The organism is Pseudomonas rhodesiae, from assembly GCF_007858255.1.
Lineage (GTDB): Bacteria > Pseudomonadota > Gammaproteobacteria > Pseudomonadales > Pseudomonadaceae > Aquipseudomonas > Aquipseudomonas rhodesiae.
Map to the genome: position 1 here is coordinate 230,687 of NZ_VFEU01000001.1, position 57,671 is coordinate 288,357.

A 57,671-nucleotide genomic window follows, 5' to 3' on the forward strand; every position below is an offset into this window, starting at 1 on the left:
GCCCGACAGCATTGCCAGGCGCCCGCGCAGCAGTTGCTCGCGCAGTGCCGGCAGGTCGGCTTGCAGGTTCCACTGCACTGTTTCAAACAGGCCGCTGGCCTGCCAGCGTTCGCCCAATTGCTGGGCCACGGCCACCGCCTGTTGGCGGTCGGTGTGGCCCACCAGCACCAGCATCTCGCGGTTCAGCGGCTCCTGCATGCGCTGCTCGGCTTGCAGTTCCAGGGCATCCGGCGTGCTGCCGGGCACCAGCTCCATCAGGTTGGCCGACAGCGGCGCGCCATGACGCCACTGCCAGCCGGCCAGGGCCAGTACGGCCACCAGCAGGATCAGGAACAGGCGCGGCAACTGGCGCTCACTGGGCAAAATCGTGTTGCTCCGCATCGCTCAAAGGTTGATCGGCGGTGCTGTCCTGCATACGCAATACGGTGCTGTCGCCCTGGGTTTCCAGCAGTTCGATGGTTTGCACCAGCGGACCACCCTCGATGTTGATCCGGGTGAACACTTGCTTGAGCAGCAGCGAGCGCGGGATCAGCGTGAGCTTCCACTGCGTGGCCTCGCCTTGCAGTTGCAGCTCGAAGTCACGTTGCAGGCCACTGCTGTCGCCTTGCAGCACGGCGAGGAACAAGCGATTCTGCTCGGCGCCGGCGCTCTTGTTCGGCAGCAGCTGCCAGCCATTGGCATCACGGCGAGCGATGCCTTGGGCGCTGATGCGGTAATCCTGTTGCAGCGGCGTCTTGAGCAGCCACAGCAGGCCGTGGTCCTTGGCCAGGACGAAAGTGCCTTTGCTGACCAATGGCTGCGGCAGGGCGCGCAGGTGTTTTTCCTGGATGAAGCTGCCGTGGATCACCGAGGGCTTGGCCAACTGATCGCTGAGTTGTTGCAGGTCGAAGGCCTGGGCTTGAAGCGACAGCAGCAACGCGCCAAGGAAGGTGATCAATTTCATGACAAGGCCCTGTCGACGGCGTCGATGAAGACTTTGGGGGACGCCAGCTGCATCTCGCGAGTGGCGATTTCTACGGCCACCTGCACGGTGCTGGCGCGGGTCAGGCGCTCGCCGCTGGCCCGGTCGGTGATCAGGTAATTGACCTTCAAGCGGTTCTCCCACTCCACCAGGCTGGCGCGCACATTGAGGGTCTGGCCGAACACTGCCCCGCGCACATAGCGCAGCTGCATGTCGATGACCGGCCAGGCATAGCCCGAGTCGAGCATGTGCGTGTAGTTGTGGCCGATCTTGTCCAGCAACGCGCAGCGTGCCACTTCCAGGTATTTCACGTAGTGCCCGTGCCACACCACGTGCATGGTGTCGACATCGAAAAACGGCACGAGGATCTCGGTGTCGCAGTGCAACACGCCCTGACTACGCATGCAGCCTCCAGTGTTGTTCGGCGATGCGTTGCAGACACAGGCGCAGCTCGCCTTCCAGGGCGCGGTCTTCGATCACCGGCGGGAAGTCCTTGGCCAGTTCCGCGTGCATGGCCGCCAGGGCCGGTGGCAGCGGGCGGGCGTCGCCGGCCTGGGCACGCAGCCACACGCCTTGATTGGCGGCCAGCAGGGTGGCGGCGGCAACCTGCTCGGTCAGCTCCAGCACGCGGATCGCATCGCGGGCGGCGATGGTGCCCATGCTGACTTTGTCTTGGTTGTGGCATTCGGTGGAACGTGAAAACACGCTGGCCGGCATGGTGTTTTTCAGCGCTTCGGCGGTCCAGGCGCTGGTGCCGATCTGCACCGCCTTGAAGCCGTGGTTGATCATGGCGCGATCCGCCGGCGCGCCGGACAGGTTGCTCGGCAGGCCGTGGTTGTAGCGCACATCCACCAGCAGGGCGAGTTGGCGGTCGAGCAGGTCGGCGACGTTGGCCACCAGGGTTTTGAGGCTGTCCATGGCAAAAGCGATATGCCCGCCGTAGAAGTGCCCGCCGTGCAGCACGCGTTCTTCTTCGGCGTCGATGATCGGGTTGTCGTTGGCGCTATTGAGCTCGGTCTCGATAAACCCGCGCAACCAGCCCAGGCTGTCGGCCAGCACCCCGAGCACATGGGGCGCGCAGCGCAGCGAGTAGCGATCCTGCAGGCGATGCAGCGGCGCGGTCGGTGCGTCGATGGCCAAGTCCTGGCGCAACCACGCGGCGACTTGCATCTGACCCGGGTGCGGCTTGGCGGCGAACAGGCGTTCGTCAAAGTGCTCGGGGTTACCTTGCAGCGCCACCACGTTCAGCGCGGTAATGCGCGTGGCCAGTTGCAGCAGATAGTCGGCGCGGGCAAACGCCAGGCACGCCAGGCCGGTCATCACGGCGGTGCCGTTCATCAAGGCCAGGGCTTCCTTGGGGCGCAGCACCAGCGGCTGCCAGCCCAGTTCGCGATGCACATCGGCGGCCGCACGGCGCTCGCCACGGAATAGCACCTCACGCTCGCCGGACAGCGTCGCCGCCACATAGGACAGCGGCGTCAGGTCGCCGCTGGCGCCCACCGAGCCTTCTTCCGGGATCAGCGGCAGTACGTCGTGTTCCAGAAACGCTTGCAGGCGCTCCAGCAGTTCAACGCGCACCCCGGACACGCCGTGGCACAGCGACTGCAAGCGCGCGGCCAGCACCGCACGGGTGGCCTGGGCGTCGAGCAATTTGCCCAAGCCGCAGCCGTGGAAGGTGTACAGGTGACGGGGCAGGGCTTCGACATGCTGCAACGGTACCGCCACCACGCAAGAGTCGCCGTAGCCGGTGGTCACGCCGTAGATCACGCCTTCCTTGTCCAGCAGCGAGTCGAGGAACTGCGCGCCCTTGGCGATGCGCTGGCGATAGGCCGCGTCGCCTTGCAACTGGGTAGGCACCTGACGGTTGGCCAGGGCCAGCACGTCTTCGATGCGCAGGGGGCGTTCGCCAAAGGTTACCGGCTCAAGATGCGTCGTCATCGGTCTTCCAGAAAGGGTAAAAGTTGAACCATTGTTGGGGCGCTTCCAGGCAGAAATCGGCCAGGCGCGCGGCGTAGCGTGAGGTCCACTGGGCGATGACCTGCTCGCGGGTGCTGCGTTTCCATTCGATCGATGGCGCGAACGGCTCGATGGTCAGGCGATAACGGCCATTGTGCTTGAGGCACATCAGCAGGTTCACCGGACAGTTGAGCAGGCCGGCCAAGAGCCATGGGCCCTGGGGAAATGCGGCGGCATGCCCGAGGAAATCCACGAGCACCGTGCGCCCGCCGTGCAGCGGCACGCGGTCGCCGGCAATCGCCAGCCATTCGCCTTCGTCCAGGCGCTGGCTGAGCAACAGCATGGTGGTTGGGTCCAGCTCGCTGACCTGAATCAGGCGCAAATGGGTCGCGCCGGCTTCGCCCAGCAAACGGTTGAAACGTTCGGCGTGCTTGGTGTGTACCAGCACGTTCATGGTCACTTGTTCGCCGATTTCCGCCAGGGCGCGGCACACTTCCAGATTGCCCAGGTGTGCCCCCACCAGCATCTGCCCGCGCTCGCCGCGCAATTGCCCGCGTAGCTTGGCCGGGTCGTCGATGTCGATTTGTTCGATGCGCAGCTTGCCGTTCCACACATCGAGCTTGTCGAGCAGGGCGTCGGCGAAGGCCATGAACTGGCCGAAGACTTTTCTATGGGAGGGGCGCAGTTCATCGCGCCCGCTCCACTCGGCCAGGCGTTGCTGGTACTGCCAGGCGCTCTGGCGCGCGGTGCGGCCGAACACGAAGAAGTACAACACGATGCCGTACAGCACCGGGCTCAGCAGGCGCCGGCCCAGCACTTTGGCGGCGAACGCGGTGAGTTTCATCAGCCAGTAGCTGCCGCGTTCTTCGCGGTCGGCCCAGTGCTTGGTGCTGTCGCTCATGCCTGCCACCGCCGCCACAGGATCATCGGCGCGCGCACCAGCATGCCGAAGAACAAACGCGTGTGCATGGCGCTGATGCGCACGTTGTCGTGGAACAGCCGGAAGTGCGACAGGCCATCGGCCGGGTAGTGGACTTGGGTGGGCAGCCAGCGCATTGGTTGGTTGCGCCAGGCCAGGCGTACCAGGATGTCCGAGTCGAAGTCCATGCGCGTGCCGATGTAGGCCGAGTCCATCAGTGCCAACACCGGGGCCAGCGGGTACACGCGAAAGCCGCACATCGAGTCGCGGATCTGCAGCGACAGGGTGTTGATCCACACCCACACATGGGTCAGGTAACGAGCGTACAGGCGGCCTTTGGGCACGCTGTCGTCGTATTCGGGGTAGCCGCAGATCAGCGCGTCGGGCTGGCGGCGGGAGGCGTCGATAAAAGTCTCGACTTCGCGCAGGTCGTGCTGGCCGTCGGCATCGACCTGCAAGGCATGGGTAAAGCCCTGGCGCGCGGCTTTACGAAAACCGGCCATCACCGCACCGCCCTTGCCCTGGTTGGTCGGCAGGGTCAGCAGGGTGACATTCTCCAGCCGCGCCAATTGCGCCAGCACCGCTGCGCAGGCCGGGCTGCTGCCATCGTCCACCAACAGGCACGGCAGGCCACTTTTCAACAGGCTATGGACCACGGCGGGCACGGCGGCTTCGTGGTTATAGACCGGGATCAGGGCGCAGGGCTTATGCATGGGCGGCTTCCAATTGGATGCGGCCGCTGGAACAGGCCGCGATGCCGTTGCGGTAGGCGAAATACAGCTTGCCGCGCTCTGCGTCGAAGCGCAGGTGCAGTTCGATCCGGTCGCCCGGGCGTATCAGTTGCTGGAACTTGAGCACTTCCATACCGGCAAAGGTCGACGGCAAATCCAGCAGTTGTTGGCCGAGGTTGAATGCCCACTCCACCTGCACCACTCCCGGCAATACCGGAGTGACCGGGAAATGCCCGCTGAAATAGGCCAGGTCCGGCGGCACGCTCAGTTGCAGTGTCCACTCGCCGTTAGCTTCAACCTGTTCCAACACCTGCGGCGCCTTGGGCCGTGGCGCCATGAGCAGCGCCGCCACGTCGGCCTGGGGCAGTTTGCCTTGGGCGTTGAGTGGCAGTTGGCTCAGCAGGCGCCAGCGGCGTGGCAGGGCCAGGGCTTCGCAATGTTGGCTCAAGTGCTGGCGCAGGGTCTGGGTAACGCTGCGCCGGCCCTGATTGCGCAATGCATGCAGGCCGGCGGCGCTCAGCACCACCAGCGCGCCGAGGGACGCGCGGCTTTCCTGAACCACGCCCAATCGCGTTTCGGCGACCCATGGATGGGTCATCAAGGCCTGTTCGAGCATGGGCAGGGAGATACGTTTTTCTTCCAGCTTGACGATGCGGTCCAGACGTCCCAGCAGCTCGAAGCGGCCATCGGCATGCAGGCGCGCGGCGTCGGCGGTCTGCTCGATATGCCCAGGGGGCAGGTACGGCGACGCGATGCGCAGGGCGCCGTCGGCATCCTGGCTCAGGTGCACATCGGCAAACGGCTGCCAAGGTCGGTTAGCCTGGCGCCAGGCGATGCCGCCGGTTTCCGAACTGCCGAGGATTTCCGTGGGCCATTGCCGCAAGCGCTCATACAGACTGCTGGCGGCTTCCACCGGCAGCGCACCGCCGGATGAGAACACCCGCGCCACTTGGCTCAATGCCGGCCAATCGAGGTTGTCGCCCATGCGCTTGAGCAGCGCCGGGCTGGCCACCCAGGCGAACCGGGCGTGTTCGCGGCTGGCGCGCTGCAAATCTTCGGGGAAGGCCAGTTGTTGACGTACAAATGTGCGACCGGCGCACAGCGGCCACAACACGCGGAACAGCAAGCCGTAGATATGCTGCGTGGCGACGCTGCCGATGATGCAGGCACCGTCGAGGTCGGCGCCCCACAAGGTTTCCAGGGCCTGCACTTCGTTGGCCAACTGGCGCAGGGTCTTGTCGATGCGCTTGGGTTCGCCGCTGGAGCCGGAGGTGCACAGGCTCAATTGGCAGGTGTCCAGGTTCAGCGCGGACGGGCTCAGGGCGGCCTGATACAAGGCGTCGAGGTCCGCGGCGTCGGTCAGCCAGGCATCGACGGCGTCGGCCCAGCGTTGACGGGTTTGGGGCTGCAGGTCGGCGGGCAGCAACACGCTGACCCCGGCACGCCAGGCTCCCAGTAGGGCGATTGCCAGCAGGCCGGCATCTTCCAGGTGCACGGCCACGCGTTGGATGCCACGGCGTTGCAGCCCGGCGCCCAGGCGCAAGGCCTGGTCCCACAGTTGGGCGTGATTCAGGTCTGCGCACACCGAACGCTGCGCCACCGGCTCAAGCAACAGATGCTCAAGGTTCAACCAATTCATACGCGGCCCCGCACCCTTTGTCGTACCAGCCATTCCACGGCAAACAGCAGCCCCATCAGCCCGTAGGCGATCAGGCCGTTGTACAACGTCCACCAGCTCAGCGGTGCCCACAAGGTGAGGGCGGCCGCGAGCAGGCCGTTAGCTAAGAAGAAAACACTCCAGACCACCGTGACCTGGCGCGTGTACACAATTGCCTCGGGGGGCAGCTGCGGTTCCGTCATCCGCGCCAGGCGCTCAACAATCGGTGGGCCGTATTTCAGGCTCAAGCCGAACAGCGTGAGCATGAACGCGCTGACCAGGCTCGGGTACCAGCGCAGCAGCTGCGGGTTGTCGAACCAGGCCAGCAACAGGCAGAACACGATCACCGCCACCGCCATCCAACGGCTGCCAGGGCGCCGCGCAGCGGTGAGCGCCCGCAACAGCCATAGGCTGCCCAGCAGCAGGCCGAATTGCCACGGCGCAAAATGCTCGGTGCCGTAATACACCGCGAAGGGGTACAGCAGCCCCGCCAGCAACAGGCCAAGGCCGATCAGCCGGCTCATGCGGCTGGTTGGACCAGACGGTACACCGCCTCAACCACATCGTTCACGGTGCGCACGGCCTTGAATTCCTCGGCGGCAATCTTCTTGCCGGTCTGGCGCTTGATATGGTCGATCAGGTCCACCGCATCGATGCTGTCGATTTCCAGGTCCTGGTACAGGTTGGCGTCGAGGGTCACGCGTTCAGGTTCCAGTTCGAACAGTTCCACCAAGGCATCGCGCAGGGTGTTGAAAATATCGTCACGAGTTTGCATGGTCCGGTCTCAAGCTGCCTGGCGGGCCGTGACGAACGCCGCAAGGCTGGCCACGTTGGTGAAGTGGTTGCGAGTGTCCTTGGCGTCGGCATCGATCTTGATGCCGTACTTTTTCTGGATGGCCAGGCCCAGTTCCAGGGCGTCCACCGAATCCAGGCCCAAGCCTTCGCCGAACAGGATTTGGTCGCTGGGGATATCGTCCGCGCCGATGTCTTCCAGGCCCAGGGCCTCGATGATCAGCGTCTTTATGTCGTGCTCAAGGCGTTGTTTGTCGCTCATCTTCGGCGAGCTCCTTAATGAAATAGTGGTGCAGGTAATCGTTGAGCTTGCGTGAAGCCTGGGGCGCGGGGCCCAGTGCAGCGAACGCCTGTGGTTCTATATCGGCGCCAACCCGCAAACTGAAGTGCACGCGGCGTTTAGGAATGCGATACCAGGGTTCGGCCTTGGTCAGGGTGGTGGGGCTGACCTTGATCACGACGGGGGTGATGATTGTCGCACCTCGCAATGCAATGGCGGCGCCCCCGCGATGAAAGGCCGGCGCGGCACCGGGAGTGGTGCGGGTGCCTTCGGGAAAGATGATCAGGGTTTGCCCGCTTTGCAGGGCAGCGGCGGCGGCATCGAGCATCTCGGCGCTGCCGTCGTTGCTGATATAGCCGGCGTCGCGCACCGGCCCGCGGGTGAAGGGGTTCTGCCACAGGCTCTGCTTGACCACGCAATTGGCCTGGCGCACCAGGCCGATCAGAAACACCACATCGATCAGCGACGGGTGGTTGGCAATGATCATCTGGCCGGGGCGTCCGAGTTTTTCCGCGCCTTCGACGCTATAAGTCAGCACGCCCGCGCGTTGCATCAGGCGGATAAAGAACCAGAAAAGCCAACTGATGGTGTGCCGCGCGCGCCCTCGATGCCGGGCCGCACTGCCTGGCAGGCAACTGAGCAGGGGGAACACCAGCAGGCGCAAGCACAGCCCACCGAAACCGAACAGCACGAAGCTGGCAGCGGTGGCGAACAGGCGCCAGTAGTAGGCGTCCCGGGGCTTGTTGGTCATGGCTTGCGTTGCCAATTCCATACGCGGTTCTTCCAGGCATGTTGGCAGGCACCCTGGTCGGTGAGCAGGGCGCGCAGCAGGTTCAGGGCGTGGGGCCACTGGGTTTGAGTGGCTTGGACAGTGCCGGTGGTGAGTTCCAGTTGCCACTCGTCGCCTGGGGTGAGCAACAGGCCGAGTGCATACGGAAACGGCACGTCATGGATCCAACTGGTATAGGCGGCGGGCGGCTGTTCTTCGGTGATCACCAGCAGCACCGCCGGCGCGCCTTCCTGGAGCAGCGCGGCGGCTTCGAGCAGACCGTGTTCCAGGCCGTCGCCGGCGGCAGCGAGGGCGGTCATCTCGCTGGTTTCATTACGCAGGATCGACCACAGGCCGATCACGGCGTTGTGCACCGATAGGCTGAACTGGGTCGGCGACAGCGGTTGTTCGTGGGCCAGGTCGCTGAGGATATCGAGGGTGCGCGGGGTTTCGCCGTGGCGCGAAATGAACACCAGCGGCAGGTCTTGAAGGCCCTCGGCCAGCGGCCAGCCCACACTGAACGCCATGCGCGCCAGACGGCTCAAGCGCCGACGTTGTATTGCCGGCAGAAATGACACATCGGGAGCAGCTTCGCTTTCAGGCAGCAACACCGGGGCCTGGCACCACGCGTGCCAGTCGTCCGCACTCTCCAGGCCAGGGGCCCAGGCGCGCCATTGGGCGATGTTGAAATTGATCACTGAGAAGTTATCCCGCCCCTGCGGGCTTCCATGTGCGGCATTTGGCCCCGAATACCGGGACAGGCAGCAAGCGCCGAATGGCGCGCATTATCCGGGTGCCGTGGGGTTCTAGCAAACATTGGTAAAAAATTGTTCAAGGCCGATTACAAAATCGTGGGAAAGATTTGCAGATTGTCCGTTACCCAGGCGCTAGTTGGGCTGTCGGACCCTTCCTAAACCTTCGTGTGTGACGTACTACGGCTTTCGGTCGATGCAGCAGTGCATGGATGAACGAGGTAGCTAACAGGCGCTTTTGCCCTCTACACTCGGACATTCATTGATACACGGAGGTTTTTCCATGCGGCGTGTGGTGTTCAATCAGAAAGGCGGCGTGGGCAAATCCAGCATCGCCTGCAACCTGGCGGCGGTCAGCGCCAGCGAAGGCTATCGAACCCTGTTGGTTGACCTGGATGCACAAGCCAACTCTACCCAGTACCTCACCGGCCTGACTGGGGACGATATCCCCATGGGGATCGCCGATTTTTTCAAGCAAACCCTGTCTTCCGGACCGTTTTCCAAGAAGAACAAGGTGGATATCTACGAAACGCCCTTCGATAACCTGCATGTGATCACTGCCACCGCCGAGTTGGCGGACCTGCAGCCCAAGCTCGAAGCCAAGCACAAGATCAATAAATTGCGAAAACTGCTGGACGAGCTGGACGGCGATTACGACCGCATTTACCTCGATACCCCGCCAGCCTTGAATTTTTATGCGGTTTCGGCGCTGATTGCCGCTGATCGAGTATTGATCCCCTTCGATTGCGACAGTTTCTCGCGCCAGGCGCTGTACGGTCTGTTGGCGGAAATCGAAGAGTTGAAAGAAGACCATAACGAAGGGCTGGAAGTAGAAGGCATTGTGGTCAACCAATTCCAGGCCCGCGCCAGCTTGCCGCAACAGATGCTCGACGAGTTGATCGCCGAAGGCCTGCCGGTGCTGCCGGTGTACCTGGCCAGTTCGGTGCGCATGCGCGAGTCGCACCAGGAAAGCCGCCCGCTGATCCACCTGGACCCACGGCATAAGCTGACTCAGCAATTTGTGGAACTGCATAACCTGCTGGAAAACGCCTGACCTTCAAGCGCCACACAGATTCAAGGTGGGAGGGGGTTGCCCCCCACCCACAGTGTCCAGCATTGTCTCTGTGCGGTTATATCCCCTGGCTACGCAACCAGCTCATCAATTGCGGCAGCGGAAACGCACCGCTCTGGCGCGCCACTTCGCGGCCGTTCTTGAACAGGATCAAGCTGGGGATCGAGCGAATCTCCAATTGCGCCGACAACTGCTGGTTGGCCTCGCTGTCGAGCTTGGCCAGGCGGCATTTGCCTTCCAGCTGACCGGCTGCTTGTTCAAACACCGGCGCAAACGACTTGCATGGCCCGCACCAGTCGGCCCACACGTCTACCAACAGCGGCAGATCGCCCTTGATCTGGCTGGCGTAGTCGCCTTGTTTCAACTCAAACGGCTTGTTCAGCAATACGGGTTGCTTGCAACGCCCGCATTTGGGCGCATCACCCAGGCGTTCGCCGGGGATGCGGTTGAGGCCGTTGCAATGGGGGCAAGGGATGACAAGAGGTTCGGACATGGTGGGCTCCTGGGATGGCCAATGGATTCTATTTGGCGCCGCCGCCGGTGTTTATCAAGGTAGCCAGCTGGGGTCGACCTCTCGATTTCACGACGAGCAACTGATTTCCAGGTGTTTGCCCCAATCCGGAGGCCGCTGCGCGTACTGTTCCATGCCTGCCTGCTCCTCGAACGGCTGGCTCAGCACCTCATGTAGCCGCCGCACTTCGCTGTAATCGCCTGACTCTGCGGCAGTAATGGCGTTTTGTGCGAGGTAGTTACGCAGGATGTACAGCGGGTTGACCGCGTGCATGCGTTCGCGGCGTTGTTCTTCGGTGTAGTCGCCGTCCCGTATAACCCGCGCTGTGTACAGCTCGGCCCAGGCATCGAACCCGGCCAGGTCGACAAAGTCATCACGCAAGCGGCTCACCGCCAGCGCGGCCGGTTCATCCCCCAGGCGGCGGAAGAACAAGGTGTAGTCCACGCCACTGTTTTGCATCAGTTGCAGCAGGCGTTCCACCAGTTTCTGGTCAGCCTCTTCGGCCGTGGTAAGGCCCAGGCGGCGGCGCATCAAGTCCAGGTAATGGGCTTGGTACAGCGGCAGGAATAAACCCAGCGTTTCCTTCAAGGCATCGACGCTGATAAACGGCGTGAGCGCCTGGGCCAATGCGCTGAGGTTCCACTGGCCAATCGGCACCTGGTTGCTGAAGGAATAGCGCCCTTCATGGTCGGAATGGTTGCAGATGAAGTGCGCATCGAAATCATCCAGAAACGCAAACGGCCCGAAGTCGAAGGTAATGCCCAGGATCGACATATTGTCAGTGTTCATCACTCCGTGGCAGAAACCATAGGCCTGCCATTTAGCGATCAGTTCGGCGTTGCGCTCGACGATTTCGCGGAACATCGCCAGGTACGGTTCCGGCTGTTCGCGGCATTCGGGGTAGTGCAGGTTGAGTACGTGCTCGGCCAGTTGCGCCAACTGCTCGGACTTTTGGGTGTAATAGAAATATTCGAAATGCCCGAAGCGGATATGGCTCGGCGCCAAGCGCAGCAGCATGGCGCCGCGCTCCTGTTTCTCGCGCCATACCGGTGTGTCGGAGCCGATCACGCACAGCGCGCGGCTGCTGGGGATGCCCAGCGCGTGCAGCGCCTCGGATGCCAGAAACTCACGGATCGACGAGCGCAAAACCGCGCGGCCATCGCCCATGCGTGAGTAAGGCGTCATTCCCGCACCTTTGAGGTGCAGGTCCCAGTGCTCGCCGGCGGCGTTGTATGCCTCGCCCAGCAGCAAGCCGCGGCCATCGCCCAGTTGTGGGCTGTAGCCGCCGAACTGATGGCCGGAATACACCATCGCCCGCGGCTCTGCTTCGGCCCACAGTTTGTGGCCGCCAAACAGCTCGGCGAACAGCGGCGTGTCGGCCACCGATGGGTCGAGGTCGAGCAAGGCCATGGCCGCAGGACTGGCCACTACCAGGCGCGGCTTGTCGAGAGGTTCGGGCAGAACGTGGGTTGAAAACGCGTCGCCCAGGCGTGCGAAGCGGTTGTCGAAGGTCAGGTCGTCGAGGGCTTTCACCGGCCATCTCCAGCAGAATGTCCGAGCATTCTGCTGGGGATAGAGGGTTTAGTCGAGTTTGCTCGGCGGCGGTTCCGGTGCATCGACGACTTTGCCGGCGGGCGGCTCGGGAGCATCCGTGCTCGGTTGCGCGCCGACGATGGTCTTACGCTCGTCTTCCACCGGCACCAGTTTGTACTCCTGGCCGTGCATATTCTTGAGGTACACCTCCATCTGCCGGAACGAGATGTTGATGTGCTGTTTCTTGAATTCACGGTTGATGTAGCGGTTGACCTCGTCCAGCACCGGGTTGCGGTCGCCCAGGTCGCGCACATGCATGCGCAGTTCGTGGTCCAGGGTGCTTTCACCGAAGTTGAGGAAGTACACGTGGGGTTCCGGATCTTTCAGAACCCGTGGGTTTTCCCTGGCGGCCTTGAGTAACAGTTCCTTCACCAAGTCCAGGTCGGAGCCGTAGTCCACCCCCAGTTTCAAGGTCACGCGGGTGATGGTGTCGGTCAGCGACCAGTTGATCAGTTGCCCGGTGATGAAGGTTTTGTTCGGGACAATGATGTCCTTGCGGTCGAAGTCGGTAATCGTAGTGGCGCGGATGCGGATCTTGCTCACCGTGCCCGACAGGTTGCCGATGGTGATGGTGTCGCCGATACGCACCGGGCGTTCGAACAGAATCATGATGCCGGAGATAAAGTTGGCGAAGATCTCCTGCATACCGAAGCCCAACCCCACCGACAGCGCCGCCACCAGCCATTGCAACTTGTCCCAGCTCACGCCGAGGGTAGAGAGGGTTGAGACAAAGCCCACGCCGGCAATGATGTAGGACAGCAAGGTAGTGGTGGCGTAGGCGCTGCCCTGGGCCAGGTCCAGTTTGGACAGCACCAACACTTCCAGCAGGCCGGGCAGGTTGCGCGCCAGGGCGAAGGTGATGCCGATGATGATCAGCGCGCCGAGCAAATCGCCGATGCTGATAGGCACCATGCTGATATTCGCGCCGGTGCCGCTGGTGTATTCGTACAGGGTGACGTTGTCCAGGTAGGAAAATACCGAAATCAGGTCCGACCACACCCAGTACAACGCCGCAATAAAGCCGCCGAGCAGGGCCAGGCGGATCAGGCGCATGGACTGTTCGTTGACCTGTTCGATATCCAGTGTCGGCTCTTCGATCACCGCTTCGCCATCGCCGGCCTCCTTGGCCGCCTGACGTTTGGCCAGGGCGCGGGAGTAGGCCAGGCGCCGTGCCGCCACGCCGAGGCCGCGGACGAAGGTGGCTTCGATCACCAGCCAGAACATCAGCAGGTACAGGGTATTGATCAAGCGGTCGCTGAGTTTGAGGGCGGTGTAGTAGTAGCCGAAGCACACCGCGATAAACAGTGCGATAGGCAGCGCGGTAAACAACAGGCCCACGGCTTTGCGAAACAACGATGCTTTTTCGTGGGTGGGGCTGTGGAGCAGCAGGCGCCCCAGCAGCCAGGCCATCAGCGCATAGCAGGTCAGCACCACGCCGATGCCCAGCACGTCGTCGGCCAGCGCCGCCGGTTGGTGCTCGGCGATAGCTACCACGGCCACCAGGGCCAATACCACCAGGCCGAGCTTGCGCACCCAGCCCTGGAGGAATTCGACCTGGGGTTTTTCCCAGCGGAAATGCAGTTCCGCCACGCCACCGGGCGCGAGAATCCGATAAGCGGTGTAGAACACCAGCCACGCCTGGGCCAATTGCAACAGGGCCGAGCCCAGGTTGGCGTTCTGCCCGCGTGCGTCGATCTGCAGCGCGTAGCCGCATAGGGCCAGGCCCAGGGACACCGGCATTGCCAGCAAAATATTGATCAAAATGGCCTGCGGCGTATGCCACTGGCTGTCGCGCTTGAAGTGGCCGATGTCCAGATGGACCTTATTCAGGCGCTGATACAGGGCCTTGCGGCGCCACAGCAGCGCGCCGATCAACAGCAGCAGCGGCAGGAACAGCAGCGGGCGCTGGGTCAGGCCGTCATACAATTCGCTGACGCTCGACGCCCACGGCAGGGTGGTGATTTGCTTGCTCAGGTGCGCCGGTACGGTTTCCAGCCACTCGGTGTCCAGCGGCTTATTGCTGGGAATCCAGAACATCTGCTCGTCCAGCGTCGCGCGCAGGGTGGTGGCGGTGCTGAGCAGTTGTTTCTGGTTCAGTTGCAGGGTGATGGATTCGTTCAGCAGCGCGCTCAACTCGCGGCTCAGGCGTTCGAGCAAGTCGCTGCGGGTGATCGCCAGTTCCAGCAGGGTGCGCCGCAGTTGCGGGGTCACGTCGTCCGGGGGCTGGTTGGCCAGCAGGTTATCCACATAAGCGCTGGGGGAGCTGATCAGCTCGCGCTGTTGGTTGACCTCAAACTGATACAGCCGAATGTTTGCGATATCGTCCGCCAGGTCACGGTCCACCGTGAGACGCGGCAGGGCCTGTTTCTGTTTGTAGAGAATCTTGGACAGCAGCAGGCTGCCCTTGAGCACGTTGATCTGCTCGTCCAGCGCCGAATCGCTCTGAGTAACGGCGTCCAGCTGTTGTTTGGTTTGCAGGTTTTTCTGCGTCAGGTCGTTGAGGCGGTCGGTGCTTTTGAGCAGGTAGTCGGACAGCTTCAGGTTGGCTGCGCTTTCCGAGGCCAGCAGGCTGCTACCGCCGGCTTTCTGCGCCTCGATGGACTGTTGGGTCACCGTCTGCTGGCTCTGGGCCAGACGCTTCTGATTGATCAGGGTTTGCAGGTCTTGGATTTCCTGTTCCAGGCGCGCGGTCTTTTCCTGGATCAGGTCGTGCTGGCTGTTGCCCAGGTCTTGCAACTGACTGTTGCCCGCCAGTTCCTGACGACGCAGCGGGATCAGTGCATTCAGGGCCGCCAATTCGGCGTTCAACTGATTGCGTTGGTCGCTGCTCAGGGCTTTGCCGTTGTCCTTGCCGGACTTGAGGGTGGCGTTGATCTGCTGGATGCGCGTCTGGCTGCTGCTGATTTCGGTCTGGGCGCGCTCTGGGCGGGTTTGGGCGGCGATGGTCAGGCTGTTGGCGTCGGCCAGTTCTTTTTGCAGGTCGCCTTGCTGAGTGCTGCGCTGCACCAGCAGCTGTTCCAACTGTGGAATCGGCAGGCTGGCATACCGCTGGGCCACCGGGATGATTTTGGTGGCCTTGAGCCGTGTCAGCTCGCGCTGGTTTTCGCTGGTCTGGCGCGGGGCGTCGTCCAGCTGTCGCTTGAGATCGACCAGGCGTTGCTCGTAATCCTGCTTGTTGCTCAGATACGTGAGGGTTTGCTGCAGGATGGTCTGCAGCGCCTTCATATCGGCATCGGGTAGTTTGCGGTCGGGCAGTTTGTCCAGGGATTGCTGGATGGCGTCGGCGCTGGGCGGGTCGGCAGCGTAGACGTTGCCGACGCAAAGGGTCAGACCCAGCAGGGCAGTGGCGAGAAAAGAGCGCAGGATTGGCATAGAGACCGGTCGAGCTAGTGAAGAATCGGGGGCGTTGTCGCCCCGCAGTTTAGAGGAAGAGTCCGGGGCCCGGGCGACTTCCTTCGGGGAATCTGACGCCCACTTTGCCGATCTTGTTCCCGTCCATGACCGCGACGGTCCAGATGGTGTTGTTCCACTCCACCTGGTCGCCCACCACCGGGGCGCCGCCGACTTTTTGGGTGATGAACTGGCTTAGCGGCGTATCCGGGTCGATACCTTCGAGCTTGAGGCCATACAGCGCCGACACCGCGCCCAGCTGGGCGTCGCCTTCCAGCACGAAATCGCCGAAGAAGCGCAGGTCCAGACCACGCTGCGGCGCCTGGCTGAACAGCTTGCCCAGGGCCGGCAGGTTGTGTTCGTGGCCGATTACGCAGAGCAGATCATCGACTTCCAGCACCGTACTACCCGACGGATGGAGCAGTTGCTGGCCACGAAACAGGGCGGCGATGCGCGTGCCTTCGGGCATTTTCAACTCGCGCAGGGCCGCGCCGATGCACCATTTCTCCGCGCCCAGGCGGTAGACGAACAGCTCCCACTCGCTGGTGACGTGGACTTCCAGTGCCGCCCGTGAGATCGGCGCCGGATCCGGCGGCACCGTGACTTTAAGCAGCTTGGCCACCCACGGCAGGCTCGTGCCCTGTACCAGCAGCGACACCAGCACGATAAAGAACGCCAGGTTGAAATACAGCTGGGCATGGGGCAGGCCGGCCATCAGCGGGAACACCGCCAGAATGATCGGCACCGCGCCGCGCAGGCCGACCCAGGCGATAAAGGCTTTTTCACGGCCGTGGAAGGCCTTGAAGGGCAGCAGGCCGACCATCACCGACAACGGCCGCGCGAAGAGGATCATCCACAGCGCCAGGCCCAGGGCCGGCAGGGCGATGGGCAGCAGATCGTGGGGCGTGACCAGCAGGCCCAGCACCAGGAACATGCCGATCTGCGCCAGCCAAGCCATGCCATCGAGCATATGCAAGATGCCGTGACGGCTGCGCACCGGACGGTTGCCGATCACCAGGCCGCACAGGTACACCGCGAGGAAGCCGCTGCCGTGGAAGGCGTTGGTCAGGGCAAAGACGAACAGGCCGCCGGCGATCACCAGAATCGGATAGAGGCCGGTGGCCAGGTTGATGCGATTGACCATCTGCAACATCAGCCAGCCGCCGCCCAATCCGACCAGGCCGCCGATGCCGAATTCGCGCACCAGATGGGTCAGTAGGCTCCAGTGCAGGCCAGTCTGGCCGCTGGCGAGCATGTCGATCAGGGTGACAGTGAGAAACACCGCCATCGGGTCGTTGCTGCCGGATTCGATTTCCAGGCTGGCGCTGACCCGCTCGTTCAAGCCCTTGCCGCCCAGCAGTGAGAACACCGCCGCGGCGTCCGTGGAGCCGACAATCGCGCCGATCAGCAAGCCTTGGATAATGTTGAGGTTGAACAGCCAGGCCGCCGCCATGCCGGTGAGGCCGGTGGTAATCAACACCCCCACCGTGGCCAGCGACAAGGCCGGCCAAAGCGCCACACGGAAACTCGCTACTCGGGTTCGCAAGCCGCCGTCGAGCAGGATCACGGCCAATGCGAGGTTGCCCACCAGGTAGGCGGTCGGATAGTTGTCGAAGATGATGCCGCCGCCGTCGACGCCGGCGACCATGCCCACGGCCAGGATAATCACCAGAATCGGGATGCCCAGGCGTGATGAAAGAGAACTCACCAGAATGCTCGCACTCACCAGCAACGCGCCGATCAAGAACAGGCTGTTGATGGTCGTCGCATTCAAAGGCAGTACTCCATGAGCTGATACAAAAGACGGGGCGCAAACTGACCATGCAGTCTGCGTGCCAGGGATTCTAACCTGTTGAATTGCTGCCCTGTCAAAAAGCTTTTCCTAATTCCATGGATCCAAATGTGGCAGGGGGCAAGCCCCCGATGGGGGTATGTCAGTCAGCTTATCTGTAACTGGCCCGCCACTATCGGGGGCAAGCCCCTCCCACATTTCAAGCCAGTGCAGGCAGTTAGAGGCGGAAGCGGCCTACCATGCCGTTCAAATCCACCGCCAGGCGCGACAGCTCACCGCTGGCCGCGCTGGTCTGGCTGGCCCCGGTGGCCGATTGCACCGACAAATCACGAATGTTCACCAGGTTGCGGTCCACTTCCCGCGCCACCTGCGCCTGCTCTTCCGCTGCGCTGGCGATCACGAGGTTGCGTTCGTTGATCTCGACGACCGCGCTGTTGATGGTTTCCAGGGACAGCCCTGCACCTTTGGCGATGTTCAGCGTCGATTCCGCGCGCTCGGTGCTGTTGCGCATCGAATCCACCGCGTGCTCGGTGCCGGATTGGATGCTGCCGATCATCCGCTCGATCTCGCTGGTGGACTGTTGGGTGCGATGGGCCAGGGCACGGACCTCATCGGCGACCACCGCAAATCCACGCCCGGCTTCACCGGCACGGGCGGCCTCAATGGCGGCGTTCAGAGCCAGCAGGTTGGTTTGGTCGGCCAGGCCGCGAATCACGTCCAGCACTTTGCCGATGTCCCGCGACTCAGTGGCCAGGTCACCGATCAAGGTGGCGGTGGCCTGCACGTCGCCGCTCATACGCTCGATGGCGCTGACGGTTTCCTGCACCAGATCGCGGCCGTCGCCGGCGGAGGCGGTGGCGTTGCGTGAGGCTTCGGAGGTGCTCACGGCATTGCGCGCGACTTCCTCGACGGCGCTGGTCATTTCGTTGACCGCGGTGGCGGCCTGTTCAATTTCGTTGTTCTGTCGGGTCAGGCCGCGCGCGCTTTCGTCGGTGACCGCGTTCAGCTCTTCTGCCGCCGACGCCAACTGACTGGCCGAGCCGGCGATGCGTTGCAGGGTGTCGCGCAGTTTGGTCTGCATCTTGGCCATGGCGGCGAGCAGGCGGCCGGCTTCGTCGCTGCCGTCGACCTGGACCGGCTGCGTCAGGTTACCCTCGGCGATGGTCTCGGCGGCATTCAATGCCTGGGAAATCGGCACGGTGATGCTGCGGGTCAGTAGCCAAGCGAACAGCATTGTCAGCGCTGTGGCGATCACCAGCAAACCCACCACCAGGTCAACGGCCAGGTCGTATTGGTCTTTAGCTTCCTGGTTGGTTGCCAACGCCATGGTGTTGTTGATATCCAACAGACGCGTCAGCACCGCGTTGACTTGCTCCGAGTTGCTCAGCAACTCAGTGTTAAGCAGGTTGCGCAGCTCATCTATCTGATTGGCCTGGGACAGGCTCTTCATGCGGGCTTCGATCTGGTGGTACTGGCCAAGCAGTCGCACATATTCATCGTACGCAGCGCGCTCTTCGCGGCTTTCAATCAGCTTTTCGTAGGTAGCCTGTGCGGTGCGGATCTGCTGGTTGCGCAGTTCGAACGCTTCCAGGGTTTTTTGCTGCACGTCCGGTTCACGATTGGTCAACAGGCGGTATGACAGTACCCGCAGGCGCAGGGTCAGTTGGGTGAATTCATCCAGTGCGCGAATGCTTGGCACGCTGGAGAGGGTGATGTCTTCGGTGGCGGCCCGGATCTTACTCATCTGGTTCAAGGCGAAAACACCGAGAAACAACATGAGGGCACCAATCAACGCAAACCCAAGGAAAGCCCTCGGAGCGATATTCATATTACGAAGCGACATGCTGGAATCCTGGAAGGAGCGCGATCCGTGCGGCCTTGAGACGGGGTGTGCATCGCTATCGGTCGTACGACTAAAGTCTAAAGGGTTCTGTGCGTTTTTGTCGCACCTGACGAGGGGTTGGACGGATTCAGGAACCAGATGGGGGAAATGCAGTCACTAAGGCTCGAAAGTGTGGCCCGGCCCTTGAAAAACCGGGCTGCGCGCCAGGGATAAGCCTGGCATCCGAGGTGAATTTTCTTTATCGTCACCGCCCTTTAAAACGCTCGAGAAATCAAAATGTTAGAAGCATCCCTCAGCCAATTGGAACAACTGGTCAGTGACCTGGTACAGCAAAACCAGGAGCTGCTGGGCAGCAATGAATCCCTCAAGGCAGAACTTGCCCGCGCCAAGGATGAAAACGACAGCCTGCAACTGAACCTGATGGAGCAGGAAGAAAAACACGGCGCCACTGCCGCGCGTATCCAGGCATTGGTTGAGCGCGTGAGCGCAGGTCCCGTGGGCGCATGAACGAAGGGATAAAGGTCGTTTCGATTCTCGGAGAGGATTACTCGATCAAGGCGCCGCCCGGGGAGGACAAAACCCTGATGCACGCCGTGACCATGCTCAAGGCTTCCCTGGCCACTACCAAGAAAAAGTACCCGACCCTGATCGGTGACAAATTACTGGTGCTGGCGGCGCTGAACCTGTGCGCCGAGCAGATCGAAATGCAGCAGGCTCATCAGCAGGAACTCGACCGTTACCAAGAGCAAGTCAGCGCCACGGTCGAGGTGATTTCCAAGGCGATCCAGCCTTAGAACCATTCATCCTGCATCCCCAGGCACGTATCGTCCCGTGCTTCCAGAATCGCCAGTTCATGATGGCAGCTCGGTACTTCCCAGGTCAGGAAATACCGGGCGGCCTGGAGCTTGCCTTTATAGAACCCTGCATCCGCTGTATTGCCCTTGGCCAGTCCTTCTTCGGCGCGAATCGCTTGTTCCAGCCAGCGCCAGCCAATTACCGTATGCCCGAACACCTTCAGGTACAGCGCCGAGTTCGCCAGGCTGCTGTTGACTTTGCCTTGGGCGAGGTCCGTCAACAGGCCGAGGGTGACGCTTTGCAGTCTGTTAAGCAGGTGTTCCAGCGGTTCACGCAACGCGGTGAGTGACGGGTACTGCTGGGCCCGCGCGCCGGTGTCGGCGATCAGGCGGATCAGTTGCTTGAGCCCCGCGCCGCCGTTCTGCGCCAGCTTGCGCCCCAGCAAGTCCAGGGATTGGATGCCATGGGTGCCCTCGTGGATCGGGTTCAAACGGTTGTCACGGTAGTACTGCTCCACCGGGTATTCACGGGTGTAGCCGTGGCCGCCGAGAATCTGGATCGCCAGCTCGTTGGCCTTGAGGCAGAACTCCGATGGCCAGGATTTGACGATAGGGGTGAGCAGGTCCAGCAATTCGTGGGCCTGTTTGCGTTCCGCTTCATCGGCCAGGGTGGTGGTGTCATCGAACAAGCGCGCCGCGTACAGGCCCAGATCGAAGGCACCTTCCACGTAGGACTTTTGCGTCAGCAGCATGCGCTTGATGTCCGCGTGCTGAATGATCGAGACCGGCGCAGTCGTAGGATCTTTACTGTCGGGCAGACGACCTTGCGGGCGTTCGCGGGCGTATTCCAGCGAGTACAGGTAGCCGGCGTAGCCGAGCATCACCGCGCCCATGCCCACGCCGATGCGCGCCTCGTTCATCATCTGGAACATGCAGCTCAGGCCCTGGTGCGGCTTGCCCACCAGATAGCCCACGCAGTTGCCGTTGTCGCCGAAATTCAGCGCCGTGGACGTGGTGCCGCGCCAGCCCATCTTGTGAAACAGCCCCGCCAGCAACACATCGTTACGCGCGCCCAGGCTACCGTCGTCGTTGACCAGGAATTTAGGCACGATAAACAGCGAAATGCCCTTCACCCCCGGCGGCGCATCCGGCAACTTGGCCAGCACCATGTGCACGATGTTTTCCGACAGCGGATGATCGCCGCCGGAAATAAAGATCTTGTTGCCTTTGAGGCGATAGGTGCCGTCGGCCGCAGGTTCGGCGCGTGTACGAATATCCGACAGCGACGAGCCTGCATGGGGCTCGGTCAACGCCATGGTGCCGAAGAAGCGCCCCTCGATCATGGGCTGCAAGAAGCGCTGTTTCTGCTCTTCAGTACCGAAGCTTTCGATCAGGTTGGCCGCGCCCATGGTCAGGAACGGATACGACGTGGACGCCGCGTTGGCCGACTGAAAGTGCGCAAAACAGGCTTGGGACAGCAGGGTCGGCAATTGCATGCCGCCGGCCTCGAAGCTACGCGCCGCGTTGAGAAAACCGGCCTCTAGAAACGCATCCACGGCCGGTTTGACCTCCGGGATCAGGATGGCTTTGCCGTCCTCGTAGCGCGGTTCGTTTTCGTCGTTTTTACGGTTATGGGGCGCGAAGTACTTTTCGGCGATGCTGCGCGCGGTGCTGATGGCCGCATCGAAGGTTTCGCGGTTGTGCTCGGCAAACCGCTCACGCTGGGTCAGGCCCTCGGCATCGAGGACTTCGTACAGCTCGAAAGCCAGATTGCGGGAACTGAGCAGCGTCTCGGACATGGCGGATTACCTTTAGAGGAATTGGCCCGAGTCTAAGCGTGCGAATTAAGGGTGAATAGCAAGATTGATCTAAGTGATGGAGCGGCAGAATGTGGGAGGGGGCTTGCCCCCGATAGCAGTGTGTCAGTGCCCGAGGTACTGACTGATACTCCACTATCAGGGGCAAGCCCCCTCCCAGATTGTCTAGCGGTATTTCTTTCAGGGTTAGCCGATGGTCATCAGGCTGGCGTTACCGCCCGCCGCAGCGGTGTTGACGCTCAACGCTCGCTCAATCACCAGGCGCTCCAACGCAATGGAAGTTTCGCCCTGGGACAAACCATGCACGCCGACAATCGCCCCACCACGCTGCGCCACTTGCTGGCACACCGCGCGCAATTGGTCGGAGTCGCCGTGGTGCAGAACGGCATCGAACACCACGTCGTCCTTGGTCCAATCGGCCACGCGCTTGATCTTCGCCTGAATGTCCTTCGGCAGGCGTGGGAACAAGGCCTTGGTCAGGTCGGTTTCCGGCCATACTGCCGAGCCACCCACCGCCAGTACCGCAGCCAACTGAGTCAGCAGGTCACCTTCTACGTCCGCCAGGCACAGCACATGCTCGCGGGGCAAGATGGCGTAGCTGTTGCGCTCGCCGGTGGGGCCTGTCAGTTGGCGGGTGATGCCGCTTTGCGATTGCGCGGCGAACTGGCTGCACAGCACGCTCAGCTCGCTGAACTTTTGGCTGTCGGCCCAGGCTTTAAGGGCTGTCAGCGGTTGGCTCATGGCATCGCGCAGACGTACGTCCGGCGCCGCCAACTTGTCGGCGCGCACGAAGGATTGTTCGATTGCATCGGTAGGACGAGTCGACAGCAAACGGTACAGGTACAGTGGGCCACCGGCTTTCGGGCCAGTCCCCGACAGGCCTTCGCCGCCGAACGGCTGCACGCCGACCACGGCACCCACGATGTTGCGGTTGACGTAGACGTTACCGGCGTGAACGTTGTCGATCACTTTGGCGATGGTCTCGTCGATGCGCGTGTGCACGCCAAGGGTCAGGCCGTAGCCGGACGCATTGATCTGGCCGATCAACTGGTCGATCTCTTTACGCTTGTAGCGGACTACGTGCAGTACCGGGCCGAAGATCTCGCGTTGCAGCTCGTCGAAGCTTTCCAGTTCGATCAGGGTGGGCATCACAAAGGTGCCGCGCTTGATTTCTTCGGCGTCGGCGATCGCCACCTGATACACGTTGCGGCCTTTGTCGCGCATGGCCTGGATGTGCTTCTCGATGCCGGCCTTGGCTTCGGCGTCGATCACCGGGCCGATGTCCACGGACAGGCGCTCCGGGTTGCCCAGGCGGCATTCAGCCATGGCGCCCTTGAGCATTTCGATGACGCGGTCTGCCGAATCTTCCTGCAGGCACAGCACGCGCAGGGCCGAGCAACGCTGGCCGGCGCTGTCGAAGGCCGACGACACCACGTCGATCACTACTTGTTCAGTGAGTGCGGAGGAGTCGACGATCATCGCGTTCTGGCCACCGGTTTCGGCGATCAGCGGGATCGGACGACCCTGGGCATCCAGGCGACCGGCCACATTGCGCTGCAGCAGGCGCGCCACTTCGGTGGAACCGGTGAACATCACGCCTTTGACGCGATCATCACCCACCAGGCGGGCGCCGACGGTTTCGCCCTGGCCCGGCAGCAGTTGCAGCACGCCTTCCGGAATACCGGCTTCCAGCAGGATGCGCACGGCCTGGGCTGCCACCAGCGGGGTTTGCTCGGCAGGCTTGGCCAGTACCGGGTTGCCGGCGGCCAGTGCCGCGGCGACTTGACCACTGAAGATCGCCAGCGGGAAGTTCCACGGGCTGATGCACACCACCGGGCCCAGTGGGCGGTGGGCGTCGTTGGTGAAATCGTTGCGCGCCTGCACCGCGTAGTAGCGCAGGAAGTCCACGGCTTCACGCACTTCGGCGATGGCGTTGGCAAAGGTCTTGCCGGCTTCGCGGGCCAGCAGCCCCATCAATGGCTGGATCTCGCCTTCCATCAGGTCGGCGGCGCGTTCCAGAATCGCGGCGCGCTCGGCCGGCGGGGTGGCCTGCCAGATCGGGCCGGCATTGATCGCGCATTGGATGGCGTTGTCGACGTCTTCGACGGTGGCTTCCTGAACCTGACCGACCACATCGCGCAGGTCGGACGGGTTCAATACCGCGGTCGACGTTTGCTCGCTGGACGCGCAACCAAGCATTGGTGCGGCTTTCCAGTTGTTGTGGGCCGTGGCCAGCAGGGCGCAGGACAACGAGGCCAGGCGGTGTTCGTTGGCCAGGTCGATACCGGCCGAGTTGGCGCGGTCGCTGCCATACAGATCGCGCGGCAGCGGAATGCGTGGGTGCGGCAAGCCGAAGCCGCCTTCCACCGTCGCCATTTGCTCGATGCTGGCCACTGGGTCGGCTACCAGCTCCTGGATCGAAATCGACTGGTCGGCGATACGGTTGACGAACGAGGTGTTCGCGCCGTTTTCCAACAGCCGACGTACCAGGTAGGCCAAGAGTGTTTCATGGGTGCCGACCGGGGCGTACACGCGGCACGGACGGTTCAGCTTGCCGTCGGCAACCTTGCCGACTACCTGCTCGTACAGCGGTTCGCCCATGCCGTGCAGGCACTGGAACTCGTACTGGCCGGGGTAATAGTTCTGACCGGCGATATGGTAAATGGCCGACAAGGTGTGGGCGTTATGCGTGGCGAACTGCGGGTAGATGACTTCCGGCACCGACAGCAGTTTGCGCGCGCAAGCGATGTAGGAAACGTCGGTGTACACCTTGCGGGTGTACACCGGGTAGCCTTCCAGGCCTTCGACCTGGGCGCGCTTGATTTCGCTGTCCCAGTACGCGCCTTTTACCAGGCGGATCATCAGGCGGTGGCGGCTGCGGCGGGCCAGGTCGATCACGTAATCGATCACGTACGGGCAACGCTTCTGGTAAGCCTGGATCACGAAGCCGATGCCGTTCCAGCCGGTCAGTTGCGGCTCGAAGCACAGGCGTTCCAGCAGATCCAAGGACAATTCCAGGCGGTCGGCTTCTTCGGCATCGATGTTCAGGCCGATGTCGTACTGCTTGGCCAGCAGAGTCAGGGACAGCAGGCGCGGGTACAGCTCGTCCATCACGCGCTCGTACTGCGCACGGCTGTAACGCGGGTGCAGCGCCGACAGCTTGATGGAAATGCCCGGGCCTTCATAAATCCCACGGCCGTGGGAGGCTTTGCCGATGGAGTGAATAGCTTGTTCGTACGAGGCCAGGTATTTCTGGGCGTCGTGTTCTGTGAGGGCGGCCTCACCGAGCATGTCGTAGGAATAGCGGAAGCCTTTGCTTTCGAATTTGCTCGCATTGGCTAACGCTTCGGCGATGGTCTCGCCGGTGACGAACTGTTCGCCCATCAAGCGCATGGCCATGTCGACGCCCTTGCGGATCATCGGTTCGCCGCTCTTGCCGATGATGCGGCTCAGGGAAGAGGTCAGGCCGGCTTCGTTATGGGTAGAGACCAGTTTGCCGGTCAGCAGCAGGCCCCAGGTCGCGGCGTTGACGAACAGCGACGGGCTGTTGCCCAGGTGCGGCTGCCAGTTGCCGGTGCTGATCTTGTCGCGGATCAGCGCGTCGCGGGTGCCCTTGTCCGGGATGCGCAGCAGCGCTTCGGCCAGGCACATCAGCGCCACGCCTTCCTGGGAGGACAGGGAAAATTCTTGCAGCAGGCCCTGAACAATCCCGGCACGGCCGCCGACACTTTTCTGATTGCGCAATTTCTCGGCAATGGTAGCGGCCAGTTTGTTGGTGGCTTCGGCCATTGGCGCTGGGAGGCGGGCCTGTTCGATCAGCATCGGCACCACTTCCGGCTCGGGGCGACGGTAAGCGGCGGTGATCGACGCGCGCAGTACGGACTGCGGCAGGATGCTTTCGGCGAACTCAAGGAAGCACTGGTGAGCGTGGTCGGTCTGGACCTCGCCTACGTCGTCTGCGTCCTTGCTGCTCAAACCATTGAGTTCGGTCAGGGTTGCACCACCCTCCAGTTTCTCCAGGTAATTGAAAATCGCCTGCTTGATCAGCCAGTGCGGCGTGCGATCAATGGAGGTCGCGGCAGCCTTCAGGCGTTCGCGGGTCGGGTCGTCGAGTTTGACCCCAAGGGTGGTCGTCGCCATTTTCTTATCCTCATGGGTGCCACTACCGAGTGGCATTAGCTGGCGGCAAGATTAGCTGTGCACATGCGCAGGTGCAACCGGGTGCAACCTTTTTTGTTAATGAAATTTTCGATGGTTCGTCGGAAATATTTAAGCCCTCAGCGTAATGTGCTGCGCGCTGGTGCATTTGCTTCTGAGATCGGCTGTTTTTGCTCCGAAAGGGAGCAAAAACAGGGTGTTTTCCGCAAATTCACTCAAGGTGCAACTTATTCGCGAGAAACTGGTTGCACCTGATTTGCTTTGTTGAATAGCATTCGCGGCCAAGGTGCAACCAGCTTTCGGGTTTGGGGCATCGGCTGGCGGCTTTCCTGGGGAAACGCCAGTCATAAATGCGCGGCACGCGGGTTCGTCTACCCTTGCAAAAGGGTCGGCGCCTGACAGACCGCCGCTACATAAAAACAAAGCCAGGGCGTCACTTCTTATGAGCGTTAGCAATCCAACCCTGATCACGTTCGTGATCTATATCGCAGCAATGGTGCTGATCGGCTTCATGGCCTATCGCTCCACCAATAACCTTTCCGATTACATCCTCGGCGGTCGCAGCCTCGGTAGCGTGGTCACTGCCTTGTCGGCCGGCGCGTCCGATATGAGCGGCTGGTTGTTGATGGGCCTGCCGGGCGCTATCTACATGTCCGGTCTGTCGGAAAGCTGGATCGCCATCGGCCTGATCGTCGGTGCCTACCTCAACTGGCTGTTCGTGGCCGGTCGCCTGCGGGTACAGACCGAACACAACGGCGACGCCCTGACGCTGCCCGACTACTTCTCCAGCCGCTTCGAAGATAAAAGCGGCCTGCTGCGGATCATCTCCGCGGTAGTGATCCTGGTGTTCTTCACCATCTATTGCGCCTCCGGCATCGTGGCCGGTGCCCGTCTGTTCGAAAGCACCTTTGGCATGTCCTACGAGACCGCGCTGTGGGCCGGTGCGGCAGCGACCATTGCCTACACGTTCGTTGGCGGTTTCCTGGCCGTGAGCTGGACGGACACCGTACAAGCCACGCTGATGATCTTCGCGCTGATCCTCACGCCGATCATCGTGCTGCTGGCCACCGGCGGCGTCGACACCACGTTCCTGGCCATCGAAGCCAAGAACCCCGACAACTTCAACATGCTCAAGAACACCACCTTCATCGGCATCATCTCGCTGATGGGCTGGGGCCTGGGCTACTTCGGCCAGCCGCACATCCTCGCGCGCTTCATGGCGGCGGATTCGGTGAAGTCGATCGCCAAAGCGCGTCGCATCTCCATGACCTGGATGATCCTGTGCCTGGGCGGCACCGTGGCCGTGGGTTTCTTCGGGATCGCCTATTTCTCGGCGCACCCGGAAGTGGCCGGCCCGGTCACCGAAAACCACGAGCGTGTGTTTATCGAACTGGCCAAGCTGCTGTTCAACCCATGGATTGCGGGCGTGCTGTTGTCGGCCATCCTGGCGGCGGTCATGAGTACTTTGAGCTGCCAACTGCTGGTGTGCTCCAGTGCGTTGACCGAAGACTTCTACAAAACCTTCCTGCGTAAAAACGCCTCCCAGGTTGAGCTGGTCTGGGTCGGTCGCTTGATGGTGCTGCTGGTGGCCTTGATCGCCATCGCCATGGCCGCCAACCCGGAAAACCGCGTACTAGGCCTGGTGAGTTACGCCTGGGCCGGCTTCGGCGCTGCGTTTGGCCCTGTGGTACTGATCTCGGTGATCTGGAAGCACATGACCCGCAATGGCGCTCTGGCCGGCATCCTGGTCGGTGCGATCACCGTGATTGTGTGGAAACACTTCGCGCTGCTGGGTCTGTACGAAATTATCCCTGGCTTCATCTTCGCCAGCCTGGCGATCTACATCGTCAGCAAGCTGGGCGCGCCGACTGCGGGTATGGTCGAGCGTTTTGATGCGGCGGAAAAAGACTACAACCTCAACAAGTAATTCGCCGGGCGCGCTGCGCCTGATGAGTTAAACGAAAGGCCCGCATCCTACGGATAGCGGGCCTTTTTTATGTGTGAATTGGATCGGGCAAACTGAAGATTCGCACGCTCGTTCGTAGGGTTTTACTGATTTATGCGCGCGCTGCTCGGCAAGCCTGGGCACTGGTGCAGAATCGGCCCCCCAGCCTTCGCAGAGAAACATCGGATGTTCGCGCCTGCCAACCAAAGTGCTTTCACCCTGACCCTGGACGGGGTGCCCAGCGATCTCAAGGTCTACCGCTTCAACGGTCAGGAAACACTCAGCCAACCCTATCGTTTTGACCTGGAACTGGTCGGCGAACAGCCGGACCTGGATCTGGGCAACTTGCTGCATCGCCAGGCTTTTCTGGGTTTCGATGATCAGGGCCACGGTGTGCATGGCCTGGTTGACCATGTGGCGCAGGGCGATTCCGGGCGGCGGCTGACGCGCTATAGCGTTCGTCTCGTCCCTCAGTTGGCTTATCTGGCCCACAGCAGCCATCCGCGTATTTTCCAGCACAAAAGCGTGCCGCAGATCGTTGCGCAGGTGCTCAAAGAGCAAGGCATCCAGGCGGACCGATTCGAATTTCATCTAAGCGGCACGTACCCGGAGCGTGAGTATTGCGTGCAGTTCGGCGAGACCGATCTGGCATTTATCCAGCGCCTGTGTGCCGAGCAGGGCATTCATTATCATTTTCGGCATTCGCCCGACGGCCATTTACTGGTATTTGGCGACGACCAGAGCGTGTTTGCCCAGGCCGAGCACGCAACGCCTTACGCTGCAGGCTCCGGGATGGTAGCGGACACTCCGGCCATCAAGCGCTTCACCGTACAACTGCAAACCCGCACCACGGCGCTGAGCCTGCGCGATTACGATTGGCGCAAGCCGCGCCTGACGCTGGAAAGCGCAGTGTCCGACCAGCAGACCCTGTGCCTTGAAGAGCAGGGTTACCCCGGCCATTTCACTGACCGCGTGGAGGGTAAGCACCTGGCACGGCGCGGTCTGGAGCGTCACCGCAGCGAACATCGCCTCGCCGTGGGCAGCGGGGATGAGCCGGCGTTGGCCTGTGGACGCTTCCTTAGGCTGGCCGGGCATCCTCGCCAGGAATGGAACGACTTGTGGCTCGTGACCCAAGTCACTCACGAGGGCAGCCAACCCCAAGTACTCGAAGAGGCGGTGACCGAGGTGGCGGGTGGGGACATGCGCCAGGGTTACTCCAACCACTTCGTCGCGACGCCCTGGGATGTAGTTTTCCGCCCGCCGTTGGCGCCGCGCAGGCCGATGACGGGTTACCAGAACGCGGTGGTGACCGGGCCCGCCGACAGTGAAATCCATTGCGACGAATACGGCCGAGTCAAAGTGCAATTGGCCTGGGATCGCCACGGCGAACATAACGAGCATTCCAGTTGCTGGCTGCGGGTCGCTAGCGGCTGGGCCCAGGATCGCTACGGCGCGGTGCTGATCCCACGGGTGGGCATGGAAGTGTTGGTGGGCTTTGTGAATGGCGACGTGGACATGCCCGTGGTGGTCGGTTGCCTGGCCAATGCCGCGACGCCGGTGCCCCTGGACCTGCCGGCGGACAAGACCCGCAGCATCCTGCGCAGCCAAAGCAGCCCCGGTGGTGGCGGTTACAACGAACTGCGCATTGAGGATCGCAAGGGCGCCGAAGAGATCTACCTGCGCGCCCAGCGCGATTGGACCCAGCATGTGCTGCATGACCAGCAGGTGCAGGTGGATAACCGGCGTCGGATTACCGTGGGTGGCGAGTCGCACCATGAGCTGCAGGGCGAAGAGCAGCGCATCACCCACGGCAATCGCCTGACCGAACTCAAGCAGGACGACCACTTGGTGGTCGGCGGTTCGCAGCAGGTCCGCGCGGGGCGGGTGATTCAGATCGGCGCCGGCCAAAGCGTCGTTATCGATGCGGGTGCCAGCGTCACGATCCAGGCCGGTGGGCAGTCGATCACCCTGTCAGCCGCTGGCATTTTCAGTAGTGTGGCGATCCAGCTCGGCGGTGCTCCGGCCCCCGCTGCGGCACCGTTGTTGCCCGGTCTGCAGGACAAGGTGCTGGCGGTAATCCCGGTGCCCCTGAGCCGCGTGCAGATCGCCAGTTTGAAGCGCAGCGCGCCGTTCTGCGAAGAGTGTGAACGCTGCAAGAGCGGCCAGTGTGATGTCGCTCACCGACCCCATTGATCAGTGTTTTTCAACCCAAGGAGTTTCGCCTCAATGGATCAACCTCTATCGCCCAGTGCTTGGCTCGCACAGTGGCCTCTGCAACCCCATGAGCAACTGTTCGCGGTGCTGGGCAATGCCAGCGATGCCAAGCCGTTCGAGGCTTGGCAAGGTGTGGCGGCGGGTGCGCCACCGCGCTCGATCTGGGCGGGCACGGCCTATGCGGATTGGGCGCAGGTCATGCCTTATCTCGCACAAGTCGAGCCCGGCAGCGCCTTTCTCGATTGGGTGGCGAACACCCAGGCCGAGGACTGGGGTTGGCTGGCGGTGTCGTCCAGCCCGGCGGACGTGGTACTCGCTCATCTGCAAGGCTTGACCCAAGTGAAACTGCCCGAGGGGCCTTCGGTGTTCCTGCGCTTTTGGGACGGCACGCAGTTCCTGCCGCTGTTGCGGCAATTGGGCGGTGAGGCGGGGCAGGTGCTGCCGGTGTTTCAGCGCTATCTGATCAATGGGCAGCCCCAGGCCGTTGCGACTGGGCCGGTTACTACCGCCAAGGCCAGCCCCTGGTGGCAGGTGCCAGCATCCTTACTGGAGCATCTGGCCGAACAATCGCCGCAAACCCTGATCGACAACCTGCTGCAATGGCTTGAGGAGCAGCGCCCGGACCTTTACACCGCCTTCACGCCTGCGACCTTGCAGCACAAGGTCGCTTACTTCGCTCGTGGTTCGACGGTGACTTATGCAGCGCTGACGGACTACCTCGCCTCAGAGGCGAGTTGAAGCCAGTGCCTGCTGCAAGTCGTCGATCAGGTCTTCAATGGCTTCGATACCGACCGAGAGGCGAATCATCTCCGGTTTCACGCCAGCCTTGGCTTGCTCCTGCTCATTCATCTGCCGATGGGTGGTGGAGGCAGGGTGGCAGGCCAGGGATTTGGCGTCGCCGATATTCACCAAACGTTTGAAAATCTGCAGCGCGTCGTAGAAGCGCACACCCGCGTCATAGCCACCCTTCAGGCCGAAAGACAGGATCGCCGAGGGTTTGCCCTGCATGTATTTTTGCGCCAGCCCATGGTGCGGATGTTCTGGCAGGCCCGCGTAGCTGACCCATTCCACCTCGGCATGCTCCTGTAGAAACTGTGCAACCTTGAGCGCGTTTTCGGTATGGCGTTCCATGCGTAGGGCCAGGGTTTCCAAACCTTGCAGCAACAGGAAGGCATTCATCGGCGCCAGGGCCGCACCGGTATTGCGTAATGGCACGGTACGCGCGCGGGCGATGAACGCGGCGGGGCCGAATTTTTCGGTGTAGACCACGCCGTGATAAGCCGGCTCGGGCTGGTTGAGACCGGGGAATTTTTCCGGGTATTGGGTCCAGGGGAAGGTGCCACTGTCGACGATCACACCGCCGAGGGAGTTGCCATGTCCGCCGATGTACTTGGTCACCGAGTGCACCACGATATCGGCGCCGAACTGGATGGGTTTGCACAGGATCGGGGTGGCAACGGTATTGTCGACCATCAGCGGCACGCCTCGGGCGTGGGCCACCTTGGCCAGGGCTTCCAGATCGATAATATTGCCCGCCGGATTGCCGATGCTTTCGCAGTACACCACTTTGGTCTGGTCGTCGATCAGCTCGGCAATGGCCTCGGCGGAGTCGTCCCGGGCGAACCGCACGTCTACACCGAAGCTGGGCAATAGGTGGGCGAATAAGGTGTAGGTGCCGCCGTAGAGCTGCGGCGTGGTGACGATGTTGTCGCCGGCGCGGGTCAGGGTCTGGATTGCGTAGTGAATCGCCGCGCTGCCCGCCGACACCGCCAGGCCCGCGATGCCACCTTCGAGGGCGGCGATACGTTGCTCCAGTACGTCATTGGTAGGGTTCATGATGCGCGTGTAAATGTTGCCGGGCACATCCAGGTTGAACAGGTCGGCCCCGTGCTGGGCGTTATCGAATTCGAAAGCAACGTTCTGATAAATCGGCACGGCCACGGCCTTGGTGGTCGGGTCCGACTTGAAGCCGTGGTGCAGGGCGAGGGTGGCGTCTTTCATGATGGCAATTGACCTCCTTGGATTGGGTGCTCGCCACAATAAATCCGCGCTCATGGAGGCATTTAGATTTTTTTCAGTCCGCTCCCTGCTTTTAGGGCATAAGCACCGCCCGACGTGCCGGCCTGCACCTTTGCCCGTGTAGAAGGTAAACTTCGCCCCCTGCGCAGGAGCAACCATGAATTATCGTCACGCCTTTCACGCCGGCAACCACGCCGATGTCTTCAAACACCTGACCTTGACCCGCCTCATCGCCCTGATGTCGCGCAAGGAGCAGCCGTTTGCCTACCTCGATACCCACGCGGGCATCGGCCTGTACGACCTGCAGGGCGATCAGGCCAACCGCACCGGCGAATACCTCGAAGGCATCGCGCGCCTATGGGGCCGGAACGATCTGCCGCCGCTGACCGCCGACTACATGCGCGTGCTGCACGAGATGAACCCGGACGGCCAGTTGCGCTACTACCCCGGTTCGCCGGAGCTGGCCCGACGCCTCACGCGCGCGCAGGACCGTGTGTTGCTCAATGAAAAACACCCCGAAGACGGTGTGTTGCTCAAGGACAACATGAAGGGCGACCGTCGGGTCAAAGTGCATTTGGGCGAAGGCTGGCATGTGCCGCGAGCGTTGCTGCCAGTGCCGGAAAAACGCGCGTTGATGCTGATCGACCCGCCGTTCGAAAAGCTCGACGAGATGCAACGCTGCGCGGCATCCCTCAAGGAGGCGGTCGGCCGCATGCGCCAGACCGTGGCGGCGATCTGGTACCCGGTCAAGGACCAGCGCATGTTGCGTCGCTTCTATCAGGACCTGGCCGGCACGGGGGCGCCGAAACTGCTGCGCGTGGAACTGCTGGTGCATCCCTTGGACACGCCCAACACCCTGACCGGCTCGGGCCTGGCGATTGCCAACCCGCCATGGGGCTTGGAGGAAGAACTGCGTGAGCTGTTGCCGTGGCTGTCCAAGCAGCTGGGCCAGACCCAGGGCGGGTGGCAGATGGATTGGCTTATAGCTGAGTAGCTGTGAGTTGCAAGCTTGAAGCTGCAAGCTGCAAGTGAGAGCAGAAAACACCACTTGCAGCTTGCCGCTTCTAGCTTGCAGCTCCGAACGTCAGATCGGGCAAACCACGCCTGTTCCGCCAATGCCGCAATAGCCCTGGGGGTTTTTCGCCAGGTACTGCTGGTGATACGCCTCGGCGAAATACACCGTCGGCGCCTGGTCGATTTCGGTGGTGATCTGGCCCAGGCCGGCCTTGTTCAGTTCGGCCTGATACGCCTCGGCACTGGCCTTTGCAGCCTCCAGCTGTTCCGGTGTGGTCGCGTAGATCACCGAACGGTATTGGCTGCCGATGTCGTTGCCCTGGCGCATGCCCTGGGTGGGGTTGTGCAATTCCCAGAACATCTTCAGCAGGTCTTCGTACTTGACCTTGGCTTGGTCATAGACCACCAGCACCACTTCGCTGTGGCCGGTCAGGCCGGAGCACACTTCTTCGTAGGTCGGGTTGGGCGTGAAGCCGCCGGCATAACCCACCACGGTGCTGACCACGCCGTCGCGCTGCCAGAATTTGCGTTCCGCGCCCCAGAAGCAACCCAGGCCGAAGATCGCAAAGCCTACGTCATCGAGGAATGGGCCCAGCAGCGGGTTGCCATTGACGAAATGCGTCTCTGGCAGGCTCATCGGGGTGTCACGACCAGGCAATGCTTGTTCTTGAGTAGGCAGCACGTTTTTGTTCACCAGAATTTCCGAGCGCAAGACCATGATCAGTCCTCTCGTCAGGTTGAGTGATGGTAAAAATTCAGACAGTCAGTGTGCCCGAGTGTTACAGCGATGTCAGGCGATTGGGCCGCGCGGGTAGCGTTTAAGCATCGCCGGCAGCTCTGCCCCGGGGATCGGCCGATCGAACAGATACCCCTGGCCCACATCGCAGCGGTGCCGCCGCAAAAAGGCCAGTTGCTCGGCGGTCTCGATGCCTTCGGCGACCACCTTGAGCTTGAGGTTGTGCGCCATGGCGATCACGGCGGAGGTGATTTCCATGTCGTCCTGGTTGTCCGGGATCTCATGGATAAAGCTGCGATCGATCTTGATGATGTCGATGGGGAATTTTTTCAGGTAACTGAGGGACGAGTAACCAGTGCCGAAGTCGTCCATGGCCAGGGTCAGGCCAAGACTCTTCAACTGGTCCAGTTGCAGGCGCGTGTCTTCGGTGGCTTCCAGCAGCAGGCCTTCGGTCAGTTCCAGCTCCAACAGGTTGGCCGGCAACGCTTCTTCCTTGAGGATCGTGGCGATCGAGGCCACCAGGTCCGGGTCGGAGAACTGCTTGGGCGACAAGTTGATCGCCACCTGCAAATTGCCCAGGCCGGCAGCGCTCAACTGCTTGCTCATGCGGCAGGCCTGGCGGGCGATCCATTTGCCGATGGGGATGATCAGGCCGGTCTCTTCGGCCACGCTGATGAACTGGTCCGGACGGATCATGCCCTTTTCCGGATGGTTCCAGCGCAGCAACGCCTCCATGCCCAGCAAGCGCCCGCTGCGCAGGCACAGCTTGGGCTGATAGAACACGTCCAGCTCGTTCTGCGTCAGGGCGCGGCGCAGGTTGTTTTCGACGAACAGTTTGTAACTGGCTTCGGCATTGAGGGCCTCGGTGAACACCTGCACCTGATGCTTGCCGTTGGCTTTGGCCTTGTGCAAAGCCAAGCCGGCGTTACGCATAAGGGTCTGCGGGTCGCGGCCATGCAGCGGCGCGCAAGCCAGGCCCACGGAGCCGGTGACACTGATCAACTGGTTGTCGACGAACATCGGTTTGTCGAGGGTCGCCAGTAACTGGCTGGCCACTTGTTGTCCGGTTTCCAGGTCGGTTTCATCCAGCAGCACCGCGAACTCGTTACTGGCAAAGCGTGCCAGGCTGCCACTGCTGCTCAGACTGTTGCGCAGGCGCCGGGCCAGGCTGATCAGCAACTTGTCGCCGGTCTGGTGGCCGAGGCTGTCATTGATGCGCTTGAAGTTGTCGATGTCCACCAGCAGCAGGCAGATCGGGCTGTCGCTGTCGCGGGCGAAACGTTCATCGAGGTTGCGGATGAACGCCGGACGGTTGCCCAGGTTGGTCAGGTTATCGGTGTACGCCAGACGCTCAATGCGCTGCTGGGCCAACTTGGTCTGGGTGATGTCTTCGTAGATACCGATGTAGTGCGTCAGCTCACGGTTGTCGCCATACACCTTGGAGATCGACAACTGCCCCCAGTAGGGCTCCAGGTTCTTGCGACGGCTCTTGAACTCGCCCTGCCAACTGTTGCTCTTGGCCAGACTCGATGGCGCATCGAACAGCAATTCGCTGAGGTTCTCCAGTGCGGGTAACTGCGCCAGGCGGTGGCCGTGGACTTCTTCGGCGCTGTATTGGGTGATCGCGGTGAAGCTGGGGTTGACGTACTCCACTACGCCGTCGCAATTGACCAGCAGAAAGGCGTTGGCGCTTTGCTCCACCGCGCGCTGGAACAGGTGCAGGGCGCTGGTGGCGGTACGGCGGTTATGGTTGTTGATCACTTGTGCAAACTGGTCTGCCAGCTCGCCGGCAAACGCGATTTCGTCGGCCTGCCAGGCGCGGGAACTGCCGCCCTGTTCGAGGCACAGTACGCCGACCACCTGGCCATCGACGCGGATACTGGCGTCGAGCATGGCGTGTATATCTTTGGCGCGCAGGTTTTCGGCCATTTCACGGGTGCGCGGGTCGCGCATGGCGTTGGTGGCATCGATGGCGCGGCTGGTGTGCAAGGCTTCCAGATAGTCCGGGAAGCAACTGGCGTCGATAGGGTCGGGCAAATGGTGCTGCTGGTCGGCGCGGTGATAGGCCGAAATCGGCACCAGGCGCTGGCCTTCAAGGTTCCAGATACTGGCGCAGTCGAGCTGATAGATTTCGCAGGCGCTGCGGGTGATCAGCTCGGCGGCTTCCTGCAGCGAATTGTTGGCGGTGTAGCGTTGGCGGGCCAGCAGCAGGATCAGCTCCTGCTGGGCGCGCACCCGTTCCAGGTGCTGCAATTGTTCCTGCTGGGCCCGCTGGTTGAGTTCCAGGGCGATCTGCAGGCGGCTGTTCTGGCTCTCCAGGTCATCCGAGGAGGGCAGCGGCGAAGGCACTTCACTGAACAGACCGTCGACCACCATCAGGTAGCCGCGCAACAAGTGACGATTGTGTTGTTTGTAGGCTTCGCCCATTTCCAGCAGGCTTAGAGGGCCGTCGTTGGTGTGCAGGGTGTAGCGCACCAGATAGTGGGGGCTCAGGGTCAACTGCTGCTGGATGTTGTCGTGCAATTGATAGCGGGCCTGGGGCTCCATCAGGCTGGCGTAGGGGGTGCCGATCAGGGCACACAATTCGACCGCCGGCAGACCGAATTGGCGCTCGCAGTTGGGGTCGAGGTAGAGCAGGGCCCAGCTTGCCTCATTAAGCCGCTCGAAACGCAGCATACCGAGGCGCGAAGGCACCGGTAATTGCGTGACTACCTCGGCCGCCGTACGGGCGACATCGGGTTGGCTTTTCATGGGGGAAACTCACTTGAAATAACGCGCACGGCGCCGGGCTCACGCCCTCTTTTCTGTTGCCTGCGGCAAGGTTGCATCATGCGGCGCGGGCTGACAAGAGAGGATGAAGGCTAAGTGCTATATGGGTGTTATCGGCCGCGTGGGCGATTTCTACAGTCGCGCTGACAGAAGGTGTACAAACCTGTTCTCTCTGTCCAATTTTTGCCGCTGGACGCGCAAAAAAAGCCCCGCCAAGTGGCGGGGTTGAGGTACGAGCGTGGCGCTCGGAAATCGATGCAAACGAGCCTTCCGAGTAAAGGAAGGCCCGTTGCGGCTTACAGCAGAATGGTGCGGATGTCGTTCAGCAATTGGCTCAGGCGCTGCGTGAAACGTGCAGCGGCGGCGCCGTTGATCACACGGTGATCGTAGGACAGCGACAATGGCAGCATCAGCTTCGGCTGGAACGCTTTACCGTCCCAGACCGGCTGGATAGTGGCCTTGGATACACCCAAGATCGCCACTTCCGGCGCATTGACGATTGGCGTGAAGCCAGTACCGCCTATGTGCCCGAGGCTGGAGATGGTGAAGCAGGCGCCCTGCATATCGTCCGGGGTGAGCTTCTTGTCGCGGGCCTTGGCGGCCAGGGCAGCCGCTTCGGCAGCCAGTTGCAGCAGGCTCTTTTGGTCGACGTTCTTGATGACCGGCACCAGCAGGCCATCAGGCGTGTCGACGGCAAAGCCGATGTGCACGTACTTCTTGCGAATGATCGCTTTGCCGCTTGGCGCCAACGAACTGTTGAAGTCCGGCAGTTCCTTGAGCAAATGTGCACAGGCCTTGAGCAGCAGCGGCAGTACGGTCAGCTTGACGCCAGCCTTTTCGGCCACGGCTTTCTGCGCAACGCGGAATGCTTCCAGGTCGGTGATGTCGGCCTGGTCGAACTGAGTGACGTGAGGGATGTTCAGCCAGCTGGCGTGCAGACCTGCCGCACCGATTTGCATCAGGCGGGTCATCGGCACTTCTTCGGTTTCGCCGAAGCGGCTGAAGTCCACGGTACGGATCGGCGGGATGCCCGAACCACCGGTCGCGCCGCCGGCAGCTGGCGCTTCCTTGGCCTTTTGCATCATGGCTTTGACGTAAGCCTGCACGTCTTCCTTCAGCACGCGAGCGTGAGGGCCGGTGGCCGCGACGGCACTCAGCTCAACGCCGAATTCACGGGCCAGCTGACGCACGGCCGGGCCGGCGTGAACCTTGGCACCGCTTGGCGCAGGCGCGGCAGCGGCTGGGGCCGGTGCGGCCTCGGCTTTGGCGGCCGGTGCGGGTGCAGCAGCCGGAGCCGGCGCGGCTTCAGCTTTGGCAGCCGGAGCGGCGGCCGGTGCAGCAGCAGCGGCAGGCGCGGCGCCTTGTACCTTGAGCTTGAGGATGAAGTCACCGGTGCCGACTTCGTCTTCCAACTTGACCGCGATGCTTTCCACCACGCCGGCAGCCGGCGATGGGATCTCCATGGAGGCCTTGTCGGACTCCAGGGTGATCAGCGACTGATCGGCTTCGACGGTGTCGCCGACCTTGACCAGCAGCTCGATGATCTTGGCTTTGCCCGACGAGCCGATGTCCGGAACGTGAATGTCCTGAACGCTGGCGGCAGCCGGTGCAGCGGCGGGGGCCGGTGCTGCTGGGGCCTCGGCGGCGGCAGGCTTTTCAGCCGGCGCGGGTGCGGCAGCGGCGGCAGGGGCCGCCGCAGGCGCCGCATCGGCGGCACCTTCGATTTCCAGCTCCAGCAGTTCGTCGCCTTCTTTCAGGCGGTCGCCCAGCTTGACCTTCAGGCTCTTGACCACACCGGCCTTGGGAGCAGGAATTTCCATGCTCGCCTTGTCCGATTCCAGGGTCAGGATGCTCTGGTCGGCTTCGACGGTGTCGCCGACCTTCACAAACAGCTCGATTACTTCACCTTCACCGCTGCCGATGTCAGGTACGCGAATGAGTTCGCTCACAAAAAGTCTCCTCAGCAGTCCAGTGGGTTGCGTTTTTCCGGGTTGATCCCGAACTTGACGATGGCGTCAGCCACCACCTTGGGTTCGATCTCACCACGGTCAGCCAAGGCTTCCAGGGCTGCCAACACCACGAAGTGACGGTCGACTTCGAAGAAGTGACGCAGCTTCTTACGGCTGTCACTGCGGCCGAAACCGTCGGTGCCCAGGACTTTGAATTCCTTGGACGGGACCCACTGGCGAATTTGTTCGGCAAACAGCTTCATGTAGTCGGTAGAGGCGATGACCGGGCCCTTGCGGCCGGCCAGGCATTCTTCGACGTAGCTCTTCGCTGGTTTCTGACCCGGATGCAGGCGGTTGCTGCGCTCTACGGCCAGGCCGTCGCGACGCAGTTCGTTGAAGCTGGTAACGCTCCACACGTCGGCGCCGACGTTGAATTCGTCACGCAGGATCTTTGCCGCTTCACGCACTTCGCGCAGGATGGTGCCGGAGCCCATCAGTTGCACGTGGTGCGCCGCTTCCTTGGTGTCTTCTTCGAGCAGGTACATGCCCTTGATGATGCCTTCCTCGACACCGGCCGGCATGGCTGGCTGCTGGTAGGACTCGTTCATCACGGTGATGTAGTAGAAAACGTCCTGCTGCTCTTCGGTCATCTTCTTCATGCCGTCCTGGATGATCACCGCCAGCTCGTAGCCGTAGGTTGGATCAAAGGTGCGGCAGTTCGGGATGGTGGCAGCCAGGATGTGGCTGTGACCGTCTTCGTGTTGCAGGCCTTCGCCGTTGAGCGTGGTACGGCCGGCGGTGCCGCCGATCAGGAAACCACGGGTACGGCTGTCGCCCGCTGCCCAGGCCAGGTCGCCAATGCGCTGGAAGCCGAACATCGAGTAGAAGATGTAGAACGGCAGCATCGGTTGGTTATGGCTGGAGTACGAAGTACCGGCCGCAATGAAGGAGCTCATGGCGCCCGCTTCGTTGATGCCTTCTTCGAGGATCTGGCCCTTCTTGTCTTCCTTGTAGAACATCACCTGGTCTTTATCGACTGGCTCGTAGAGCTGGCCGACGGAGGAGTAGATGCCCAGTTGACGGAACATGCCTTCCATACCGAAGGTACGGGCTTCGTCCGGGATGATCGGGACGATGCGCGGGCCGATGTCCTTGTCCTTGACCAGCTGCGCAAGAATCCGCACGAAGGCCATGGTAGTGGAGATCTCACGGTCGCCCGAACCGTCAAGGATGGCCTTGAGGGTGCTGAGGTCCGGCGTTGGCACGCTGAAGCTGTTGGCGCGGCGCTGTGGCACGAAACCGCCCAGTGCGGAGCGGCGCTCGCTCAGGTAGCGGGCTTCGGCGCTGTTCGGCTCCGGCTTGAAGAACGGCAGGTTCTCCAGTTCTTCATCCTTGACCGGGATGTCGAAACGGTCGCGGAACAACTTCAGGCTGTCGACATCGACTTTCTTGGTGTTGTGCGCGGTGTTTTTCGCTTCGCCGGCACCGGTGCCATAACCCTTGATGGTCTTGGCCAGGATGACGGTCGGTTGTTCTTTGTGGTTGACCGCTTCGTGGTATGCCGCATAGACCTTGTACGGGTCGTGGCCGCCACGGTTGAGCTTCCAGATCTCGTCGTCGGACAGGTCGGCAACCATCGCCTTGAGTTCAGGCGTGTTGAAGAAGTGTTCACGCACGAACGCGCCGTCTTTGGCTTTGTAGTTCTGGTACTCGCCGTCGATGACTTCGTCCATGCGACGTTGCAGGATGCCGTCGACGTCCTTGGCCAGCAGTGGGTCCCAGAAACGGCCCCAGATGACTTTGGTCACGTTCCACTGCGCACCGCGGAACACGCCTTCGAGTTCCTGGATGATCTTGCCGTTGCCGCGAACCGGGCCGTCGAGGCGCTGCAAGTTGCAGTTGATGACGAAGATCAGGTTGTCCAGTTTTTCGCGGCCGGCCAGGGAGATGGCGCCCAGGGATTCCGGCTCGTCACACTCGCCGTCGCCCAGGAAACACCAGACCTTCTGCTTGCCTTCAGGGATGAAACCGCGGGCTTCCAGATACTTCATGAAGCGCGCCTGGTAGATCGCCTGGATCGGGCCCAGACCCATGGATACGGTCGGGAACTGCCAGAAGTCCGGCATCAGCCAAGGGTGCGGGTAGGACGACAGGCCCTGACCGTCGACTTCCTGGCGGAAGTTGTTCATTTGTTCTTCGCTGATGCGGCCTTCCATGAACGCACGGGCGTAAACGCCTGGGGAGGTGTGGCCCTGGAAGTAGATCAGGTCGCCGCCATGTTCGTCGGTCGGGGCCTGGAAGAAGTAGTTGAAGCCGATGTCATACAGGGTTGCGCTGGAAGCGAAGCTGGAGATGTGACCGCCCAGGTCCGAATCTTTCAAGTTCGTGCGCATTACCATCGCCATGGCGTTCCAACGTACCAGCGAGCGAATGCGGCGTTCCATGAACAGGTCGCCAGGCATGCGTGCTTCGTGGGTAACGGGGATGGTGTTGCGGTATGGCGTGGTGATGGCGTAAGGCAGTTGCGAGCCGCTGCGGGTCGCGAGTTCGCCCATACGGGTCATCAGGTAGTGAGCACGGTCTTCGCCTTCTTTGTCGAGAACCGATTCCAGGGCGTCCAGCCATTCCTGGGTTTCGACGGGATCGAGGTCTTGCATGGCTTGCTCCAGGGCGGAAAGGCTACCAGAATCGGTTGCCTGAAGTTTGCGACTGGCCTTGTGGGCAGACGACATAAATTCTTGGATGGCCGAAGGTTGCTTCGGCGTCCTGTAGTTTTACTACAAATCGTCGGCCATTTCAGCCTTTCGAATGTATATACGAGTAGTAAAACTACACAAGACTGAGCGTATGGCTCGGTCTGGCTGGTGAGCATAATCGTTATTGTTGATCTTTTGCGAACAAGAAAAGGTAGAAGTTTAATGTTGCCTGCCAAAATTAAAGTGTTTTCAGCTATTTCTAACTTTTGTTCGACAGTCCTTCATTCAGCGTGGTGCCTGCACGTCTCGCTACAAGCCTTTTACGCGCCGACCAAGGATAGACCATGAGCCTTCCAACGCTGGCCGAATTGCCGGCCATTCTGCTCCCAGCTGCCCAGCGGGCCGAGCAGTCATTTCGTGACGCAGTGGCCGCGCTGGATGACGATCATGGCCTTTCTGAATGGACGCCGCAACGCTGGGCCGACTTCGCCCGGGTGTGCGCCGCCAGTGATTTCGTTATTGAACAGAGCCTTCGTGACCCTTTGATGTTGCTCGAACTGGCCGCCTGGGGCGAGCTGGACCGTGGTTTCGCACCTGGCGAGCTATGCGGGCAAATTGCTGGCGCGGTGCAACAAGCCGAAACAGAAGATGAGCTGGGCCGTGTGCTGCGTCGCCAGCGTACCCGTCAGCAAGTGCGCATTATCTGGCGTGACCTGACGCGCCAGGCCGATCTGGTGCAAACCTGCCGCGACCTGTCCGATATGGCCGACGCCAGCATCGACCAGGCCTACCAGTGGCTGTACCAGCGCCACTGTGTGCAATTCGGCACGCCCACCGGGCGCCGCAGCGGCGAGGCCCAGCACATGGTGATCCTCGGCATGGGCAAGCTCGGTGCGGTTGAGCTGAACCTCTCGTCGGACATCGACCTGATCTTCGCCTACCCCGAAGGCGGCGAAACCGTGGGGGTGAAGCGTGCGCTGGATAATCAGGAATTTTTCATCCGTCTTGGTCAAAAATTGATCAAGGCGCTCGACCCGATGACGGTCGACGGCTTTGTCTTCCGCGTGGATATGCGCTTGCGCCCATACGGTTCGGCCGGTGCGCTGGTGCTGAGCTTCAATGCGCTGGAACAGTATTACCAGGACCAGGGCCGCGACTGGGAGCGCTACGCCATGATCAAGGCGCGGGTGGTGGCTGGCGATCAGGTGGCGGGCGCGCAATTGCTCGACATGCTGCGGCCGTTCGTCTACCGGCGTTACCTGGATTTTTCCGCCATCGAAGCACTGCGCACCATGAAGCAACTGATCCAGCAGGAAGTGCGGCGCAAAGGCATGGCCGACAACATCAAGCTGGGCTCGGGCGGCATTCGCGAAGTGGAATTCATTGCCCAGGCGTTCCAGCTGATCCACGGCGGCCGCGACTTGAGCTTGCAGCAGCGCCCATTGCTTAAAGTGCTCGGCACTCTGGAGGGCCAGGGCTACCTGCCGCCGGCGGTGATTGCCGAGTTGCGCAACGGCTATGAATTCCTGCGTTACACCGAGCACGCGATCCAAGCGATTGCCGATCGCCAGACCCAGATGCTCCCCGACAGTCCGCAGGATCAGGCGCGCATTGCCTTTATGTTGGGTTTTGCCGACTGGGCCGCGTTCCATGAGCGCCTGATGTACTGGCGTGGCCGGATTGATTGGCACTTTCGCCAAGTCATCGCCGATCCGGATGAGGATGAAGGCGAAGAAAGCGAGCTGGTGGTAGGCGGTGAGTGGTTGCCGCTGTGGGAAGAGTCCCAGGACGAAGACGCCGCCTGCCGGCAGTTGGCCGAAGGCGGTTTCACCGATGCACCCAAGGCACTCAAAGCCCTGGCCAGCCTGCGCGGCAGCCCGCAGCTGCGCGCCATGCAGCGCCTGGGCCGTGAACGGTTGGATGCGTTTATTCCGCGCCTGCTGGCCCAGGCCGTCGAGCATGCCAACCCGGACCTGGTGCTGGAACGCGTGTTGCCGCTGGTCGAAGCCGTCGCGCGGCGTTCGGCATATCTGGTGCTGCTCACCGAAAACCCTGACGCCCTGCGTCGCCTGTTGACCCTGTGCGCCGCCAGCCCCTGGATCGCCGAGCAGATCACGCGTTTCCCGCTGTTGCTGGATGAATTGCTCAATGAAGGGCGCCTGTTCAAGCCGCCGTTGGCGCCGGAACTGGCCGCCGAACTGCGCGAACGCCTTACACGCATCCCCGAAGATGACCTTGAACAGCAGATGGAAGCCCTGCGCCATTTCAAGTTGGCGCATCGCCTGCGTGTGGCCGCCTCGGAAATCGCCGGCAGCCTGCCGTTGATGAAAGTCAGCGATTACCTGACCTGGCTCGCCGAGGCGATCCTCGAACAGGTCCTCGCCCTGGCTTGGCGCCAGACCGTGGCGCGCCACGGCTCGCCGCAACGGCTGGACGGCACCTTGTGCGATCCTGGATTCATCATTGTCGGCTACGGGAAAGTCGGCGGCATCGAGCTGGGGCATGGTTCCGACTTGGACCTGGTGTTTATCCACGACGGCGACCCGCATGCCGAAACCGATGGCGCCAAGCCGATCGACGGTGCGCAGTTCTTTACGCGCCTGGGTCAGCGCATCATTCATTTGCTGACGACCCAGACCAACTCCGGCCAATTATATGAAGTGGACATGCGCCTGCGCCCGTCTGGCGCATCCGGGCTGTTGGTGAGTTCGTTGGGGGCGTTCGACCGCTATCAACAAAATGAAGCCTGGACCTGGGAACATCAGGCGTTGGTCCGCGCCCGCGTGTTGGTCGGTAGCCAGGACGTTGGCCAGGCGTTCGAGCAAGTGCGGGCCAGGGTGCTGGGGCGCGAGCGTGACCTGGCGACGCTGCGCCAGGAGGTCAGCGAGATGCGCGCCAAGATGCGCGACAACCTGGGCACCAAGAGCACTGCGGCCGGCAAGGGCGCCAATGCCTTCGAAGCCTCGGCGTTGTTCGACCTCAAGCAGGACGCCGGAGGTATCGTCGATATTGAATTTATGGTGCAATACGCGGCTTTGGCGTGGTCTGCGCAACATCCATCGTTGCTGCGCTACACCGACAATATCCGCATTCTGGAAGGCCTGGAGCAGGTGGGGTTGATGCCCGCCGCCGATGCCCATCTGCTGCGTGAGGTGTATAAAGCCTACCGTTCCGCCGCGCATCGTCAGGCCTTGCAGAACGAGGCCGGTACGGTGGCCGGGGATCAGTTCGTCGAGGAGCGGAGCCAGGTGATGCGAATCTGGCAGGAACTGGGATTGAGCTGAAGACACTATTAGGGCGGGGAGGCATAAGCCTCCCCGCATCGTTTGTGGAAACTACATGAATATTCTGATCGTTGGGCCCAGTTGGGTCGGTGACATGGTGATGGCACAGACACTGTTCCAGTGCCTGCGCGCTCGCCATCCAGATTGCCAGATCGACGTGCTCGCCCCTGAGTGGAGCCGGCCGATCCTTGAGCGCATGCCCGAAGTGCGCAAGGCCTTGAGCTTTCCGCTCGGCCACGGCGCCCTGGAGCTGGCGACCCGTCGTCGCATCGGCAAATCCATGGCCGGCGAGTACGACCAGGCGATCCTGCTGCCCAATTCGCTCAAGTCGGCGCTGGTGCCGTACTTTGCCGGCATCCCCAAGCGCACCGGCTGGCGCGGCGAATTTCGCTATGTGCTGCTCAACGACGTGCGCACGTTGGACAAAACCCGCTATCCGCTGATGATCGAACGCTTTATAGCCCTGGCCTACGCGCCGGGTGCCGAGTTGCCCAAACCCTATCCGCGCCCGAGCCTGCGGATCGACCCGGTCACCCGCGACGCGGCGCTGGCCAAGTTCGGCCTCAGCCTGGATCGCCCGGTGCTGGCGCTGTGCCCCGGCGCCGAGTTCGGCGAGTCCAAGCGCTGGCCTTCGGAGCATTACGCCAAGGTCGCTGAGATGAAGATCCGCGAAGGCTGGCAAGTATGGTTGTTCGGCTCGAAGAACGACCACTCGGTGGGCGAAGACATCCGCCAGCGTCTGATCCCGGGCCTGCGCGAAGAAGCGGTGAATCTGAGCGGCGACACCTCGCTGGCCGAGGCGATCGACCTGCTGTCCTGCGCCGATGCGGTGGTGTCCAACGACTCCGGCCTGATGCACGTGGCCGCGGCGCTGAACCGCCCGTTGGTGGCGGTGTATGGGTCCACCTCGCCGGGCTTCACCCCGCCGTTGGCCGACAAAGTGGAAGTGGTGCGCCTGGGGCTCGATTGCAGCCCGTGTTTCGAACGCACCTGCCGTTTCGGCCACTACAATTGCCTGCGCCAGTTGTTGCCGCAGTCGGTCGGCGAAGCCCTGCAAAGGTTGCAGGGCGACGTGGTCGAGGTTCACTGAGTTGCGGGTACTGGTAGTCAAGACCTCATCCCTGGGCGACGTGATCCACGCCTTACCGGCACTGACCGACGCGGCGCGGGCGATCCCCGGCATTCAATTCGACTGGGTCGTGGAAGAGGGCTTTGCCGAAATCCCCACCTGGCACCCAGCGGTAGACAAGGTGATCCCGGTGGCGATCCGCCGCTGGCGCAAGAACCTCTGGCAAACCTTCAAGAGCGGTGAATGGCGGCGCTTCAAGCAGCGCATCCAGGCGACCAAGTATGACTTGGTGATTGACGCTCAGGGCCTGTTCAAAAGCGCCTGGCTGACCCGTTACGTACGGGCGCCGGTGGCCGGCTTTGATAAAAACTCCGCCCGTGAGCCCATCGCGGCGCGTTTTTACTCCCGACGTCTGGCCGTGGCTCGTGGGCAGCACGCGGTGGAACGCTTGCGTCAGTTGTTCGCCGTAGCCCTGGGTTATGACTTGCCCAAAGGCTTGGGCGACTACGGCCTGAGCGTCGACAAGTTGCTCGGCCTGCCACCGAAAAAGCCCTTCGTGCTACTGCTGCATGGCACCACTTGGGACACCAAGCACTGGCCGGAAGCCTACTGGCGCGAGCTGGCCGAACGCATGGGGCGCCTGGGCGTGGACGTGAAGCTGCCCTGGGGCAACGCCACGGAAAAAGCCCGCGCCGAACGCCTGGCTCAAGGGCTGGCGAACGCCGAAGTATTGCCCAAGTTGAACCTGGCCGGCGTGGCTCGGGTATTGGCCGGCGCCCGCGCTTGCGTGGCGGTGGATACCGGCCTGGGGCACCTGGCGGCGGCGCTGGATGTGCCGACCATCTCCCTGTTCGGCCCCACCAATCCGGGCCTGACCGGCGCCTACGGCAAGGCGCAGATTCACCTGGCCAGCGATTGGTCCTGCGCGCCGTGCCTGCAAAAACACTGTACCTATCAACCGACGGCCGACGACCTGCGTCGGTTCGACATCGCGCGCGAATCGCCCCTGTGCTTCACGCGCCTGAACCCTGAGCGTGTGGCAAGCCGACTGAGCACGTTGTTACTGGCTGAGGAACTGCACTGATGCAACTGGCTTTTGTTCTGTACAAATACTTCCCCTTCGGCGGCCTGCAGCGTGACTTCATGCGCATCGCCCTGGAGTGCCAGCGGCGCGGCCATCAGATTCGCGTCTACACGCTGATCTGGGAGGGCGATATTCCGCCCGGCTTTGAAGTGCTGGTGGCGCCGGTCAAAGCATTCTTCAACCATCGGCGCAACGAAAAACTCAGTGCCTGGATGGAGGCCGACCTGGCCAAGCGCCCGGTGGACCGTTTGATCGGGTTCAACAAGATGCCCGGCCTGGACGTGTACTACGCTGCCGACGGTTGTTTCGAAGACAAAGCACAGAACCTGCGCCATTCGCTGTACCGCAGTTTTGGTCGTTATCGCCACTTCGCCGAATATGAACGTGCAGTGTTCGCCAAGGACGCCAAGACCGAAATCCTGATGATTTCAGAAGTGCAGCAGCCGCTGTTCATCAAGCACTACGACACCCCGGTGGAGCGCTTTCACCTGCTGCCGCCGGGCATCGCCCAGGACCGTCGCGCACCGCCGGACGCCGCCGCAATCCGCGCAGGGTTCCGCAAGGAATTCAACCTGGGCGAGGATGACCTGCTGTTGGTGCAGATCGGCTCCGGCTTCAAAACCAAGGGCGTCGACCGCAGCCTCAAGGCGCTGGCCGCGTTGCCCTCGGAGCTGAAAAAACGCACGCGTCTGTTTGTAATCGGCCAGGACGACCCCAAAGTATTCCAATTGCAAAGCGCCACATTGGGGCTGGGCGATAACGTGCAGTTTCTTAAAGGGCGCAGCGATATCCCGCGTTTCCTGCTGGGCGCCGACCTGTTGATCCACCCGGCGTATAACGAAAACACCGGCACCGTGCTGCTTGAGGCGCTGGTGGCCGGGTTGCCGGTACTGGTCTCGGCGGTGTGTGGTTATGCCCATTACATCGCCGAGGCCGACAGCGGTCTGGTGCTGGATGAGCCGTTCGAACAGGCTCAGTTGAACCAGTACCTGGCGCGCATGTTGACCGATTCTGCACAGCGCGCGGCCTGGAGCCGCAACGGGTTGGCTTTCGCTGAGACGGCCGACCTCTACAGCATGCCGCAGCGCGCTGCGGATGTGATTCTGGCGGAGCCAAAGCCATGAAGTTGATGCTTGCCGAACCCTTCAAGAGCCTCTGGACCGGACGCGATGCGTTCGCCGAAGTAGAGCGGTTGGAAGGCGAGGTGTACCGCGAACTGGAAGCCCGACGCACCTTGCGCACCGAGGTGGACGGCCGTGGCTACTTTGTGAAGATCCACCGGGGCATCGGCTGGGGTGAGATCGTCAAGAACCTGGTCACCGCCAAGCTGCCGGTACTCGGCGCCGGGCAGGAATGGCTGGCGATCCAGCGCCTGCAGGAAATCGGCGTGCCGACCATGACTGCCGTGGCCTACGGCGAGCGCGGCAGCAACCCGGCGGACCAGCATTCGTTCATCATCACCGAAGAGCTGGCGCCCACGGTCAGCCTGGAAGACTTCAGCATTGATTGGGTCAAGCAGCCACCGCAGCCGCGCCTCAAGCGCGCGCTGATCGCCGAAGTGGCGCGCATGACCGGCATGATGCATCGCGGCGGGGTCAACCATCGTGACTGCTACATCTGCCACTTCCTGCTGCACACCGACACGCCGGTCACGCCTGATCGCTTCAAGTTGTCGGTAATCGACCTGCACCGTGCCCAGACCCGGCCGAAAATCAGCCTGCGCTGGCGCAACAAAGACCTGGCCGCGCTGTACTTCTCGGCGCTGGACATCGGCCTGACCCGGCGCGACAAGCTGCGGTTCCTCAAGGGTTACTTCCAGCAGCCGTTGCGCCAGATCCTGGCCGAAGAAAGCGCTTTGTTGCAGTGGCTGCAAGGCAAGGCCGACAAGCTCTACGCGCGTAAACTGCGATACGGGGATGCGCTCTGATGGCGGGCTGGAACCTGGAACCGGCCTACGCCGGCCTGGCGGAAGACTTTGGCAGCCTCGACGCGGTGTTCGCCCTGCAAGGCGAGCGGCTGACCCGCGATCCGTTGTCCGAAGTGATCCGAGTGGAGCGCGCGGGGGTCAATTATTACGTCAAGCGCTACGTTGGCGCCGGCAAGGGCTTGCGTCGCTACCTGGGCAAGCCGCGGGTCAAGTCCGAATGGCAGAACCTCAAGCGGTTTGCCAAATGGGGCATTCCCACCGCCGATGTGGTGGCCTGGGGCTTGGAGCGTAAAGGCCTGGCCTATGATCGCGGCGCGATGATCACCCGTGAATTGCCCAAGACCGAAGACCTGTCGGCGCTGGCCGATCGCAACGACCCCCGTCTGCGCGATCCGCGCTGGGTCGATGGGGTCAGCCGCCAGCTCGCCGAATACACCCGCACCATGCACGATCACCGCTTTACTCATAACGATCTGAAGTGGCGCAACCTGCTGATCGACGACCAGCAGACCCTGTATCTGATCGATTGCCCCAACGGCGATTTCTGGCGCGGGTTCTGGCTCAAGTACCGCATTACCAAAGACCTGGCCTGCCTGGACAAGGTGGCCAAGTATCACCTGTCGGCCACCCAGCGCCTGCGCTTCTATCTGCAATACCGTCAGCGCCAGCACCTGAGTGCATCGGACAAACAGCGTATTCGCCATGTGGTGAAGTTTTTTGAGGGGCGCGAATGAGTGATTTTGTGGCGGCTGAAGACCGGGCTTTGTTGGAGCGCAACGGTCTGGCTACGTTCGACGCCTTGTGGGCCAAACAGCTCGACGCAGTGGACGAACCGAATACCAGTCGCGGTGGCTGGAGTAGCGTGTTTCGCCTGGAGCTGGAGGGGCAGGGGTATTACCTCAAGCGTCAGAGCAACTACCTGACCCGCAGCCTTCATCGCCCATGGGGCGAGCCGAGCTTCTCCCGCGAGTTTCGTAATATCAGCCGTTATCGCACGTTGGGTATCCCGGCCTTGCAGGCGGCGTTCTACGGCGAACGCAAGGTGGCCGGCGAGTACCGCGCGATGCTGCTGACCCGTGCCCTCGACGGCTGGAACGACTTGGATTCGCTGCTGGAGGAGTGGCCTTCGCTCAGCGATGCCCAGCACCGCGCCATCCTGCGGGCGTGCGGCGAACTGGCGCGCCGGCTGCACGGCGTCGGCCAGGTGCATGGCTGTTTCTACCCCAAGCATATTTTCCTGCAGGCCACCGGCGACGGTTATGCCGCGCAGCTGATCGATCTGGAGAAAACCCGCCCGTTGTTGTTTGGCTGGCGGGATCGGGTCAAGGACCTGGAGCCGTTGCTGCGCCGGTCCCCGCAATGGTCCGACGCACAGGTGCGCCAGCTGCTGGCGGCCTACCTGGACCAACCTGAAGACAGCGCAGAGGTCGCCACTTGGCTGCAACGCCTGACGACCCGGCGCGGCCACAAGGAGAAGCGCTGATGCGCCTGTCGGAGCTGAAAAACGCCGGCCGCACCCCAAGCCTGCCCCTGACCTTGGACCTGGCGGACGCCGCCGGCCCCGGTCAACTGCAGCTGTTGAGCCTGTTGCGCGTGTTGCCGGGCGAGCGCTATGTCGGCGCGGCCGTCTGGCGCGGGCGCGCAGTGCTGGCCAAATTGCTGGTAGGCAGTAAGGCGGCGCGGCATTTTCAGCGTGAGCTCAGCGGTGTTCGCCTGTTGGCCGAACAGGGCCTGACCACGCCTTTGCTGCTGGCGGACGGTTTGCAGCAAGGCGAGGGTGGCTGGTTGCTGTTCGAATTTATCGAGGGTGCCGAAAGCCTGGCCGATGCCTGGCAGGCGGTCCAAGGTTTGCCGCCCTTGGCTGATGAGCAAACGGCGGTGCTCGCCGAAGCATTGGGCGCGATTGCGCAAATGCACGCCAAAGGCTTGTGGCAGGAAGACCTGCACCTGGACAACCTGCTGCGCAAGGACGGCAAGTTGTACCTGATCGATGGCGCCGGAATTCGCGTCGAAGAAGCCGGCAAGCCGCTGTCGCGCAACCGGGTGCTGGAAAACCTCGGGGTGTTTTTTGCGCAATTGCCGAAGAATCTTGAGCCGTTTACCGAAGAGTTGCTGGTGTATTACCTGCTGAGCAACAGCGAACATGCCTTGCCCCTGGAAGCCTTGGAAAAACAAGTGCGCAAAGTCAGTGCCTGGCGTTTGAAGGACTTTCTGGAAAAGGTTGGCCGCGAATGCACGCTGTTCAGCGTCGTGCGCGGTGCTTTCGCCTTGCGCGCAATCAGGCGCGAAGAAGTGCCCGCAATGCTGCCGGTGCTGGAGCAGGCCGATGTGTTGCTGGACCAGGGCCATTTGTACAAGACCGGTGGTGCGGCCAGTGTGGCCAAAGTCGAGGTGGCCGGTCGGCCACTGGTGATCAAGCGTTACAACATCAAGGGCTTCGCCCATTGGCTCAAGCGTTTTTGGCGCCCGAGCCGCGCCTGGCATTCCTGGCGCGAGGGCAATCGCCTGGCCTTCCTCGGCATCGCCACGCCCAAGCCGCTGGCGGTGTTGGAGAAGCGCTTTCTCTGGTTGCGCAGCCGTGCGTACCTGATCACCGAATACCTGCCGGGCCCAGACATCATCGAGCGTTTCGCGCCCTACGTTGAACACGGCGACGCGCCGGAAAATGAATTGCAGGCGCTGGATCATTTATTCGCCGAGCTGATCCGCGAGCGCATCAGCCACGGGGATTTCAAGGGCCATAACCTGTTCTGGCACGAAGACCGTTGGGCCCTGATTGATCTCGACGCGATGTGCCAGCACCGCAGTCTCGCCAGCTTCGCCCCGGCCTACGCCAAGGACCGCGCGCGGTTTATGCGCAACTGGCCGCAGGACAGTGCGTTATATCAACTGATCGACCAGCGGTTGCCCAAGCAACCCACCTGATCGCTCTGACCATCAGAATGGAGGCTCGGCGTCGGCAGTCGCGCCGGTTTTTGCTCAACCCGTCGCTGCCCGCCAGGGTGGCAGCGCCAGGGTTAAGCGGGTGAGGCCGCTCATCGAACAGTCGTAAATCAGTGGCGTTTTGGAAGTGAGCGCACAAAGGGGCGCGACTTTAGTGAACCGGGCGATTTCTATCATTCGGGAATCTTCCTACGCGGCTAATCGACGCGTCCGTACTGGGACTTCATGGCGTGCGGTGCTAGCGTGGCCGTTCCTGAGTAAATGGACCAAAGGAGCGGACATGCGGCATTTATCGAGGGTCATCTGGCTGGTTGGGGTACTGGCATTGGTCGGTTGCGGCACGATCAACACCGTGTTCCGCCCCGACGCCGTGACCAGCCAGAATCTCAAGGACTCGCGCAGCCATTGCGAAAACGTGCCGCGCATCTACAGCGGCGTGCTGTACGGGTTTTGTACGCTCAACGGTGAACCCAAGCCTGAAAGAAGCCTGAACGATCCAAGCCTGTCGAACAGTACCGGCAACGCTCTACCGATCATCGCCATCGAATTCCTGGGGTCCGGCGTGCTGGATACCCTGGTCCTGCCTTATACGATCTACCGCCAGAACAAAGACGGCAGCATCGAGATCTACCGCTAGGCCCACTTGCCGCTTGCCGCTAACAGCTTCCCACTGCTTTTAAGCTATAATCCCGCCCTTTAGCTGTTTCCCGCCCGCGCGGGAGGCACACTTTTTTCAGGCGCGACCCGCCTGCATGCAGACTAAAAGAGGCTAGACCCCTGTGGCATTGACGATTCTTGGCCTGTCCGGCGCCCTTAGCCATGATCCTTCCGCAGCCCTGTATATCGACGGCAAGCTGATTGCGGCCGCCGAAGAAGAGCGCTTCGTACGCGACAAACATGCAAAGAACCGCATGCCCTACGAATCGGCGAAGTTCTGCCTGGAACAGGCCGGCATCAAGCCTTCCGACGTTGACGTGGTGGCGATCCCATTCGCCCCGATCAGCCTGTTCGGCGAGGCGCGCTGGCACTACGCCAAGCGTTACTGGTACGCCCCGGACCGCGCCCTCGACGCGATCCTGATGGGCAACCGCCGCTACAAGCGCTACCGCAACAAAATCGTGTGGTGCCTGGAGCAACTGGGCTTCGATCCGAAGAAGATCAAGATCGAGCCGGTTGAGCACCACCTGGCCCACGCCTCCAGTGCCTACCACTGCTCGGGCTTCCAGGAAAAAACCGCGATCCTTGGCATCGACGGCAAGGGTGAGTACGCCACCACGTTCTTCGGCTACGGCGAGAACGGCAAGATCCACAAAATCAAAGAATTCTACGACCCGGATTCCCTCGGCGGCCTGTACGGCGCGATCACCGAGTTTCTCGGTTTCGAGATGCTCGACGGCGAATTCAAGGTCATGGGCATGGCGCCCTATGGCGATGCCAGCAAATACGATTTCTCGCGTTTGGCTTCCTTTGAAAACGGCGAGCTGGTGATCAACACCGATTACGCCAACGTCATCGGCCTGCGTCGCTACAAAGAGAAGGGCAAGGGCTTCTACTTCTCGCCGAAACTGATCGAGTGGCTGGGGCCCAAGCGCGAAGGCGACATCGCCGACGAGCCGTACATCCACTACGCCGCCAGCATGCAGGCGCTGTTCGAGAAGCTGGCCCTGCAGATGATCGACCATTACCTGGGCGACATCCTCAAGGACACCGGCAAGCTGGCCTTCGCCGGCGGCTGCGCGCTGAACGTCAAACTGAACCAGAAAATCATCGCCCGTGACGACGTGAAGGAGCTGTTCGTGCAGCCTGCGTCCGGCGATGCCGGTACCGCCGTCGGTGCGGCCGCTTATGTATCCCACGCTCGTGGTGTGCCGGTGGAGAAGATGGAACACGTCTACCTCGGCCCGTCCTACAGCAACGAAGATGTGATTGCCGCGTGCGCCAAGCACGAGAGCAAGCCGAACTGGCGCAAGATCGAAAACATGCCGCAGCGCATCGCCAAAATCATGGTCGACGGCAACCCGGTGGCCTGGTTCCAGGGCCGCATGGAGTTTGGCCCGCGTGCCCTGGGCGGTCGTTCGATCATCGGTTGCCCGAGCGCCACCGGCGTGGCCGACCGCATCAACCACCAGATCAAATTCCGCGAGCGTTGGAGGCCTTTCTGCCCTTCGATGCTCGACACCGTGGCCCCGCAAATGATCAAGGTCGATCACCCGGCGCCGTTCATGACCTTCACCTTCGAAGTGGCTGAAGAGTGGAAGACCCGCGTGCCGGAAGTAGTCCATGAAGATGGCACCTCCCGCGCCCAGGTGCTCAAGCGCGAATACAACCCGCGCTACTACGACATGATGAAAGAGCTGGAGGTACTGACCGGCAACGGCGTGTCCCTGAACACCTCGCTCAACCGCCGTGGCGAAGCGATGATCTGCTCGCCGACCGACGCGCTGAACATGTTCTTCGGCTCCGACCTGCAATACCTGATCATGGAAGACATCCTCGTGGTCAAGGACGGTGTGGACCCTTATGACGCGCTCGGCTGATCGCCACGTCCTACAGTTCTGCCATGGCTATGACGGGCCTTTCCTCGATTGTGCGCGACAGTACGCCAGTTTGTTTGCAGGCTCCGGCTATAAGGTGACCACGGTGTTTCTCACCGGGGTCCCCGACCCTGCCGTGGCCGCGGCGTGTGCCAGCGATGAAGTGCTGTTCATGGCGTTCAGTTCCAAGGCTATCCGTGGCCTGAAGCTTTCGGCCATCGCGCAGTTGCGCAAAATTGCCGCGTCGCGCCATTTCAGTTTTTGTATCGCCCACCGTTTCAAGCCGATCTATATCGCCTTGCTGGGCACCCGTTTGCCCGTGATCGGTGTGCATCACGCCTTCGGCGACTACCAGCGCCGCAGCCGCAAGCTGTTCGCCGGAATTTTCCGTAAACGCCTGAGTTTGCTGGGTGTGTCCGATGCGGTGCGCGACGATATGCGGCGTTGCCTGCCCGACTGGCCCAGCGAGCGTATCCAGACCTTGTACAACCGCATTGATGTCGACGCGTTGCAGGCCAGCCAGGTCTCGGTAGGCGAGGCGCGCGATGCCTTGGGGCTGTCGCCGGATGCGTGGGTGGTCGGCAATGTCGGCCGCCTGCACCCGGACAAGGACCAGGCCACGCTCCTCAAGGGCTTCGCCCTCGCGCTGCCGCACCTGCCGGCCGCAAGCCGTCTGGCGATTCTTGGCAAAGGGCGCCTGGAGCAAAGCCTCAAGCACCTGGCACAGGAGTTGGGTATTGCCGACCAGGTGTTGTTCCTCGGTCAGGTGCCGGATGCGCGTCGATATTTCCGTGCGTTCGATGCCTTTGCCCTGAGTTCCGATCACGAACCCTTCGGCATGGTGCTGCTCGAAGCCATGGCGGCAGGCGTGCCGCTGCTGGCTACGGCGTGCGGCGGGGCGCGGGAAGTGGTCGAAGGCGTGGGCGTCCTGTTTCCCTTCGGCGATGCCGAACATCTCGCTCAAGGGCTGCGGCACTTGGCTGCGATGGATCAGCAACAGCAGCGGCAGTGTGCCCAAATGATGCTGGAGCGCCTGCGCACGCGTTTCTCGGATCGGGCGGTACGCGATACTTTCTGGCAATTGCCGCACGTTATTGAACTGACCGCGGGGGCTTGATGCTCAATCGATTCCAAGGCTGGCGCGAGCGCGGCTGGTCCGTCGTCGACGCCCCTGTCTACAGCGAGGCCTGGGGGCGTTTTGGTGGCAGTGTCGCCACTCATCCGCAAATCGTTGAGCGCCTGGCGGGGCTGGCGGATATCCCGGTGCGTTATCTGGCATGGGAGCAAGGCGGTGAGCTGCAAGCTTGCATCGCGACCTGGGGGCGGGATTTGGCACTGTCCAAAGACGTCCTCAAGCAGCGGGGTAAAAAGGGGCTGTTCGACCTGGGCAACGCTGAATTGATCCTACCGGCCTGCGCCCAGGCACAGGCACCGTTAAGGCACCGGGCGCGCTACCTTTCAGCCCTCAATGAAGGTCGTTTCAGCGGTCTCAAGCTACAGGCCGAACAACTGGCCATGGCACGGCCCCCGGAAGAGCTATCGAAAAAATTCCGCTACAACCAGCGCCGCGAACTGCGTCTGCTGGAGGAAGCTGGTGGCTCGGTACGGCCGGTGAGTGAGTTTTCCAGCACTGAACTTGGCGCGATGTACTGCGATTTATTTTTACGCCGCTGGGGCTTTGTCGCTACGGGCGCCGAGCGCATGGCCGAGGTGATCGAGTTACTGCGCGAGTGGTTGATCGGCTCGGTGATTTTTCTCAACGATGCTCCTGTTGCCATCCAGTTGGTGTACCGGGTCGAGTCACCCGAGTGGATCAGTGTGGAATACGTCAACGGTGGCGTCGATCCCGAAACCCGGGCATTCAGCCCAGGCAGCGTGCTCAGTTTCCTCAACACTCAAAGTGCTTGGGAGCAGGCTCGTGAGGTCGGCAAACCCTTGCGTTTTTCCTTTGGGCGTGCGGATCGGGAGTACAAGGATCGCTGGTGCAATCCCGTGCCGGTGTACACCGTATGAGCCAATCCCAGAACCGTAAGCAGGCACTGCTCAAGCGTCATCGCCGTAATAAGCGGCTGGGGCTGGTGGTTGCGTTGTTGCTGTTGGTCGTGGTGGGAGTAACGGTGGCGTGGTGGCTGCCGCTTTTATTAGCGGTCTTGGCGTGGGTTGCCCATGAGGCCTGGTTTGCCGACCATCTCTTCTACTCGCCCAAGGACGACTATCGGTATCAGTTCGCAGCCGATGCCGAGCAGCCCACCGTCATTCTGGACAAGGGGCGGCTGATGCTCTGCGAGCCGCTGGCGTTGTCGGGGGATGAGACCCTGATCCTGGCGCTGCGCATCAAAAGCAGCCTGGCAGGGCGTTTTATCGACCCCTTCATTGCTCTGTCGACGGATGATCGCCAAACGTTCGAGCGGGGCGTGGACGGCCTGCGTTATCTGAACCTCACGGGTCAGGCGCACGCGTTGCTTGAGGGCGGTCTGGCGCTAAAAGGGCGATGGTGCCGGGTACTGGGTGAGCCTGTACTTTCGGTATGGCGCCAGCCTGATGTGCGACAGCAGCGAGTAATGGTCATTGCGCCCCATGCCGACGATGCCGAACTTGCCGCGTTTGGTTTGTACAGCCAGGCGACCCAGCCGTGGATCGTCACATTGACCGCTGGCGAGATCGAAGCCGAGCATTATCAGCGAATGGGCCTGACCACACGGGATGCAGCACGGCTCAAGGGCCGCTTGCGTGCCTGGGACAGCATTGCCGTACCTCGTTGGGCAGGTGTGCCCCAGGAAAACTGCGTGCAGCTCGGGTATTTCTGCCTGCAATTGGCGGCAATGCAGGCCGAGCCTGATCTGGCAGTGGGCTCCCGGGAGGCAGAATTGAGTGATATCCGCCTGTTTCGCCAGTTCAACCCCTTCCCGCTACCGGCTGATGGGGATGGGCGGCCAACCTGGAACAATCTGTTGGCCGACTTACGCGCGGTGTTGTTGAAGGCGCGTCCTGAGGTCATCGTGCTGCCCCATCCGGTGCTCGATCCCCATCCTGACCACGTCTGCGCGCAGGAGGCGGTTTTGCAAGCTTTGCAGGGACTGGAGTGGCAACCCACCACATTGCTGGGCTATGCCAATCACCTGCACGACAACGATCGCTGGCCGATGGGGGACTCTGGAAATGGTGTCGCTTTGCCACCATCCTTTGATCCGGCTTACACTCTGCGGCCCTACTGCTTATCGCTACCCGCAGAGATTCAACGTGACAAGGCTATGTCGCTGGGGATGATGCATGACCTGCAGCCGAAGATGCCGTTGAAACGGCGCGTGCGACGCGTCATACAGTGTTTGTTGGCCGGTAGGAAGGTGTCTCCCTGGGGGGAAAACGAGTTTTTCCGCAAAGCCGTTCGGCGCCATGAACTCTTCTGGGTCATAAAACCCAAGTAACGTTACGCAACGTGAGGGGCGCAGAGTGCCCCCGTTAATATGACAGTGAGTCCGTTTTGAATAATCCGTGCCCCAGCATTCTCTTTCTTATTCCGTATTTTGGCCGCTGGCCATTCTGGATGCCTTTCTTTCTGGAAAGCTGTCGGCGCAACCCGGATATTGACTGGCTATTATTCAGCGACTGCCCTATTCCGGAAAACGTCCCGGAGAATGTCAGGATCGAAAGCACGACATTTGACGAATACTGCGCGTTGGTATCCCAACGCTTGAGCATCC

Annotated in this window: 45 protein-coding genes and 1 pseudogene (2 of these 46 running past the window's edge); 21 read left to right on the forward strand and 25 right to left on the reverse strand. The window is 61.8% G+C overall.

What is annotated here, in order from left to right; genetic code table 11:
* The 12 genes in view from FIV35_RS00990 to FIV35_RS01045 are tightly spaced (at most 9 nt apart) and all read right to left on the reverse strand, a layout consistent with a single transcriptional unit that may run on beyond the window.
* Window positions 1-381, reverse strand: the 5' portion of a protein-coding gene (locus tag FIV35_RS00990) for an MMPL family transporter (RefSeq protein WP_034136594.1). Its footprint begins 1,950 nt before the window's first position; 381 of the gene's 2,331 nt are visible here — the first part of the coding sequence; it begins with the start codon at window positions 379-381; the stop codon falls past the left edge of the window.
* Window positions 353-943, reverse strand: coding sequence for an outer membrane lipoprotein carrier protein LolA (locus FIV35_RS00995; RefSeq protein ID WP_034136595.1), 591 nt, complete (start codon window positions 941-943; stop codon window positions 353-355). Before FIV35_RS00995 ends, FIV35_RS00990 begins: the two co-directional genes overlap by 29 nt.
* Window positions 940-1,365 carry an acyl-CoA thioesterase gene (locus FIV35_RS01000; protein WP_034136596.1) on the reverse strand — a complete coding sequence of 142 codons (426 nt, stop codon included), beginning with the start codon at window positions 1,363-1,365 and terminating at the stop codon, window positions 940-942. Before FIV35_RS01000 ends, FIV35_RS00995 begins: the two co-directional genes overlap by 4 nt.
* On the reverse strand, window positions 1,358-2,899 hold the full coding sequence (locus FIV35_RS01005; protein ID WP_034136597.1) for an HAL/PAL/TAL family ammonia-lyase: 1,542 nt from the start codon (window positions 2,897-2,899) through the stop codon (window positions 1,358-1,360). The genes FIV35_RS01000 and FIV35_RS01005 overlap by 8 nt, the downstream gene beginning before the upstream one ends.
* Complete coding sequence (locus FIV35_RS01010; protein WP_034136598.1) at window positions 2,883-3,818, reverse strand: lysophospholipid acyltransferase family protein; 936 nt, start codon at window positions 3,816-3,818, stop codon at window positions 2,883-2,885. Before FIV35_RS01010 ends, FIV35_RS01005 begins: the two co-directional genes overlap by 17 nt.
* Window positions 3,815-4,549: a glycosyltransferase family 2 protein gene (locus FIV35_RS01015; RefSeq protein WP_034136599.1), complete on the reverse strand. Its 735-nt coding sequence runs from the start codon at window positions 4,547-4,549 to the stop codon at window positions 3,815-3,817. Before FIV35_RS01015 ends, FIV35_RS01010 begins: the two co-directional genes overlap by 4 nt.
* Window positions 4,542-6,206 carry an acyl-CoA synthetase family protein gene (locus FIV35_RS01020; RefSeq protein ID WP_034136600.1) on the reverse strand — a complete coding sequence of 555 codons (1,665 nt, stop codon included), beginning with the start codon at window positions 6,204-6,206 and terminating at the stop codon, window positions 4,542-4,544. The genes FIV35_RS01015 and FIV35_RS01020 overlap by 8 nt, the downstream gene beginning before the upstream one ends.
* Entirely contained in the window at window positions 6,203-6,748 is a 546-nt protein-coding gene (locus FIV35_RS01025) for a COG4648 family protein (RefSeq protein WP_034111460.1), read from the reverse strand. Before FIV35_RS01025 ends, FIV35_RS01020 begins: the two co-directional genes overlap by 4 nt.
* Entirely contained in the window at window positions 6,745-6,999 is a 255-nt protein-coding gene (locus FIV35_RS01030; protein ID WP_003209389.1) for an acyl carrier protein, read from the reverse strand. Before FIV35_RS01030 ends, FIV35_RS01025 begins: the two co-directional genes overlap by 4 nt.
* Before the next feature lie 9 nt (window positions 7,000-7,008).
* Complete coding sequence (locus tag FIV35_RS01035) at window positions 7,009-7,278, reverse strand: phosphopantetheine-binding protein (RefSeq protein WP_034095533.1); 270 nt, start codon at window positions 7,276-7,278, stop codon at window positions 7,009-7,011.
* The gene (locus tag FIV35_RS01040; protein ID WP_034136601.1) at window positions 7,256-8,068 is read right to left on the reverse strand and encodes a lysophospholipid acyltransferase family protein; all 813 of its coding nucleotides are present in this window, start codon (window positions 8,066-8,068) and stop codon (window positions 7,256-7,258) included. Before FIV35_RS01040 ends, FIV35_RS01035 begins: the two co-directional genes overlap by 23 nt.
* Window positions 8,044-8,763 carry a beta-ketoacyl synthase chain length factor gene (locus FIV35_RS01045; RefSeq protein WP_034136602.1) on the reverse strand — a complete coding sequence of 240 codons (720 nt, stop codon included), beginning with the start codon at window positions 8,761-8,763 and terminating at the stop codon, window positions 8,044-8,046. Before FIV35_RS01045 ends, FIV35_RS01040 begins: the two co-directional genes overlap by 25 nt.
* Window positions 8,764-9,100: 337 nt before the next feature.
* Between FIV35_RS01045 and FIV35_RS01050 the strand changes: the two genes are divergently transcribed.
* A complete protein-coding gene (locus FIV35_RS01050; RefSeq protein ID WP_034095536.1) occupies window positions 9,101-9,871 on the forward strand; it encodes a ParA family protein in 771 nt (256 codons plus the stop codon).
* Between the two features lie 76 nt (window positions 9,872-9,947).
* Here the strand turns inward: FIV35_RS01050 and trxC are convergent, their stop codons facing one another.
* The 6 genes and pseudogenes from trxC to FIV35_RS30200 all read right to left on the reverse strand — a co-directional run.
* Window positions 9,948-10,382 carry a thioredoxin TrxC gene (gene trxC / locus FIV35_RS01055; RefSeq protein WP_034136603.1) on the reverse strand — a complete coding sequence of 145 codons (435 nt, stop codon included), beginning with the start codon at window positions 10,380-10,382 and terminating at the stop codon, window positions 9,948-9,950.
* 87 nt (window positions 10,383-10,469) lie between these two features.
* The gene (gene selO, locus FIV35_RS01060) at window positions 10,470-11,933 is read right to left on the reverse strand and encodes a protein adenylyltransferase SelO (RefSeq protein ID WP_083377915.1); all 1,464 of its coding nucleotides are present in this window, start codon (window positions 11,931-11,933) and stop codon (window positions 10,470-10,472) included.
* A 48-nt stretch (window positions 11,934-11,981) separates the two neighbouring features.
* Window positions 11,982-15,365 carry a mechanosensitive channel MscK gene (gene mscK, locus FIV35_RS01065; protein ID WP_034136605.1) on the reverse strand — a complete coding sequence of 1,128 codons (3,384 nt, stop codon included), beginning with the start codon at window positions 15,363-15,365 and terminating at the stop codon, window positions 11,982-11,984.
* Between the two features lie 49 nt (window positions 15,366-15,414).
* Window positions 15,415-17,157, reverse strand: a complete 1,743-nt coding sequence (locus tag FIV35_RS01070) for a potassium/proton antiporter (RefSeq protein WP_034095540.1) — start codon at window positions 17,155-17,157, stop codon at window positions 15,415-15,417.
* A gap of 235 nt (window positions 17,158-17,392) precedes the next feature.
* A complete protein-coding gene (locus FIV35_RS30195) occupies window positions 17,393-18,265 on the reverse strand; it encodes a methyl-accepting chemotaxis protein (protein ID WP_417715102.1) in 873 nt (290 codons plus the stop codon).
* A pseudogene (locus tag FIV35_RS30200) lies at window positions 18,248-19,018 on the reverse strand (MCP four helix bundle domain-containing protein); the annotation flags it as partial. The pseudogene FIV35_RS30200 and the gene FIV35_RS30195, both read right to left, overlap by 18 nt.
* A gap of 276 nt (window positions 19,019-19,294) precedes the next feature.
* Between FIV35_RS30200 and FIV35_RS01080 the strand changes: the two are divergent.
* Complete coding sequence (locus FIV35_RS01080) at window positions 19,295-19,525, forward strand: hypothetical protein (protein WP_034136607.1); 231 nt, start codon at window positions 19,295-19,297, stop codon at window positions 19,523-19,525.
* Entirely contained in the window at window positions 19,522-19,812 is a 291-nt protein-coding gene (locus tag FIV35_RS01085; RefSeq protein WP_034111467.1) for a cell division protein ZapA, read from the forward strand. The genes FIV35_RS01080 and FIV35_RS01085 overlap by 4 nt, the downstream gene beginning before the upstream one ends.
* Here the strand turns inward: FIV35_RS01085 and FIV35_RS01090 are convergent.
* Both FIV35_RS01090 and putA read right to left on the reverse strand, forming a co-directional pair.
* The gene (locus FIV35_RS01090; protein ID WP_034136608.1) at window positions 19,809-21,611 is read right to left on the reverse strand and encodes an acyl-CoA dehydrogenase; all 1,803 of its coding nucleotides are present in this window, start codon (window positions 21,609-21,611) and stop codon (window positions 19,809-19,811) included. The genes FIV35_RS01085 and FIV35_RS01090 overlap by 4 nt on opposite strands.
* Before the next feature lie 204 nt (window positions 21,612-21,815).
* Window positions 21,816-25,769, reverse strand: coding sequence for a trifunctional transcriptional regulator/proline dehydrogenase/L-glutamate gamma-semialdehyde dehydrogenase (gene putA / locus FIV35_RS01095; protein WP_034136609.1), 3,954 nt, complete (start codon window positions 25,767-25,769; stop codon window positions 21,816-21,818).
* A gap of 460 nt (window positions 25,770-26,229) precedes the next feature.
* Here putA and putP point away from each other — a divergent pair, with 460 nt between their 5' ends.
* From putP to FIV35_RS01110, 3 genes are all read left to right on the forward strand, one after another.
* Window positions 26,230-27,714, forward strand: coding sequence for a sodium/proline symporter PutP (putP, locus tag FIV35_RS01100; protein ID WP_034095545.1), 1,485 nt, complete (start codon window positions 26,230-26,232; stop codon window positions 27,712-27,714).
* A gap of 204 nt (window positions 27,715-27,918) precedes the next feature.
* Window positions 27,919-29,925: a type VI secretion system Vgr family protein gene (locus FIV35_RS01105; RefSeq protein WP_034136610.1), complete on the forward strand. Its 2,007-nt coding sequence runs from the start codon at window positions 27,919-27,921 to the stop codon at window positions 29,923-29,925.
* Window positions 29,926-29,958: 33 nt separating this feature from the next.
* Entirely contained in the window at window positions 29,959-30,684 is a 726-nt protein-coding gene (locus FIV35_RS01110) for a DUF4123 domain-containing protein (protein ID WP_034136611.1), read from the forward strand.
* Here the strand turns inward: FIV35_RS01110 and FIV35_RS01115 are convergent.
* The gene (locus tag FIV35_RS01115; protein WP_034095548.1) at window positions 30,670-31,947 is read right to left on the reverse strand and encodes an O-acetylhomoserine aminocarboxypropyltransferase/cysteine synthase family protein; all 1,278 of its coding nucleotides are present in this window, start codon (window positions 31,945-31,947) and stop codon (window positions 30,670-30,672) included. The genes FIV35_RS01110 and FIV35_RS01115 overlap by 15 nt on opposite strands.
* Before the next feature lie 175 nt (window positions 31,948-32,122).
* Here FIV35_RS01115 and FIV35_RS01120 point away from each other — a divergent pair, with 175 nt between their 5' ends.
* Complete coding sequence (locus FIV35_RS01120; protein WP_034095549.1) at window positions 32,123-32,959, forward strand: 23S rRNA (adenine(2030)-N(6))-methyltransferase RlmJ; 837 nt, start codon at window positions 32,123-32,125, stop codon at window positions 32,957-32,959.
* A 90-nt stretch (window positions 32,960-33,049) separates the two neighbouring features.
* On the opposite strand, the gene msrA is transcribed toward FIV35_RS01120, so the two are convergent.
* From msrA to aceE, 4 genes are all read right to left on the reverse strand, one after another.
* Complete coding sequence (gene msrA, locus FIV35_RS01125) at window positions 33,050-33,697, reverse strand: peptide-methionine (S)-S-oxide reductase MsrA (RefSeq protein WP_034095550.1); 648 nt, start codon at window positions 33,695-33,697, stop codon at window positions 33,050-33,052.
* 72 nt (window positions 33,698-33,769) lie between these two features.
* Window positions 33,770-36,466 carry a putative bifunctional diguanylate cyclase/phosphodiesterase gene (locus FIV35_RS01130; RefSeq protein ID WP_034136612.1) on the reverse strand — a complete coding sequence of 899 codons (2,697 nt, stop codon included), beginning with the start codon at window positions 36,464-36,466 and terminating at the stop codon, window positions 33,770-33,772.
* 314 nt (window positions 36,467-36,780) lie between these two features.
* A complete protein-coding gene (aceF, locus tag FIV35_RS01135) occupies window positions 36,781-38,433 on the reverse strand; it encodes a dihydrolipoyllysine-residue acetyltransferase (RefSeq protein ID WP_034136613.1) in 1,653 nt (550 codons plus the stop codon).
* An 11-nt stretch (window positions 38,434-38,444) separates the two neighbouring features.
* On the reverse strand, window positions 38,445-41,090 hold the full coding sequence (aceE, locus tag FIV35_RS01140) for a pyruvate dehydrogenase (acetyl-transferring), homodimeric type (protein ID WP_003187985.1): 2,646 nt from the start codon (window positions 41,088-41,090) through the stop codon (window positions 38,445-38,447).
* A 383-nt stretch (window positions 41,091-41,473) separates the two neighbouring features.
* Here aceE and glnE point away from each other — a divergent pair, with 383 nt between their 5' ends.
* From glnE to FIV35_RS01210, 14 genes are all read left to right on the forward strand, one after another.
* Window positions 41,474-44,413, forward strand: coding sequence for a bifunctional [glutamate--ammonia ligase]-adenylyl-L-tyrosine phosphorylase/[glutamate--ammonia-ligase] adenylyltransferase (glnE, locus tag FIV35_RS01145; protein WP_034136614.1), 2,940 nt, complete (start codon window positions 41,474-41,476; stop codon window positions 44,411-44,413).
* A 55-nt stretch (window positions 44,414-44,468) separates the two neighbouring features.
* On the forward strand, window positions 44,469-45,503 hold the full coding sequence (gene waaF, locus FIV35_RS01150; protein WP_034136615.1) for a lipopolysaccharide heptosyltransferase II: 1,035 nt from the start codon (window positions 44,469-44,471) through the stop codon (window positions 45,501-45,503).
* A 1-nt stretch (window position 45,504) separates the two neighbouring features.
* Window positions 45,505-46,566, forward strand: coding sequence for a lipopolysaccharide heptosyltransferase I (gene waaC / locus FIV35_RS01155; RefSeq protein WP_034095555.1), 1,062 nt, complete (start codon window positions 45,505-45,507; stop codon window positions 46,564-46,566).
* Entirely contained in the window at window positions 46,566-47,690 is a 1,125-nt protein-coding gene (locus tag FIV35_RS01160; RefSeq protein WP_034136616.1) for a glycosyltransferase family 4 protein, read from the forward strand. The genes waaC and FIV35_RS01160 overlap by 1 nt, the downstream gene beginning before the upstream one ends.
* Window positions 47,687-48,493: a lipopolysaccharide core heptose(I) kinase RfaP gene (gene rfaP, locus FIV35_RS01165; RefSeq protein WP_034136617.1), complete on the forward strand. Its 807-nt coding sequence runs from the start codon at window positions 47,687-47,689 to the stop codon at window positions 48,491-48,493. The genes FIV35_RS01160 and rfaP overlap by 4 nt, the downstream gene beginning before the upstream one ends.
* A complete protein-coding gene (locus FIV35_RS01170) occupies window positions 48,493-49,227 on the forward strand; it encodes a lipopolysaccharide kinase InaA family protein (protein ID WP_034136618.1) in 735 nt (244 codons plus the stop codon). Before rfaP ends, FIV35_RS01170 begins: the two co-directional genes overlap by 1 nt.
* Window positions 49,224-49,976 (forward strand): lipopolysaccharide kinase InaA family protein, encoded by a 753-nt coding sequence (locus FIV35_RS01175; protein ID WP_034136619.1) that lies wholly within the window; start codon window positions 49,224-49,226, stop codon window positions 49,974-49,976. The genes FIV35_RS01170 and FIV35_RS01175 overlap by 4 nt, the downstream gene beginning before the upstream one ends.
* Window positions 49,976-51,418, forward strand: a complete 1,443-nt coding sequence (locus FIV35_RS01180; RefSeq protein ID WP_034136620.1) for a lipopolysaccharide kinase InaA family protein — start codon at window positions 49,976-49,978, stop codon at window positions 51,416-51,418. The genes FIV35_RS01175 and FIV35_RS01180 overlap by 1 nt, the downstream gene beginning before the upstream one ends.
* 298 nt (window positions 51,419-51,716) lie before the next feature.
* Window positions 51,717-52,073 carry a YceK/YidQ family lipoprotein gene (locus FIV35_RS01185; RefSeq protein WP_034136621.1) on the forward strand — a complete coding sequence of 119 codons (357 nt, stop codon included), beginning with the start codon at window positions 51,717-51,719 and terminating at the stop codon, window positions 52,071-52,073.
* A gap of 142 nt (window positions 52,074-52,215) precedes the next feature.
* Window positions 52,216-53,973, forward strand: a complete 1,758-nt coding sequence (locus tag FIV35_RS01190) for a carbamoyltransferase family protein (RefSeq protein WP_034136622.1) — start codon at window positions 52,216-52,218, stop codon at window positions 53,971-53,973.
* Complete coding sequence (locus FIV35_RS01195) at window positions 53,957-55,087, forward strand: glycosyltransferase (RefSeq protein WP_034136623.1); 1,131 nt, start codon at window positions 53,957-53,959, stop codon at window positions 55,085-55,087. Before FIV35_RS01190 ends, FIV35_RS01195 begins: the two co-directional genes overlap by 17 nt.
* Window positions 55,087-55,983 (forward strand): antimicrobial resistance protein Mig-14, encoded by an 897-nt coding sequence (locus tag FIV35_RS01200; protein WP_034136624.1) that lies wholly within the window; start codon window positions 55,087-55,089, stop codon window positions 55,981-55,983. Before FIV35_RS01195 ends, FIV35_RS01200 begins: the two co-directional genes overlap by 1 nt.
* Window positions 55,980-57,395 (forward strand): PIG-L deacetylase family protein, encoded by a 1,416-nt coding sequence (locus FIV35_RS01205; RefSeq protein WP_034136625.1) that lies wholly within the window; start codon window positions 55,980-55,982, stop codon window positions 57,393-57,395. The genes FIV35_RS01200 and FIV35_RS01205 overlap by 4 nt, the downstream gene beginning before the upstream one ends.
* A gap of 56 nt (window positions 57,396-57,451) precedes the next feature.
* A protein-coding gene (locus FIV35_RS01210; protein ID WP_034136626.1) for a DUF6625 family protein crosses the window boundary here: on the forward strand, window positions 57,452-57,671 show its beginning. Its footprint extends 665 nt past the window's final position; 220 of the gene's 885 nt are visible here — the first part of the coding sequence; it begins with the start codon at window positions 57,452-57,454; its stop codon lies off the right edge, out of view.

What these genes read in the sequence shown, in the direction of transcription:
- FIV35_RS00995 (WP_034136595.1), bottom strand. Translation starts at nt 943, where the DNA reads ATGAAATTGATCACCTTCCTTGGCGCGTTGCTGCTGTCGCTTCAAGCC.
- FIV35_RS01000 (WP_034136596.1), bottom strand. Translation starts at nt 1,365, where the DNA reads ATGCGTAGTCAGGGCGTGTTGCACTGCGACACCGAGATCCTCGTGCCG.
- FIV35_RS01005 (WP_034136597.1), bottom strand. Translation starts at nt 2,899, where the DNA reads ATGACGACGCATCTTGAGCCGGTAACCTTTGGCGAACGCCCCCTGCGC.
- FIV35_RS01010 (WP_034136598.1), bottom strand. Translation starts at nt 3,818, where the DNA reads ATGAGCGACAGCACCAAGCACTGGGCCGACCGCGAAGAACGCGGCAGC.
- FIV35_RS01015 (WP_034136599.1), bottom strand. Translation starts at nt 4,549, where the DNA reads ATGCATAAGCCCTGCGCCCTGATCCCGGTCTATAACCACGAAGCCGCC.
- FIV35_RS01020 (WP_034136600.1), bottom strand. Translation starts at nt 6,206, where the DNA reads ATGAATTGGTTGAACCTTGAGCATCTGTTGCTTGAGCCGGTGGCGCAG.
- FIV35_RS01025 (WP_034111460.1), bottom strand. Translation starts at nt 6,748, where the DNA reads ATGAGCCGGCTGATCGGCCTTGGCCTGTTGCTGGCGGGGCTGCTGTAC.
- FIV35_RS01030 (WP_003209389.1), bottom strand. Translation starts at nt 6,999, where the DNA reads ATGCAAACTCGTGACGATATTTTCAACACCCTGCGCGATGCCTTGGTG.
- FIV35_RS01035 (WP_034095533.1), bottom strand. Translation starts at nt 7,278, where the DNA reads ATGAGCGACAAACAACGCCTTGAGCACGACATAAAGACGCTGATCATC.
- FIV35_RS01040 (WP_034136601.1), bottom strand. Translation starts at nt 8,068, where the DNA reads ATGGAATTGGCAACGCAAGCCATGACCAACAAGCCCCGGGACGCCTAC.
- FIV35_RS01050 (WP_034095536.1), top strand. Translation starts at nt 9,101, where the DNA reads ATGCGGCGTGTGGTGTTCAATCAGAAAGGCGGCGTGGGCAAATCCAGC.
- trxC (WP_034136603.1), bottom strand. Translation starts at nt 10,382, where the DNA reads ATGTCCGAACCTCTTGTCATCCCTTGCCCCCATTGCAACGGCCTCAAC.
- mscK (WP_034136605.1), bottom strand. Translation starts at nt 15,365, where the DNA reads ATGCCAATCCTGCGCTCTTTTCTCGCCACTGCCCTGCTGGGTCTGACC.
- FIV35_RS30195 (WP_417715102.1), bottom strand. Translation starts at nt 18,265, where the DNA reads ATGGCCAAGATGCAGACCAAACTGCGCGACACCCTGCAACGCATCGCC.
- FIV35_RS01080 (WP_034136607.1), top strand. Translation starts at nt 19,295, where the DNA reads ATGTTAGAAGCATCCCTCAGCCAATTGGAACAACTGGTCAGTGACCTG.
- FIV35_RS01085 (WP_034111467.1), top strand. Translation starts at nt 19,522, where the DNA reads ATGAACGAAGGGATAAAGGTCGTTTCGATTCTCGGAGAGGATTACTCG.
- FIV35_RS01090 (WP_034136608.1), bottom strand. Translation starts at nt 21,611, where the DNA reads ATGTCCGAGACGCTGCTCAGTTCCCGCAATCTGGCTTTCGAGCTGTAC.
- putA (WP_034136609.1), bottom strand. Translation starts at nt 25,769, where the DNA reads ATGGCGACGACCACCCTTGGGGTCAAACTCGACGACCCGACCCGCGAA.
- putP (WP_034095545.1), top strand. Translation starts at nt 26,230, where the DNA reads ATGAGCGTTAGCAATCCAACCCTGATCACGTTCGTGATCTATATCGCA.
- FIV35_RS01105 (WP_034136610.1), top strand. Translation starts at nt 27,919, where the DNA reads ATGTTCGCGCCTGCCAACCAAAGTGCTTTCACCCTGACCCTGGACGGG.
- FIV35_RS01110 (WP_034136611.1), top strand. Translation starts at nt 29,959, where the DNA reads ATGGATCAACCTCTATCGCCCAGTGCTTGGCTCGCACAGTGGCCTCTG.
- FIV35_RS01115 (WP_034095548.1), bottom strand. Translation starts at nt 31,947, where the DNA reads ATGAAAGACGCCACCCTCGCCCTGCACCACGGCTTCAAGTCGGACCCG.
- FIV35_RS01120 (WP_034095549.1), top strand. Translation starts at nt 32,123, where the DNA reads ATGAATTATCGTCACGCCTTTCACGCCGGCAACCACGCCGATGTCTTC.
- msrA (WP_034095550.1), bottom strand. Translation starts at nt 33,697, where the DNA reads ATGGTCTTGCGCTCGGAAATTCTGGTGAACAAAAACGTGCTGCCTACT.
- FIV35_RS01130 (WP_034136612.1), bottom strand. Translation starts at nt 36,466, where the DNA reads ATGAAAAGCCAACCCGATGTCGCCCGTACGGCGGCCGAGGTAGTCACG.
- aceE (WP_003187985.1), bottom strand. Translation starts at nt 41,090, where the DNA reads ATGCAAGACCTCGATCCCGTCGAAACCCAGGAATGGCTGGACGCCCTG.
- glnE (WP_034136614.1), top strand. Translation starts at nt 41,474, where the DNA reads ATGAGCCTTCCAACGCTGGCCGAATTGCCGGCCATTCTGCTCCCAGCT.
- waaF (WP_034136615.1), top strand. Translation starts at nt 44,469, where the DNA reads ATGAATATTCTGATCGTTGGGCCCAGTTGGGTCGGTGACATGGTGATG.
- FIV35_RS01160 (WP_034136616.1), top strand. Translation starts at nt 46,566, where the DNA reads ATGCAACTGGCTTTTGTTCTGTACAAATACTTCCCCTTCGGCGGCCTG.
- rfaP (WP_034136617.1), top strand. Translation starts at nt 47,687, where the DNA reads ATGAAGTTGATGCTTGCCGAACCCTTCAAGAGCCTCTGGACCGGACGC.
- FIV35_RS01170 (WP_034136618.1), top strand. Translation starts at nt 48,493, where the DNA reads ATGGCGGGCTGGAACCTGGAACCGGCCTACGCCGGCCTGGCGGAAGAC.
- FIV35_RS01175 (WP_034136619.1), top strand. Translation starts at nt 49,224, where the DNA reads ATGAGTGATTTTGTGGCGGCTGAAGACCGGGCTTTGTTGGAGCGCAAC.
- FIV35_RS01180 (WP_034136620.1), top strand. Translation starts at nt 49,976, where the DNA reads ATGCGCCTGTCGGAGCTGAAAAACGCCGGCCGCACCCCAAGCCTGCCC.
- FIV35_RS01185 (WP_034136621.1), top strand. Translation starts at nt 51,717, where the DNA reads ATGCGGCATTTATCGAGGGTCATCTGGCTGGTTGGGGTACTGGCATTG.
- FIV35_RS01195 (WP_034136623.1), top strand. Translation starts at nt 53,957, where the DNA reads ATGACGCGCTCGGCTGATCGCCACGTCCTACAGTTCTGCCATGGCTAT.
- FIV35_RS01200 (WP_034136624.1), top strand. Translation starts at nt 55,087, where the DNA reads ATGCTCAATCGATTCCAAGGCTGGCGCGAGCGCGGCTGGTCCGTCGTC.
- FIV35_RS01205 (WP_034136625.1), top strand. Translation starts at nt 55,980, where the DNA reads ATGAGCCAATCCCAGAACCGTAAGCAGGCACTGCTCAAGCGTCATCGC.